Source organism: Pseudoalteromonas sp. Ps84H-4 (genome assembly GCF_024124645.1).
Taxonomy (GTDB): domain Bacteria; phylum Pseudomonadota; class Gammaproteobacteria; order Enterobacterales; family Alteromonadaceae; genus Pseudoalteromonas; species Pseudoalteromonas lipolytica_C.
In genome coordinates this window covers 1-57,671 of record NZ_JAMXSK010000022.1, presented here as the reverse complement: position 1 = coordinate 57,671, position 57,671 = coordinate 1, and the positions used below count along the sequence as shown (strand labels likewise).

Annotated in this window: 54 protein-coding genes and 1 pseudogene (1 of these 55 running past the window's edge); 23 read left to right on the top strand and 32 right to left on the bottom strand. The window is 40.9% G+C overall.

Translation table 11 applies throughout. The features are described from left to right. Positions 1-172: the end of a S9 family peptidase gene (locus NH454_RS17635; RefSeq protein ID WP_253039790.1), read on the top strand. Its footprint begins 1,994 nt before the window's first position; only the last 172 of its 2,166 coding nucleotides appear in the window; the start codon falls outside the window, past its left edge; the stop codon is at positions 170-172. Positions 173-193: 21 nt separating this feature from the next. Here NH454_RS17635 and NH454_RS17630 read toward each other — a convergent pair whose 3' ends face one another. Genes NH454_RS17630 through NH454_RS17615 form a run of 4 tightly spaced genes read right to left on the bottom strand, consistent with a single transcriptional unit; the run spans position 194 to position 3,895 of the window. Then, complete coding sequence (locus NH454_RS17630; protein ID WP_138557887.1) at positions 194-1,669, bottom strand: HAMP domain-containing sensor histidine kinase; 1,476 nt, start codon at positions 1,667-1,669, stop codon at positions 194-196. Continuing rightward, entirely contained in the window at positions 1,669-2,397 is a 729-nt protein-coding gene (locus NH454_RS17625; protein WP_138557886.1) for a response regulator transcription factor, read from the bottom strand. The genes NH454_RS17630 and NH454_RS17625 overlap by 1 nt, the downstream gene beginning before the upstream one ends. A 58-nt stretch (positions 2,398-2,455) precedes the next feature. Next, on the bottom strand, positions 2,456-3,184 hold the full coding sequence (locus NH454_RS17620; protein WP_253039789.1) for a spondin domain-containing protein: 729 nt from the start codon (positions 3,182-3,184) through the stop codon (positions 2,456-2,458). A 9-nt stretch (positions 3,185-3,193) separates the two neighbouring features. Then, positions 3,194-3,895: a spondin domain-containing protein gene (locus NH454_RS17615; protein WP_135923144.1), complete on the bottom strand. Its 702-nt coding sequence runs from the start codon at positions 3,893-3,895 to the stop codon at positions 3,194-3,196. Between the two features lie 223 nt (positions 3,896-4,118). Between NH454_RS17615 and NH454_RS17610 the strand changes: the two genes are divergently transcribed. Further along, the gene (locus NH454_RS17610) at positions 4,119-4,490 is read left to right on the top strand and encodes a DUF4870 domain-containing protein (protein WP_135923145.1); all 372 of its coding nucleotides are present in this window, start codon (positions 4,119-4,121) and stop codon (positions 4,488-4,490) included. Positions 4,491-4,546: 56 nt separating this feature from the next. Then, a complete protein-coding gene (locus NH454_RS17605; RefSeq protein ID WP_253039788.1) occupies positions 4,547-4,981 on the top strand; it encodes a YqaA family protein in 435 nt (144 codons plus the stop codon). Here NH454_RS17605 and folX read toward each other — a convergent pair. The 6 genes from folX to NH454_RS17575 form a co-directional block, all read right to left on the bottom strand. After that, positions 4,978-5,337: a dihydroneopterin triphosphate 2'-epimerase gene (folX, locus tag NH454_RS17600; protein WP_054554637.1), complete on the bottom strand. Its 360-nt coding sequence runs from the start codon at positions 5,335-5,337 to the stop codon at positions 4,978-4,980. The genes NH454_RS17605 and folX overlap by 4 nt on opposite strands. Before the next feature lie 2 nt (positions 5,338-5,339). Further along, positions 5,340-5,894, bottom strand: coding sequence for a GTP cyclohydrolase I FolE (gene folE, locus NH454_RS17595; protein WP_253039787.1), 555 nt, complete (start codon positions 5,892-5,894; stop codon positions 5,340-5,342). An 18-nt stretch (positions 5,895-5,912) separates the two neighbouring features. Beyond that, positions 5,913-6,632, bottom strand: coding sequence for a dihydromonapterin reductase (gene folM / locus NH454_RS17590; RefSeq protein WP_135923148.1), 720 nt, complete (start codon positions 6,630-6,632; stop codon positions 5,913-5,915). 341 nt (positions 6,633-6,973) lie between these two features. Continuing rightward, positions 6,974-7,810: an ammonia-dependent NAD(+) synthetase gene (gene nadE, locus NH454_RS17585; protein ID WP_135923149.1), complete on the bottom strand. Its 837-nt coding sequence runs from the start codon at positions 7,808-7,810 to the stop codon at positions 6,974-6,976. An 88-nt stretch (positions 7,811-7,898) separates the two neighbouring features. Continuing rightward, positions 7,899-8,519, bottom strand: coding sequence for a DUF480 domain-containing protein (locus NH454_RS17580; RefSeq protein WP_135923150.1), 621 nt, complete (start codon positions 8,517-8,519; stop codon positions 7,899-7,901). An 11-nt stretch (positions 8,520-8,530) separates the two neighbouring features. Further along, positions 8,531-11,896, bottom strand: a complete 3,366-nt coding sequence (locus NH454_RS17575; protein WP_253039786.1) for an ATP-binding protein — start codon at positions 11,894-11,896, stop codon at positions 8,531-8,533. Positions 11,897-12,089: 193 nt separating this feature from the next. On the opposite strand from NH454_RS17575, the gene NH454_RS17570 reads away from it, so the two are divergent. Continuing rightward, positions 12,090-14,372 carry a penicillin acylase family protein gene (locus tag NH454_RS17570; protein WP_253039785.1) on the top strand — a complete coding sequence of 761 codons (2,283 nt, stop codon included), beginning with the start codon at positions 12,090-12,092 and terminating at the stop codon, positions 14,370-14,372. Here NH454_RS17570 and NH454_RS17565 read toward each other — a convergent pair. Further along, positions 14,365-15,465: a GGDEF domain-containing protein gene (locus tag NH454_RS17565; RefSeq protein WP_235384265.1), complete on the bottom strand. Its 1,101-nt coding sequence runs from the start codon at positions 15,463-15,465 to the stop codon at positions 14,365-14,367. The two genes, NH454_RS17570 and NH454_RS17565, sit on opposite strands and share 8 nt — an antisense overlap. 258 nt (positions 15,466-15,723) lie before the next feature. Between NH454_RS17565 and NH454_RS17560 the strand changes: the two genes are divergently transcribed. Both NH454_RS17560 and NH454_RS17555 read left to right on the top strand, forming a co-directional pair. After that, positions 15,724-17,256: a carbon-nitrogen hydrolase family protein gene (locus NH454_RS17560; RefSeq protein ID WP_135923153.1), complete on the top strand. Its 1,533-nt coding sequence runs from the start codon at positions 15,724-15,726 to the stop codon at positions 17,254-17,256. Then, complete coding sequence (locus tag NH454_RS17555) at positions 17,256-17,573, top strand: multidrug efflux SMR transporter (RefSeq protein WP_235384264.1); 318 nt, start codon at positions 17,256-17,258, stop codon at positions 17,571-17,573. The genes NH454_RS17560 and NH454_RS17555 overlap by 1 nt, the downstream gene beginning before the upstream one ends. 40 nt (positions 17,574-17,613) lie before the next feature. Here the strand turns inward: NH454_RS17555 and NH454_RS17550 are convergent, their stop codons facing one another. After that, positions 17,614-18,492 (bottom strand): DMT family transporter, encoded by an 879-nt coding sequence (locus tag NH454_RS17550; RefSeq protein WP_253039784.1) that lies wholly within the window; start codon positions 18,490-18,492, stop codon positions 17,614-17,616. 234 nt (positions 18,493-18,726) lie between these two features. On the opposite strand from NH454_RS17550, the gene NH454_RS17545 reads away from it, so the two are divergent. After that, positions 18,727-19,110, top strand: coding sequence for an MAPEG family protein (locus NH454_RS17545; RefSeq protein ID WP_135923156.1), 384 nt, complete (start codon positions 18,727-18,729; stop codon positions 19,108-19,110). A gap of 79 nt (positions 19,111-19,189) precedes the next feature. On the opposite strand, the gene NH454_RS17540 is transcribed toward NH454_RS17545, so the two are convergent. From NH454_RS17540 to NH454_RS17530, 3 genes are all read right to left on the bottom strand, one after another. Next, positions 19,190-20,395, bottom strand: a complete 1,206-nt coding sequence (locus NH454_RS17540; RefSeq protein ID WP_253039783.1) for a M56 family metallopeptidase — start codon at positions 20,393-20,395, stop codon at positions 19,190-19,192. A gap of 9 nt (positions 20,396-20,404) precedes the next feature. Continuing rightward, entirely contained in the window at positions 20,405-20,779 is a 375-nt protein-coding gene (locus NH454_RS17535) for a BlaI/MecI/CopY family transcriptional regulator (RefSeq protein WP_054554650.1), read from the bottom strand. A gap of 68 nt (positions 20,780-20,847) precedes the next feature. Beyond that, positions 20,848-21,534, bottom strand: a complete 687-nt coding sequence (locus NH454_RS17530) for a pseudouridine synthase (RefSeq protein WP_253039802.1) — start codon at positions 21,532-21,534, stop codon at positions 20,848-20,850. Positions 21,535-21,614: 80 nt separating this feature from the next. Between NH454_RS17530 and NH454_RS17525 the strand changes: the two genes are divergently transcribed. Both NH454_RS17525 and NH454_RS17520 read left to right on the top strand, forming a co-directional pair. After that, complete coding sequence (locus tag NH454_RS17525) at positions 21,615-21,920, top strand: DUF6482 family protein (RefSeq protein WP_063528566.1); 306 nt, start codon at positions 21,615-21,617, stop codon at positions 21,918-21,920. A gap of 308 nt (positions 21,921-22,228) precedes the next feature. After that, the gene (locus NH454_RS17520; protein WP_135923158.1) at positions 22,229-22,642 is read left to right on the top strand and encodes a GNAT family N-acetyltransferase; all 414 of its coding nucleotides are present in this window, start codon (positions 22,229-22,231) and stop codon (positions 22,640-22,642) included. On the opposite strand, the gene NH454_RS17515 is transcribed toward NH454_RS17520, so the two are convergent. From NH454_RS17515 to NH454_RS17480, 8 genes are all read right to left on the bottom strand, one after another. Then, the gene (locus NH454_RS17515; RefSeq protein ID WP_253039782.1) at positions 22,635-22,994 is read right to left on the bottom strand and encodes a HopJ type III effector protein; all 360 of its coding nucleotides are present in this window, start codon (positions 22,992-22,994) and stop codon (positions 22,635-22,637) included. The two genes, NH454_RS17520 and NH454_RS17515, sit on opposite strands and share 8 nt — an antisense overlap. Positions 22,995-23,003: 9 nt before the next feature. Next, positions 23,004-24,119 (bottom strand): retroviral-like aspartic protease family protein, encoded by a 1,116-nt coding sequence (locus NH454_RS22465; protein WP_253039781.1) that lies wholly within the window; start codon positions 24,117-24,119, stop codon positions 23,004-23,006. Positions 24,120-24,240: 121 nt separating this feature from the next. Beyond that, positions 24,241-24,951: an HAD-IA family hydrolase gene (locus NH454_RS17505; protein WP_253039780.1), complete on the bottom strand. Its 711-nt coding sequence runs from the start codon at positions 24,949-24,951 to the stop codon at positions 24,241-24,243. Positions 24,952-24,963: 12 nt separating this feature from the next. After that, the gene (locus tag NH454_RS17500) at positions 24,964-25,917 is read right to left on the bottom strand and encodes a tyrosine recombinase XerC (RefSeq protein ID WP_253039779.1); all 954 of its coding nucleotides are present in this window, start codon (positions 25,915-25,917) and stop codon (positions 24,964-24,966) included. Next, the gene (locus NH454_RS17495) at positions 25,914-26,525 is read right to left on the bottom strand and encodes a DUF484 family protein (RefSeq protein WP_253039778.1); all 612 of its coding nucleotides are present in this window, start codon (positions 26,523-26,525) and stop codon (positions 25,914-25,916) included. Before NH454_RS17495 ends, NH454_RS17500 begins: the two co-directional genes overlap by 4 nt. Continuing rightward, complete coding sequence (gene dapF, locus NH454_RS17490; protein ID WP_135923164.1) at positions 26,522-27,352, bottom strand: diaminopimelate epimerase; 831 nt, start codon at positions 27,350-27,352, stop codon at positions 26,522-26,524. The genes NH454_RS17495 and dapF overlap by 4 nt, the downstream gene beginning before the upstream one ends. 64 nt (positions 27,353-27,416) lie before the next feature. Then, positions 27,417-28,670 (bottom strand): diaminopimelate decarboxylase, encoded by a 1,254-nt coding sequence (gene lysA / locus NH454_RS17485; RefSeq protein ID WP_253039777.1) that lies wholly within the window; start codon positions 28,668-28,670, stop codon positions 27,417-27,419. Beyond that, positions 28,671-28,850 carry a lipoprotein gene (locus tag NH454_RS17480; protein ID WP_130050045.1) on the bottom strand — a complete coding sequence of 60 codons (180 nt, stop codon included), beginning with the start codon at positions 28,848-28,850 and terminating at the stop codon, positions 28,671-28,673. 148 nt (positions 28,851-28,998) lie between these two features. Here NH454_RS17480 and cyaY point away from each other — a divergent pair, with 148 nt between their 5' ends. The 8 genes from cyaY (at position 28,999) to add (ending at position 38,578) form a co-directional block, all read left to right on the top strand. Beyond that, the gene (gene cyaY / locus NH454_RS17475; protein WP_036974421.1) at positions 28,999-29,322 is read left to right on the top strand and encodes an iron donor protein CyaY; all 324 of its coding nucleotides are present in this window, start codon (positions 28,999-29,001) and stop codon (positions 29,320-29,322) included. Further along, the gene (locus tag NH454_RS17470; RefSeq protein WP_138557872.1) at positions 29,319-29,975 is read left to right on the top strand and encodes an alpha/beta fold hydrolase; all 657 of its coding nucleotides are present in this window, start codon (positions 29,319-29,321) and stop codon (positions 29,973-29,975) included. The genes cyaY and NH454_RS17470 overlap by 4 nt, the downstream gene beginning before the upstream one ends. Positions 29,976-29,999: 24 nt before the next feature. Beyond that, positions 30,000-30,860 carry a DUF2914 domain-containing protein gene (locus NH454_RS17465; RefSeq protein WP_253039776.1) on the top strand — a complete coding sequence of 287 codons (861 nt, stop codon included), beginning with the start codon at positions 30,000-30,002 and terminating at the stop codon, positions 30,858-30,860. 29 nt (positions 30,861-30,889) lie between these two features. Then, complete coding sequence (hemC, locus tag NH454_RS17460) at positions 30,890-31,828, top strand: hydroxymethylbilane synthase (protein ID WP_253039775.1); 939 nt, start codon at positions 30,890-30,892, stop codon at positions 31,826-31,828. Position 31,829: 1 nt separating this feature from the next. Continuing rightward, the gene (locus tag NH454_RS17455; protein ID WP_253039773.1) at positions 31,830-33,641 is read left to right on the top strand and encodes a uroporphyrinogen-III synthase; all 1,812 of its coding nucleotides are present in this window, start codon (positions 31,830-31,832) and stop codon (positions 33,639-33,641) included. Beyond that, positions 33,638-34,747 (top strand): heme biosynthesis HemY N-terminal domain-containing protein, encoded by a 1,110-nt coding sequence (locus NH454_RS17450; RefSeq protein WP_253039771.1) that lies wholly within the window; start codon positions 33,638-33,640, stop codon positions 34,745-34,747. Before NH454_RS17455 ends, NH454_RS17450 begins: the two co-directional genes overlap by 4 nt. A 30-nt stretch (positions 34,748-34,777) precedes the next feature. Next, on the top strand, positions 34,778-37,474 hold the full coding sequence (locus NH454_RS17445) for a CHASE domain-containing protein (protein WP_253039769.1): 2,697 nt from the start codon (positions 34,778-34,780) through the stop codon (positions 37,472-37,474). A gap of 102 nt (positions 37,475-37,576) precedes the next feature. After that, positions 37,577-38,578, top strand: a complete 1,002-nt coding sequence (add, locus tag NH454_RS17440; protein ID WP_135923172.1) for an adenosine deaminase — start codon at positions 37,577-37,579, stop codon at positions 38,576-38,578. A 9-nt stretch (positions 38,579-38,587) separates the two neighbouring features. Here add and NH454_RS17435 read toward each other — a convergent pair whose 3' ends face one another. The 4 genes from NH454_RS17435 to NH454_RS17420 form a co-directional block, all read right to left on the bottom strand. Continuing rightward, positions 38,588-39,004, bottom strand: coding sequence for a CBS domain-containing protein (locus NH454_RS17435; protein ID WP_054554669.1), 417 nt, complete (start codon positions 39,002-39,004; stop codon positions 38,588-38,590). Between the two features lie 145 nt (positions 39,005-39,149). Then, positions 39,150-39,863, bottom strand: coding sequence for an NAD(P)H-flavin reductase (fre, locus tag NH454_RS17430; RefSeq protein ID WP_135923173.1), 714 nt, complete (start codon positions 39,861-39,863; stop codon positions 39,150-39,152). 87 nt (positions 39,864-39,950) lie between these two features. Further along, complete coding sequence (gene ubiD / locus NH454_RS17425) at positions 39,951-41,417, bottom strand: 4-hydroxy-3-polyprenylbenzoate decarboxylase (RefSeq protein ID WP_135923174.1); 1,467 nt, start codon at positions 41,415-41,417, stop codon at positions 39,951-39,953. 81 nt (positions 41,418-41,498) lie between these two features. After that, on the bottom strand, positions 41,499-41,789 hold the full coding sequence (locus tag NH454_RS17420; RefSeq protein ID WP_253039767.1) for an MliC family protein: 291 nt from the start codon (positions 41,787-41,789) through the stop codon (positions 41,499-41,501). A 113-nt stretch (positions 41,790-41,902) separates the two neighbouring features. Here NH454_RS17420 and NH454_RS17415 point away from each other — a divergent pair. Together NH454_RS17415 and NH454_RS17410 are read left to right on the top strand one after the other, a co-directional pair. Beyond that, a pseudogene (locus tag NH454_RS17415) lies at positions 41,903-42,809 on the top strand (DUF808 domain-containing protein). A gap of 73 nt (positions 42,810-42,882) precedes the next feature. Beyond that, on the top strand, positions 42,883-44,835 hold the full coding sequence (locus NH454_RS17410; RefSeq protein WP_199526001.1) for a S9 family peptidase: 1,953 nt from the start codon (positions 42,883-42,885) through the stop codon (positions 44,833-44,835). Between the two features lie 311 nt (positions 44,836-45,146). Here the strand turns inward: NH454_RS17410 and NH454_RS17405 are convergent, their stop codons facing one another. Then, positions 45,147-46,103: a tetratricopeptide repeat protein gene (locus NH454_RS17405; protein ID WP_135923177.1), complete on the bottom strand. Its 957-nt coding sequence runs from the start codon at positions 46,101-46,103 to the stop codon at positions 45,147-45,149. 187 nt (positions 46,104-46,290) lie between these two features. On the opposite strand from NH454_RS17405, the gene dbpA reads away from it, so the two are divergent. After that, positions 46,291-47,679, top strand: a complete 1,389-nt coding sequence (gene dbpA / locus NH454_RS17400) for an ATP-dependent RNA helicase DbpA (protein WP_135923178.1) — start codon at positions 46,291-46,293, stop codon at positions 47,677-47,679. A 9-nt stretch (positions 47,680-47,688) separates the two neighbouring features. On the opposite strand, the gene NH454_RS17395 is transcribed toward dbpA, so the two are convergent. Then, entirely contained in the window at positions 47,689-48,270 is a 582-nt protein-coding gene (locus NH454_RS17395; protein ID WP_135926213.1) for a DNA-J related domain-containing protein, read from the bottom strand. 215 nt (positions 48,271-48,485) lie between these two features. Between NH454_RS17395 and NH454_RS17390 the strand changes: the two genes are divergently transcribed. Then, the gene (locus tag NH454_RS17390) at positions 48,486-51,266 is read left to right on the top strand and encodes a tetratricopeptide repeat protein (RefSeq protein ID WP_253039766.1); all 2,781 of its coding nucleotides are present in this window, start codon (positions 48,486-48,488) and stop codon (positions 51,264-51,266) included. Here the strand turns inward: NH454_RS17390 and NH454_RS22380 are convergent. The 3 genes from NH454_RS22380 to trxA all read right to left on the bottom strand — a co-directional run bounded on the left by NH454_RS22380 (position 51,239) and on the right by trxA (position 54,424). Beyond that, entirely contained in the window at positions 51,239-52,495 is a 1,257-nt protein-coding gene (locus NH454_RS22380; RefSeq protein ID WP_135923180.1) for a methyl-accepting chemotaxis protein, read from the bottom strand. The genes NH454_RS17390 and NH454_RS22380 overlap by 28 nt on opposite strands. A gap of 161 nt (positions 52,496-52,656) precedes the next feature. Continuing rightward, the gene (rho, locus tag NH454_RS17380; RefSeq protein ID WP_062566226.1) at positions 52,657-53,916 is read right to left on the bottom strand and encodes a transcription termination factor Rho; all 1,260 of its coding nucleotides are present in this window, start codon (positions 53,914-53,916) and stop codon (positions 52,657-52,659) included. 181 nt (positions 53,917-54,097) lie between these two features. Next, positions 54,098-54,424, bottom strand: coding sequence for a thioredoxin TrxA (gene trxA / locus NH454_RS17375; RefSeq protein WP_135923181.1), 327 nt, complete (start codon positions 54,422-54,424; stop codon positions 54,098-54,100). Positions 54,425-54,514: 90 nt separating this feature from the next. On the opposite strand from trxA, the gene rhlB reads away from it, so the two are divergent. Continuing rightward, positions 54,515-55,789 (top strand): ATP-dependent RNA helicase RhlB, encoded by a 1,275-nt coding sequence (rhlB, locus tag NH454_RS17370; protein ID WP_135923182.1) that lies wholly within the window; start codon positions 54,515-54,517, stop codon positions 55,787-55,789. Between the two features lie 48 nt (positions 55,790-55,837). Beyond that, positions 55,838-57,331 carry a guanosine-5'-triphosphate,3'-diphosphate diphosphatase gene (gene gppA / locus NH454_RS17365; RefSeq protein WP_138557861.1) on the top strand — a complete coding sequence of 498 codons (1,494 nt, stop codon included), beginning with the start codon at positions 55,838-55,840 and terminating at the stop codon, positions 57,329-57,331. The last annotated feature ends 340 nt before the right edge of the window (positions 57,332-57,671 follow it).

The following is a 57,671-nucleotide window of genomic DNA, read 5'->3' as shown; positions in this document are numbered from 1 at the left end:
ACCGGCAAAGTGGGTGGCTAAGCTACGTGAATATAAAACTGATGATAACCTATTACTGTTCAAAACCGACATGGAAGCAGGGCATGGTGGTGCATCTGGGCGCTTTAAAAGCTTGCAAGATACCGCGTTATATTATGCCTTTATGTTAGATTTAGCGGGTATAGAAAAATAATCACCCATCAGGCATCCGTGATTAAGCGGATGCCTGCATGGTTAAATTAAAGCGAAATTCACTGCCTTTTCCAACAGTACTTTGTACTTCGATTTTACTATTCATTAGCATAAGTAGTTGTTTACATATAGCTAACCCTAATCCGGTAGAGCCGCGTTTTATACTATTGCGAGCCTGATAATGTGGTTCAAAAATCGCAGTGAGCTCGTCGGCATGAATGCCAACACCAGTGTCTGATACCGCTACAAATAGTTCGTTAGCTTGCTCAGAAACGCTAACTGAAATCACTCCGCCATCTGGGGTATGGCGAATAGCATTTTCGATTAAGTTCGTTAGCACTCGTTCTAACTTGGCAATGTCAGCAGTTACTGTGAAATCGCATATCTCAGGGATAACCTTAAGTTTAATGCCGGCAGAGCGAGCGGTTAATTCCAGTTTTGCCACACAGTCATAAATTAACTCGCCCAAATTAAATGTTTCGGCATTTATTTTTACTTGCCCGCACTCTAAGTTAGCTAATTCAAATATTTGCTCAATGAGTTGTTTTAACTGTTGGCAATTATCCATCGCTAAATTTAGATAATGTTGCTGCTCTTGCTCACTTAAATGGCTGTTAGGCTTATTAATTACTTCGATAAAACCATGTAATGACGACAGCGGTGTTCTTAAGTCATGAGAGAGGTGGGTTAGTAATTCGCGACGCTGCTTATCTGCATGCTGTAGGGATTGAAATTGCTCATCGATGCGCGACAACATTGCATGTACGCCTTTGCTTAAATTACCAATTTCATTGTTACCCGTGTAACTTGGTCTGAGCGACATCTTTGTTAGGCTGTAATTGGCCGCTTCAATCTGACAAATTTCTTTGTTGAGTTGTTTTAGCGGTAATGTAAAGAACCTAAATAATATTAGCATGGCTATAAAAAGCGCGAGCATAGCTGTTATAAACCAAGCCGCACCTAGCCACAGTGCATCATTTTCTTTGATATTGTTTAAGGTTGTATCAAATGCTTGACCACCAATAATAACGTATAAATAGCCTTGCAGTTGTTGTTGATTAAACACCGGGGCGGCAGAGAAAATCTTTTTTGCGTCATGGCTACGTGGATCGTCACCATAAATAGGTGTGGCAGTGGGGTCGTTAATGAGCTTTTTAATGGGAGTAAGGTTGATCTGTTTTTTAATAACTTGGCCCGGTTTTGCAGAGTATGTAAGTAATTCTCCGCGAGGGTCTACAAAATAAAATTCAAAGTTGGGGCCTAATATCATCAGGGTATGAAATAAATTCTCTAAGGCTTCATAATCATACACACCTTGTTTTATTAAGGGATTGTCATGAACGAGATGCTCAGCCAGCTGTAAGTGTAAGTTTTGCTGTGCATGGTGCTGCGAAGTTTGCTCAAGATGCTTGCTCCAACTAAATACTAGGGCACATAGTAGGCTAAAAATAAGTACAAGCGACCATGCGAGCTTTTGATAGAGTGTCATTGTTTTCATTAGTGTGTGCTCAGTTGCGATGGGTTTAGTTTGTAGCCAACCCCCCATACCGTTTCAATAAAGTTGCTAGCGTGATACTGCTCAAACTTACTACGCAGACGATTTATATGTGAATTGACTGTATGTTCATAGCCACAGTGTTGATACCCCCAAACGTGATCAAGTAATTGCTGGCGACTAAATACATGATTTGGGTGTTTAGCAAAATACACCAGCAAATCAAATTCGGTGGCAGTAAGATTGATTGCTTGATTAGCTAAAAAAGCCTGATGACTTGAAAACTCGATATGTAGATCCCCAAGTTGAATGGATTCTGCATTATGCGCTTGTTCATTAGTTGATTGTGCGATGAGCAATTGTGCTCTATGGCGCAGTTGTGTTTTGATCCTTGCCTGTAACTCTCTTGCAAAGAAAGGTTTGCAAATATAATCATCTGCACCCATCTCTAAACCAATTACCCGATCCATGTCGCTACTTAGTGCAGTCAATAAGATGACAGCTGTTTGCGGATAGTGCTCTTTAATTTTTCGACATAAGCTAAGGCCATCCATTTGCGGTAGATTGATATCTAGCAACACCAACCCATAACTTTGATTAGCCAGCTTTTTTATCGCTGCCTCAGCACTTGCTGTTTCGTCAATGTGCAGGTTTAAGCTAGTCAACTGGGTGGTGATGAGTTGGCGAATGGTTTTATCGTCTTCAACTATGAGTAATTTTTCAGGGCGCATCGTTTAATCCAAGTAGCTAAGGCACATCCTTATGACCTTAGCGTAAGGAGTGCGATTGTTATTGCGTCCGCGTTATGACTATTTGAGCAACGGGGTTATCAAACTTGTATTGGCTTGTAAGCACTGAGCTTGCTAAACCATCATCTTGAGTTACAACTCCCGGGTGCATTGCTACACGATTAATGTCGTCTCGCATTTCGTTAAAACCTTCACCTGAATCAGCCGGACCAGGAATAGTGCCAGCAGCTTCAGAGTTGGCTTCAGTGCCAGCATCATAGGAAAAACTAGTACGAGACAGTGACTCATTAACCGCTAACGAAGACACGTCTATAGCATTAAGACCGGTAAACGCATCATTTGTATTCACTAACATAGTTGCAACACTGATTTTTAATGAATCAAGCTCCCCGGTTGTTAGTACCATAGTAACCTGTTGACCCGGTGGTAGTGGGCTTTCTGCAGAAGCGGATTGCAAAGTGTATTCACTGGCTAAAAGCTCGCTGTTGTCGCCGCCTTCGGCCATTAATTCAAGAGCACTAGAAGCTGGTTCGCCAATTTGCCATAGCATGCCATCGGTATGGGCAATCACGGCAACAGGTGAGAAAGGTTGAGCGGCAGTGAGATTAGTCACTTGCACGGTAAATTGATGGCTTTCTGCCATTTCTCCCATTTGGTTAGTCATCTCATCCACACTGTCTGTCATATCAACAGTCTTTTTATCAGAGCCACCGCAAGCTGTTAGGCTTCCTGCGAGTGCAATGATGAGTAAGCTTTTTGAAAAGCGCATAATAACCTCCTATTTCACTGTGATAGTTAACATAGCAACAGGGTTAAGCCATCTGTGAACGGTATTATTAAGGTCACTCATTCCACCTTCAGGATCATCGTCACCTAAGTTCCCAGGGTGAATATGAACCATCATATTGCTTTCGCTACTAGTTACACCGCTTGCATTCATACCGGCATTACCGCCCGGCGCAGCCGGAATGCCAGGCATTCCCATAGCACCAGAGCCATCGACAACTCGTTCGTCATTTGCTTCGGTGCCTGCATCATAAGCGTTTAAATACAGGGTGTAAGTCCCTGCTTCTGATGGGATCATCCAACTGTCTAAACCAACAAAGCCATCATTGGTAGGCAGTAACATAGCTGTTAACGACAAGTAGTTGTTACCTTCACTGGTGGTAAGCGAAGCCATTGTAGAGCTGGTTGGCGCTAATAAGCCTTCGGCTGGATTAGCAACCATATCGTTATTTGCTGCAGCTGCTTCATTCATTAATGGTTCTATGTTACCGCCTTCAGCCATCGCTTGAAGAGCCATTGAAGCAGGTGTAGCTACGTTAAACATTTGGCTATCGTTAGTGTGAGCAGTAATTAAGATAGGAGTAAAGTGTAAGCCTTGCGTAAGGTTAGTTAGTTTTATATCAAGCTCAGCAGCTTGGCTTGTAAGGCTAGTGACTGCACATGCAGCAAACAAAGTTAAAGGTAAAGCTTTCATGATCGATTCCTGTTTTTGATGATTCAAAATCAGTATCGAACAGCAATATCCAAAAACTTTCACAAAGTTATCACATTTTTATCACAACCAAAAAAATCTTCTCAAAAGCCTTTTGTTTGTCTTTTGTGCACGTTTTTGTTTTAAATCTAAGCAAATTATCTATGGTAAAGTAGCCTAAAGGTTTATAGTAGAAACATAAACAGACCATAACAAGGAATTTAAAATGGATGATAATCAAAAAGTTGAAATAATTGTGGCCGATAAAGAGCAACGTAATTGGGCGATGTTTTGTCATTTAAGTGCATTAGCGGGATTACTTTTCCCATTTGGCTCGGTTATTGGTCCGCTTATTATTTGGCTTGTGAAAAAGGAAGAAATGCCGCTTGTTGCTGAGCATGGCCGCAAGTCATTGAACTTTCAACTCACCATGATGATTGCTTACATTGTTAGCTTCTTACTAGTGTTTGTTGTTGTTGGTGTCATTTTATTACCAATCGTTGCACTGTTTTCTCTGATTATGGTTATTGTCTCGGCAATTAAAGCCAGTGATGGAAAAGAAGTTAATTACCCATTGACGATTGAATTTATAAAATAAACTGATTGCCATATAATGAGGGCTCAGCCATTTGCTGAGCTTATTTTGTGGTATATATGGCCTATTTCTCCTTATTCCTCAGCGCGTTTATTTCCGCAACCTTATTACCGAGCTCCTCTGAGTTAGTTATGACCGCCATGATTGCCAGTGGCGACTATTTACTCTGGTTATTGTGGTTAAGTGCGACCTTAGGTAATGTCTTAGGTAGTTGCGTTAATTATTGGCTAGGCACACAAGTGATGCGTTTTAAAGACCGTAAATGGTTTCCCGTTTCACAAAACTCGATAGACAAAGCCGAACAGCAATTTAATAAATACGGTATTTACAGTTTGCTATTTGCTTGGTTGCCCATTATTGGCGATCCACTTACTGTGGTTGGAGGAATTTTTCGGGTAAAATTTTCTGTATTCGTCGCATTAGTCGCCCTAGGCAAAGGCGCACGTTATTTAGCTGTGCTTGCCTTTGCGGTAGGACTAGAAAAGTTATTCTAACTTTTTTGCCAATCAAGAGTCAGTGATACTGAATCAGCAAAGCGCAGCGCATGAGGTTTATCGACACGCACTTTGGCATAGTGAACACTTTGATGCTGGTGGCAAATCGCTAAAATTTCAGCAACCAATTTTTCTAACAGTAAAAAGTGGCCTTCTTCGACAAGGCTGATCACTTCTTTAGTAATAGTCTTGTAGTTTAGCGCTTTATCGACTGCGTCAGTCTCACAAGCTTGATCAGCAGGGTAGTGAATTTCTAAATTAATCACTACATCTTGCTTTTTCTCGCGTTCCTCAGGGTTAAAACCAATGAAGGTTCGTAGCCTGAGGTTAGTGACATTAATAATTGCGTTAGCCATCATTACCCTCTAACTAGTTGTAAGAACTCGTTACGGGTTTTTGGATCTGCTCTGAAGTTGCCTAGCATGACCGATGTACGCATGCTTGAGTTTTGCTTTTCAACGCCGCGCATCATCATACACATATGTTTTGCTTCAACAATTACACCCACGCCTTTTGCTCCGGTTACTTCTTCAACCGCTTTAGCGATTTGATGGGTTAATTGCTCTTGAATTTGAAAACGGCGTGCGTACATATCAACAATACGCGCAAATTTAGATAAACCAAGAACTTTGCCATTTGGGATATAGGCAATATGACAGCGACCAACGAATGGCAGCAAATGATGCTCACACATAGAGTAAAGTTCAATATCTTGAACCAGTACCATGTCATCGGCGTCTGATGTAAATACCGCATTGTTAGTGATCTCGCCTAACGTTTGGCGATAACCTTTTGTCAGATACTCCATTGCTTTAGCGGCGCGCTTAGGCGTGTCGAGTAACCCTTCTCGTTGTGGATCTTCACCCACGGCGCTAATAATTTCGTGGTAACTCTTTTTTAAATCATCGTGCATAGGATTCTCAGTAATTCGTTATTTTAAATGTCTGCCACCATCGACAGGCATCGAACGCCCGGTAATGTAATGGCTGTGTAGTAATAGCTCTACGCTGTGAATAATTTCAGCGCAACCAGGCTCAATGCCCATCAGTGATTTTTGTAATGTTTTTGCTTTGTATTCGTCGCTATCATCTTCGTTGAAAATGATTAATGACGGCGCAATTGCATTGACCTTGATTGCAGGGGCAAACTTAGCCGCGAATGATTTTGTTAAGTTATCAAGTGCAGCTTTGCTTGCAGCATAAGCAAGGTGTTTTGGACTACCTTTTTCAACGACATAATCGGTGAGATGAATAATATCGGCAGGGTGTCCTGTATTTTCGTAATGGTGTAGCAGTAAATCGCTCACTGCTAAATTTATTAGGTAGGGCGCTTTTGCATGAATTCGCATCATATTATCGAAAAGCGCTGCATAATCATGGTTACTTGCTTCGCAGTCCCAACTAGAAGCATTATGAATAATGGCTTGAAGTTGATTGGTATGCGATTTTAATTGTTCTATGAAGTTGGCTATCGCTTCATCACTATTAAAGTCAGCATGAATACATGTAGCCCCTTGTCCAGCTAGTACATCAATGGCTTGATGACGCGTACGGTAGGTAACAATGATTTCTTGCCCTTGCGCTAAAAAGTGCTCGGCCAAAGCGAGTCCAATTCGTTGGCCTGCGCCAGTAATTAATATGGGCGATGACATAAACTAATATAAAACCTTAGATTTTTAATGTAATGAGTAATGTGTTTAACACTATCAACTATAAACCAAATTACAGAACTATTTCATCTTTACTGCAATGATGTTGCTAAACTTTCTACGCAAATGAAGATAACCCAGATCATTTTTAGTAATGGAGTTATTGCAGTTAGCTTGGTTTTGATAAGAAAAGCATGTCTTAAGCAAACCCAAAAATCATTATCTCGCAGCTTTCAATGCTGGACTAAAGGAAGTTTTAGGTATCAGGGAAGAGTTAGCTGTAGGCAATTAAACAGTGTTAATTGCCTACAGCTAGAAAATAATGCAGCAAATAATATTGTTGCTTACAGCGCGTCGTAAACGGTTGGAATAGCTTGACGTTTATGTTGAGTGCGAAGATAAATCGCAGTTAGCTTCTCTTCAACTTCTGCTGAGACTTCTTTGCCTTCTAAGAAATCGTCAATTTGATCATAAGTTAGGCCGAGCGCTTCTTCATCGGTTAAGCCTGGGCGGTCACATTCTAAATCAGCGGTAGGAGCTTTATGCACTAGCACTGCTGGTGCGCCTAGATGCTCTGCAAGAGCACGAACTTGGCGCTTAGATAAACCAAATAGAGGAGCAAGATCACATGCTCCATCACCAAATTTTGTGTAAAAGCCGGTAATATTTTCAGCGCTATGGTCGGTGCCAACAACTAATCCTTGGCAGAAGCCTGCAATTTCATATTGTGCGACCATGCGCTGGCGTGCTTTAACATTACCCTTAATGAAATCTATTTTAGCTTGTTCAGGAAGCTCAGCACTTGCACCGACTACCGCGGCCATGGCTTGTTCATGCATACCATCTACAGCTGCTTTGATATTAACCGTCATGCGCTTTGATGGCTTGATAAAGTCAACCGCGAGTTGTGCTTCGTCTTCATCTGCTTGTACACCGTAAGGTAAACGTACAGCAATGAACTGATAATCGTTGGTGTTATGTTCTTGGTTTAATTCATCTACAGCTAATTGACATAAACGACCACAGGTTGATGAATCAACACCGCCACTGATCCCTAATACAAGCGAGCGTGAGTGCGCAGCAATGAGACGGCTTTTTAGAAAGTTGACGCGACGAGTGATTTCCGCTTTTACATCAATAGTGGGTTGGACTTTCATTTCTGCCAGAATGTCGGCACGCATGGTAGAGCTCCTTTTTTACTTTTGGTTGTCAGCGTGGAAGCCCCAAGACGAATGGGGTAACTACATTATGTTACGGGTCAGGTTATTATTAAAGACCTAAATGCGCTTTTATTTCGTTAATTTGTTGCTTAAGTTCGTCTATTTCAGCTCTTAATTGTTGAACTTCGCTACTGTTAATTGCTTCAGGCTCACTCAGCATCTCTTCGATACTATCTGGATCTACGAATAAGTGCATATAACGACTTTCTCGTTTTCCTGGCTCACGGGCTAAGCGAGTGACATATTCTTTCTCGATTAATGCAGCTAAAGCTGCTTCCACTTCATTAACATTACTAAACTCAGCAAGGCGGTTACTTCGGGTTCTAAGTTCGCCGGGGGTTTGTGGTCCGCGTAATAGTAGCAAACAGATAATAGCACGCTGTTGTTCGGTAAATTGCAAGCTGCCAAACTCGGTATTGCAAAAGCGGTGCGCGTACTTATTAACCCGCCCAGAAAGGCCTTCATCTAAGGTTACTAATCGCTGCGCAATGAGTTCATCAAGGGTATCTTGTACTTGTGATTCAGATAACGACAGTACTGGATCTCGATTAGATTTTTGGTTGCAAGCGTTGGTAAGTGAATTTAAAGATAATGGATAATGTTCAGGTGTTGTACTTTGTTTTTCGAGCAAACAGCCAATGACGCGTTGTTGATTTATTGATAATTGCATTGTTTTACTCTCTATTCTTCAGTGCTTAACCACACGGTTAGTTTTTTACTGAGCGTATCAAACTTCAAAGGTTTGGTAACATAATCATTCATGCCCGCATTTAAACAGCGTTCTTTGTCACCTTGCATTGCATTAGCGGTGAGCGCAATGATAGTTACATCTTGATGTGCCTTACCAGCTTCACCTGCACGAATTGCCCGAGTTGCTTGGTAGCCATCCATTTCTGGCATTTGGCAATCCATAAGCACGAGTTGGTAAGGCATTTGCTCGCGACGAGATAGCTTAGCAATTGCTTCAAGGCCATTTTCAGCTATGTCGAAGCTGATACCTACCTGCTTTAAAAGCGATCCAGCAACAATTTGATTAACCTTATTATCTTCAACTAGCAGCACTTGTGAAGCAGAATTTTCATCTTGAGTGGCAACTTTTGTAATCAGTGTGTCGTTGTTTACTTGTTGTTGCTCAATGTATTTTTCGTTAGCAAGTGAGTTAAATAAATCTGACTGGGTCAAAGGTTTAAAAATGATACTCTCAGCTTTTAAGGCCTGTTTGCTTTGCACTTCGGTCAAACTCATTGGTGCCATTAAAATACGTTTACACTGTTCAGCATTAAAGTGTTTAACAAAAACTTGTTGTTGCTCTTTAGTTGCGTTGGTATAAAACAAGAAATCAACGAAAATCGCGTCACATTCGACATGTTCCGTCATAGCCGCGCGACTCAATAAACGTGTCATATCGGTAAATACTTCAACGCTGGCCCCCCATAGTTGCAGCTGTTTTTTCGCTATATTGCTACTCAACTTACAATTATCTGCAATGAATATATGTTTTTTATCAATAATATGGCTGGGTTCTAGGGCTTTCTTTTTATGATCTATTTTCACTTTTACAGAGAAATTAAAAGTACTGCCTTCTCCATATGAGCTGACCACACTCACATCGCCCTTCATTAGGTTACATAGTTGTTTAACAATCGCTAAGCCAAGCCCTGTACCGCCATATTGGCGAGTTGTTGAGGTATCTGCTTGGGTAAATGAGTCAAATAATGTAGCTTGCTTTTCAGGCTTAATACCGACTCCGGTATCAATGATGGAACAGTTTAAAAAGTGCTCGTCATCTAATTTCTCAAGCTTAGCAATAATAATTATTTTGCCATTTTTAGTGAATTTAACCGCATTACTAACAAGGTTGTTGATAATTTGTCTGATCCTGTTTGGATCGCTGACAATAAATTCGTGATAAATATCAGTCGTATCAAGGATAAGTTTGGTGTTGTTTTGTTCGGCTTTAATTGCAAATGATTCGATGGTGTTGCCGAACAGTTTTGAAATATTAAAGCTAACATTTTCGATATCTAGTTTACCAGCTTCAATTTTTGAGAAATCTAAGATGTCGTTAATGATATGCAAAAGCGACTCGGCTGAAGATTGTGCGAGCTCTAGATGATGACTCTGTTGGCTATCTAATTTAGATTGCTTAATGATATTGAGCATGCCAATCACCCCATTCATTGGAGTGCGTATTTCATGGCTCATACTTGCTAAGAACTCACTTTTTGCTTTTACTGCTTGTTCAGCTGCTTCTTTAGCTTGCACTAGTTGCTGCTCGGTTTCTATACGGCGTTGGCTGGCGTGTAAACTACCAATTAGCGCTGCAACGGCAATTAAAAAACTTTCTTCGTTTTTACTCCATTGCCTGCGAGATTTGCATTTTTCTGCGCACACAACCCCCATGGTTTTACTACCGGTGGGAATGATCACCGTGAGCATTGAGCATATTTTAAATCGTTCAAAATAAGTTGTTCGTAATTCTTTTAAAAACGGATGGTGTGGGGCATCACTAGCATTTACAACGGCATTGTTATTAATGGCGTCAAAGTAATCAGGGTAATCAATTTGTTTTAGTGTGGTTGCTTCTCGTATTTGTGGTGTATTCTCGTCATGAACAGCAAAGGTATCGAGAGACTCTCTGTCGTCACTAAATAACCAAATGCTGGCACGGTCAACGTCAAAAGCATGACAAATCGCTTGTACAATGACATGCTTTGATAAATTCAAATTACCCGTTAGTACAGCATCATTAACAGTGAGCGACGCTAAAATCTCGTTGTGTAAAGCTACTTTCCTGTTTTCAATTTCAACTCGTTTACGGGCATCAATATTTTGCAGTGAGCCGAATACTTTTATGCAGCGGCCATTACGATGTTCGGTTTCGGCGTGAACTAACACCCATATTTCATCCCCATCAGCTGTGACGACTTGTACCTGAGTTTCAAAGCTTTCGCCGTTTTTTATAGCGCGCTCATTCAATTGGCGGATTTTATCGCGGCTTTCACCGGCTTTAAAATAACTATAATTTTGAGGCCACTCGGGCTGCTTGCTCAGCGGAAATTTAAAAATTTGTTTGGTCATATCAGACCAATACACAGATTTTGTTTCTAGGTTGAACGACCATGCCCCTACTTTGGCAAGACTACTCATAGTCTCTAGCATTCGCTCACTCTTATATTGCCGCTCAAGCATTTTCAGAAAAAACCATGAGCAACCTGCAAATAAAACACAAAATAAAATAATGGCTAACCGTAGTGGCCAAATGGCAGAAGCAGGGGGGTGCCAACCTGCTTTGGGTGATGCGTACATTTGCCACTTACCACCCGGGAAGTGAATTATAAAATCGAGAGGATCATTTTTTAAAATTGCACTTTTTCCGTAAAAGAAATCTCCTTGTGAGCCCAGACCATTTCGCCCTTGCAGGGCAACATCATAATTTTCACTGAGCGAAACTAAACCAGAGTTTACATATATTTTATTGATATCAAGTACCACAGATAATAATCCCCAAAACTGTTGTTCTGGAGGAATAAATACAGGCATACGTGCGATGAGTGCCTGTCCACCTTGTACTAGCTCTAATGGGCCAGCCATAACAATCTGGTTTTCATCTCGTGCTCTGAGCGCATCTGCGCGTTGTGCTGCATTTTCTAAAAAATTAAGCCCAATTGATTTTTCGTTACCTTCAAGGGGGTAGGTCATTCGAATAACCATATTGGGAGCCGCACCAATATTTCTTAGTTCAGATGAGGTTTCAAATAGTGGAGAGGCTATTTGGCTGTAACGAGCTTGATCTAAATTTGGCTCCGCCGTTATAGCTACGGCGAGACCGCGAACAAGTTGAATATTTGAGACGAGGATCGCTTCTAATTCAGCCCGATAAGCACTTACTTTTGCTAGCTCTTGCGCACGGAAAGCATCTTTTTCACGGTGATAATTTATCCGATCAATCACGATACCTATAACGATAACAAGCACGAGAGATAGCCAAAAAGCTAACTTTAATTTATGTAATTTCTTATTATCAGTGTCGATCGTTAATGGCATTAGAAGCATTGATTTTTTTACTATTTAATTACTATAGACAATTTACCTTGTAATTAACAATGGGGACTTTGATATGTAAGTTATTTGTCTGTGGGTCGTTTTCTCAGTTCAGTGATCATTATTTTGTATGAAGACACTATTTTTTCACAAAACTTAGGTTAATATAGTGTTACTTTAGCTAAGGGAAGCAAGCATGTTTAAGATAATCAAATGGTTACTAGTCGCTTCGCTCATCATCGGACTATTGGCAACAGGCCTCATCTATGGGGTGTTGAATCTAAGTTTGCCAGCACTTGATGGTCGAGGACAAAGTAATGCAATTACTCACTCAGTGAAGATTGAGCGTGATGCTTTGGGGCAAGCTGTTATTAGCGCTCAAAATCGCTTAGATGCTGCTTATGCGCTTGGTTTTGCGCATGGCCAAGACCGATTCTTTCAAATGGATTTATTGCGCCGTAATGCGGCGGGTGAATTAAGTGAGCTGTTTGGTAAAGCTGCGTTAGAGCTTGATAAAAAAATGCGTTTTCATCAATTACGTCAGCGTAGCCAGTTTTTAGTTGAGCAACTACCTGCTGCAGATAAGACGCTACTTAAAGCCTATGCTAATGGCGTGAACGAAGGTTATGCGCAATTGGGTTTTGATAGCTTTGAATACATATTAACAGGCTCGAGTGCTCAACCTTGGCAAAGCGAAGACAGTTTGTTGGTTATTTTTAGTATGTACTTAGACTTACAAACAGCAACATTTGAACGAGATAAAACGCTGATAGAAATTGAGCAGCTTTACGGTAAAGACATGGTTGACTTTATTACCCAGCCAAGCCCTTATCAGGCTGCACTTGATAACAGTCAGTTACCTGCATACGGTGCAGGGATCCCTGCTTTAAACAAATCATCATGGGTAATCAACGATATTCTCGACCGAAAAGAATTAGGGAGTAATAATTGGGCCGTTACAGGGCAGTTAACTAAAACGGGCGCTGCAATGTTATCTGATGATATGCACCTTTCTTTTGCGGTGCCAATCATTTGGTATCGCGCTCAACTTAATTATCCTGTTGATGGTCAGATGCAGCAAATTACCGGTGTATCATTGCCGGGGGCACCGGCAATTGTGGTTGGTACAAATAATAAAATCGCGTGGGGTTTTACCAATGGTTATTTAGATACCGCCGATTGGGTAGCGCTTGAGAGTAAAGAGAAAACGTGGCAAATAGATGAACCCATTTTACTTAATGATGGCAAGGTTGAAAATTATGCTTTGACCATGAGTGAGTATGGTCCCGTTAAAGAAATTAATGGCAAACCCTATGCTTTAAGTTGGGTTGCTCATCATGATTATGCCGTTGATATGGACTTATTAAAGCTTGAAAGTGCAAAAACGGTTGATGATGCGCTAGCTATTGCTGCAGACGTTGGTATTCCGGTACAAAACTTAATGGTGGTCGATGATAAAGGCAATGCTGCATGGAAAAATATGGGAGCAGTGCCTGCACGTAAAGTGCCTCATCAACTGGCTGTGTCTGAACAAGCTTACTCTGCAGCTTGGCATGAGAATGAAACGGATCGTCCCTTTGTAAAAAATCCTGAGAGCGGTCGTTTATGGACTGGTAATTCTCGGGTTGTTTCGGCTAAAGATGATGAGCGGTTTGGTAATGGTGCATACGCGATGGGGGCAAGATCAGCACAAATTCGCGATCGTTTATTTGAAAAGCAGCAATTTACCGAGCAAGATTTTTATTCATTACAGCATGATAACGAGGCGCGCTTTTTAGCACCATGGCATCAATTACTGGTTAAACAGCTTAGCACTGCAGGCGATAAATATGCGCTGTATTTAAAAGAGCTAAATAACTGGCAGGCGTGTGCTTGTAGCGACTCAATTGGTTACACCTTAGTAAAACGTTACCGCAGTGAAGTGATTAATAGCTTATTTAGCCCATTAGAAAATAAGCTAAAAGAGCTCGACAGTAGTTTAAAGCCAGTTAAGCGAGATTTAGAGCCTGCCGTTTGGCAACTTATCGAAGCTCAGCCTCAAACATGGTTAAACCCTGATTATGCAAACTGGCAACAGCAAATGGTAGGAGCCTTTGACCGCGTTATTACTAAACTTACAGAGCAGTACGGTAATAATCCACACAGTTGGCAATGGGGTAAGGTCAACGAATTAGTGATTGAGCACCCGTTTGCCAAGCAAATACCGGCACTTAAAAGCTTATTAAATATGCCTACAGCTCCTGGCTTTGGCGATACCTTCATGCCAGCAGTCCAAGGTCGTAGCTTTGGCGCTTCACAGCGTTTTATAGTACAACCAGGCCATTTAGATAAAGCGATTATGGCGATTCCTGGCGGTCAATCAGGGCATCCGTTGTCGGAGTTTTATCGAGCTGGATTTGACGACTATGTGAGTAACGGTTTAACTCCTCTATTACCACAAGAGATTATTCATAGTATTCGTATTGATGCGGTTAACTAACCGCATCAATATCATCGAAAGTAGGGTTGGAACCTTTCGCGACAGTGGTTTGATTTCGACCCAAGTGTTTACTTTGATACAAGGCCGTATCAGCATGTTGTAGCATTTTTTCTATCGGTGCAAGAGGCTGCCACTCGATTAAACCAAAGCTCATAGTGATTGTTAAATCAGGGAAATCGGGATGGGCATCAAGCTCGGCTATCTGTTGACGAAGCGCTTCTATTTTAGCAAAAGCTTGTTGCTCATTAGTATTTGTAAGTATCAATAAAAACTCTTCACCTCCCCAACGAACAGCAATGTCATCCTCACTGATAAAGTCACTAATTAGTTTTGATACATTTATTAAGATGGTGTCACCTTTATCATGACCAAAGGTATCATTAATACTTTTGAACCTGTCAATGTCAGCCATAACCATACATAGATTGGCATCTTGCTCGATACTCTTTTTATGTGCCATTGAGATGAGCTTTTTCGCAAACCGTCGGTTGTATAATTTTGTTAATGGATCTCGAGCGGCCATCTCGGTGAGCTCAACGCGTTGTGAAAGCGTAATTTCACGAATAAGCCCCATCCCATACACCATAGGTAATCCGGCAATGATGACGTTTATCACATTGATATATGGAAGGAGTTCAGGATAAGCGAAACCATAGGTTACGTCTGAGAAAAATAAATACAACGAAGCAAAGGTAGCAATCATTAACAAGCTGTATGTTGCAGCCCATTTAAAAGTAAGCTGGTAATCAATCATCAAAATACACGACACAGTCCATAAATAGAACTGAAACCCAGCACCTAAGCCAAGAGTTGCGCAGACAATAACTGCATGAATAAGCACTTCGAGGCAAAACACCCTCAAAGCAAGAGAGGTTAAGCCTTGCTTTATAAGGAAAATACCACTGCCCCAAGCAAATACACTTAAAATGTTAACTATAGCGAGCATGTTCGCGCCAATGTGCGCGAAAGCGGGGATTAGTAAAGCATGTACAGCTAATGCGAAATAGGCAATTTTAGTAATAATAAGAAACTTTACATGCTCTATTTCTTCTAATCCAGACTGTTTGGTTTGTCTTAGTAAATGTTTTATCAAACCAACCTCATACACACTTACAGGGAGAAATTAAAGTATAGATGATTATTTGAACAATGCGGCAGTGTTGTCAGGTGCTTTTAATAACAGCACAATAAAATTTTTGTATAATGCTAATTAAAGCCTTGTTCACCTGCAGTTTGCTAAGTTTAAGGCTTGGCAGAGCTCATAATTGATGCCACTCTAAATAAAACCAATCTAGAAACATGAGAATATCTTGTTTTATTGATTATCCTCTCGTGCCTAAAAGGAGTAAGTATGCCGGCGGAAAAAACGCATTTAGCGATCTGTAATTTAACTAAAGAGCAGTATCCACAAATCAAAACTCTCATGGATCAAGCGTATCCGGGGCTCGGTGGTGCTTGGCCAAGTCACACTATTTTTAGGTTAATAGACCAGTTTCCGGAAGGGCAAATAGGCATTGTTGATGACGGTGTTTTGGTCGGAATTGCGCTTAGCGTACAGGTTGATTACGGACGCTTTTCTAACCCACATACTTATGAAGACATTGTTGATGGTCACGACCGTGTATTTAGTGACCCTGAAGGTGATGCCTTATATGGTTTAGATGTGGTCATTTCATCGACTCACCGAGGTATGCGACTTGGTCGTCGTTTATACGATGCACGAAAAGAGTTGTGCCGCCAGTATAACTTACGTGCCATTTTAGCAGGTGGGCGAATTCCGCGTTATTACAATCACAGTGCAGAGATGACTCCGATGGAGTACATCGAAAAAGTGGACCACAAAGAGCTGTACGATCCGATTTTAAGCTTTCAGCTATCTAATGATTTCCAAGTAAAACGTCTACTTAAAAAGTATCTTCCTGAAGATCAGGAATCCGTTGGTTATGCCACTTTACTAGAGTGGAATAACATTATGTTTGAGCCGACTGATACGGTACTTGAGTCGACCAAATCAATTGTGCGCGTCGGTGCTGTACAGTGGCAAATGCGCTGTGTTGAGTCTGTTGAAGAGCTGCTTAAGCAAGTGGAATATTTTGTTGATACGGTATCAGATTATAAGAGTGACTTTATTCTGTTTCCGGAGTTTTTCAATGCCCCGTTAATGGGACTCACTGAGCAAAGCAATCAAACCGAAGCAATTCGCTATCTGGCCGAATACACAGAAACATTCCGTGATGCTATGTCGCGTATGGCGGTTGAATATAACGCCAATATTATCACCGGTTCTATGCCGCTTGCTGAAGACGACAAGATTTATAATGTCAGCTATTTGTGCCACCGCAGCGGTAAAATTGATGAGCAGCGCAAAATTCATATTACGCCCCATGAGCAAAATGACTGGGTGATCCAAGGCGGTGACAAAATTGCCGTATTTGAAACGGATGCGGGTCGTGTCGGTATTCAAATTTGTTACGATGTTGAGTTCCCTGAGCTGTCACGTATTCTCGCTAAACAAGGGCTGGATATTTTATTTGTACCATTTTGGACAGATACCAAAAACAGTTACTTACGTGTTCGTCATTGTGCCCAAGCACGCGCAATCGAAAATGAATGTTATGTTGTGATTGCAGGCTCTGTTGGTAACTTACCTGAAGTAGAGAGTTTAGACGTACAATACTCGCAATCGGCAGTGCTTACGCCATCAGATTTCTCATTCCCGCATGATGCGACCTTGAATGAAGCAACACCTAATACTGAAATGTTGTTATTCAGTGATTTAGATATGGATAAACTGAAAATCCTGCACAGTGAAGGTACGGTAAGAAACTTAAAGGACCGCCGTGAAGATCTGTATGACGTGATCTTGAAAAAGCGAGAGCAATAATGGCGTGGCTGTATTTAATTGTCGCAGGACTGTTAGAGATTGGTTGGCCAGTCGGCCTTAAAATGTCTCAACAGCCAGATAGTCGCTGGTTAGGTATTGCAATAGCTGTCGCCTTTATGGTCGCCAGTGGGTTTATGTTGTGGTTGGCGCAAAAGGATATTCCGATGGGGACATCCTATGCGGTATGGACAGGCATAGGAGCCGCAGGCACCTTCTTGGTTGGTATTTTATTTTATGGTGATGCTGCCACATTTGGCCGCATTGCCGGAGTACTTTTGATAATTAGTGGTGTAATAACCCTAAAAATTAGTCATTAAAAAAGCGGCATAGCCGCTTTTTTAATGACTAGGAATAAGCCTAATTGGGTAGCATTACCAGAATGGCTGCCAATGCAATTAACACAAGCCCCGCCGTGTCTTGGCGTTTTAACGGCTGTTTTAGCCAAAGAATCGATACCATAATGGTAAAAAATACTTCAATTTGCCCCAGTGTTTTTACATAAGCAACATGCTGCAAGCTCATGGCGCTAAACCAACCGATGGAACCTAAACAGCTACACACACTAACAGCGGTCGTGGTGCCTTTGTGATGCCACATTTTGTTAAATGTATCGCGCTCTTTGAGGGCAATATAAACGCACAGCATCAAGGTTTGTAAGCTGATTATCAGTACCAATACCCAAGCCGCCGAGTGTGGGAAAGTCAGCCCTGAATTTAAGCTTGCTTCGCGGATCCACGACGATGAAAGAGCAAATGAAGTACCGCAAGCAAGCCCAAGAAGTGCAGTGCCCAAATTAAAGTGTTTAACATTCGCGATGCCACTTAATAGCAATACCGCAATTGCACCAATAAAGACCCCAATCCAGCCTAGTAACGACAGCGCTGAGCCAAAGAACATAACACCTAAAATGGCCGCCATCAGTGCTTCACTTTTTGCAAGCCCTGCGCCGACTGCAAAGTTATTCATTTTAAATAGTTTTACCATCAAACCGGTGGCAAGGATTTGGACGATACTGGCGCCAACAATGTAGCCAATAAAAGCCAGATTAAAGTCAGGAAGTGCAGCGTCTTGGTATTGATAAAGTGCAAATAAATAAAGGGCAGCAATCGGGCTGGCAACAATAAAGCGGGCAAGCGTCACCCCTGCAACACTCACTGTTGCACTGAGTTTACTTTGCAGAGCATTGCGCCATGACTGCATAAACGCTGCAAAAATAGTTAAGAAAATCCAAGTCATATTGAAAATATATTAATGGGGGGAGGCAATTAGAGTATCAAAACCAAAGTATTAGGGCATTAGCTTATCGACCAACTTGAGAAAAACTCAGCTGTGACAATATGTCGCAGGGCTTTTAAGTAATCATTAGGCTATAGTGGCAATGATGCTATTGCTAGCCGTTGCTTTTAGAAGTAGCGGCTTTTTTTTGTTTGCTGTAGGGTAAGCTATTACAGTTAAAAATAAGGAAATATCATGACAACACTGATTATCTGCGCACTCATCGCAGTACTCATACCTTATTTAGCTAAAGCCCCCGTGGCTTTTGCACAAAATAAGCTAGCAGGCTACGACAATAAGCACCCTCGCGAACAACAAGCAAAACTAACCGGCTTTGGTGCTCGTGCATTAGCAGCACATCAAAATAGCTTTGAATCGTTGATTATTTTTGCAGTAGCGCTGGCGGTGGTAATCGGTAGTAATAATATCTATCAGGTGACTGAAACCCTTGCGATTGTGCATGTTATTGCTCGCGTTCTATACTGTATTTTCTACTACATAAACCAAGATATATTGCGCTCATTAGTCTGGTTTATTGGTTATGTTTGCGCTGTGGCGATGATCGCTCTTTGCCTCTAGTCATAAGGTAAATAGTTAAAAACCACAAAGCAAGCGGCTTAAATAAGGCGCTTGCTTTAGGGTCTTAAGTTGCTACAGCTTATTTAGAACTGACTTTAACTTTCTCAATCAAATCATTAGCTTGATAGTTTTCGTCTAAGGCAAAATCGAGTTGCACTAGGGCGTTTTTAAAGCCAGATTCAGATGGCGCATATTGCCATTGTTTTAATGCTCTTTTCGCTTCTCGATTGAAAACATCTTCAGGCTCTGCACTTACCACACTAATATTGCTGGTGGCGCCGCTTGGTAAAATATCGTATTTCAAAACGACTGAACCGCTAATGCCTTGCTCCGCAGCTTGAATTGGGTATATCGGTTCTACGCGCATAACCGCTTGATAGTCTTTTGTCTTTTCAACTGACATTGGCTGTTTTGCAATGGCAAAGCTGCTAAGCATGCCCGCTGTAAAAATAACTAATGCTGTTTTTGCGATAAATGAGCTGTTGTCGATCTGCTTTATTTGATTTAGACGTTGTAACATGGTGTTTTTATCTCCGTATTGTGAATAAGCCATTAAGCCTGTTCTGCTAAAGCTTGCACAGTGCACTAATGCCTTACTGTATAAAATTCGTTGCTCTGTCGATTTATTTTTGAGTACCTGCTCATCACATGAAAGCTCTTGAATACGGCGCAGGCTTGCATAGCCAAGCCAAGCGATTGGGTTAAACCACTGCACAATAGTGGCACTCAAAGCAATGGCATTAATTAGATTGTCTTTACGTTTAATGTGCACAGATTCATGCTCTAAAATAAGCGCTAAAGCATGGTTATCGTATTGGCTTTGATAGTTTGTAGGCAGCACTAGCTTGGTATTTATAACGCCTACAACCATAGGTGAGCTCACCTGTTTGCTTTGGTATAAGCGCATACTTTGGCTGTTGTGATGAACAACCGTAATTGGCTCTAGTTGCAGTTTCGCTAAAAAACGATAATGAAAGTACACGGCAGTGATCAGCATAGTAGCCGTAATAAAGCCATAAATAGCGAACCACGTTAGCGTAAATTGCGGCATTATTGCTGTGTTTGGCGTAATGGTCAGCTTACTGATAAAGTCGTTTTGTATCGGCTTTAAGTGGTTTGGCAGGTTCGCTAACAGTAAGCTAATAGGTAGTAGTGCCCACAGCGTATAAACCAAGCGCGCTGATAACTGGCTCAATAATTTTCGCTCTAGCAGCAATAAAAACAAAATTGCAGATGAGATCAAAAGCTGTTGTTCTAACAGCCAATTAAAAAATGCATCTAACATAACAAAGCCTTACTTTTGCTGTTTTTCCCAATCATCAATGACTTTTTTTAGCTCATCAATATCATGTTGCGAGAGTTGCTCTGATTTAGCAAAACCACTCACCAATGGCGCAATACGGCCATTAAAAAAGCGTTCAATAAAGCTTTGGCTTTCTTTTAAAGTGTATTCTTCACGGGCAATGCAAGGGGTGTAGTTATATTGGCGACCTTGTTTCTCGAAGCTTAGTGCGCCTTTTTTAACTAAACGGCTTAGTAGCGTTTTAATGGTTTTTTCGTGCCATTCTTTATCGTCACTTAAACGTGCAATTACTTCACTAGCCGTGGCTGGGTAGCCAAGCCATACCGCATCTAATACTTCGAATTCAGCTTTAGAAAGTTCAATCATTTTTATGCCTACAGATGTAATCTTTAATTAAAGATTACACGCGTAATCAATTAATGCAAACTTTTTTGTTAGAGAATGTCACTTTTTTTGATACTGACTATCTGTCCTTCGGGCAAATTTAACGTGGTTAGTGATAGCTTTGCGATATCAGTGCGGAAAAGATCGATGACTTTATAGCCACAAAAACGTGCCATTTTACGTATTTGCCGGTTTAAACCTTGTTTTAATACGATGCAAAACTGCGTTTCGTTGACTTGGGTCACTTCACAAGGGAGGGTTATTTGTTTATCTACTGGCACACCGTTTGCCATTTTTTGACAAAAATCACTATCGATAGGTTTATCTACGGTGACAAAATAGCGTTTGGGTTGATGGTAATCAGGGTGGATCAGTTGATTACAAAATTCACCGTCATTGGTCAAAATTAACAACCCACGAGAGTCCTTGTCGAGCCGGCCAATTGGATAAACCCGAGTGGTTTTAGGCAGGCTATGGATAAGGCTTGCTGGGTCTGCAGCATTTAATTTGCAATCTATACCAACAGGCTTGTGATACGCAAAGTAGGTGAGCGGTGCTTTAGTTGAAATTTTTTCGCCAAGTACAATTACATCATCTTGTTCATCAACATGATCTATATGATTTGCAGCACGACCATTTACTGTTACCTCACCTTGGTCAATCAAGCGCGATGCTTGCTTTCGTGAGCAGACACCTGCATGGGCAATAAATTTGGCGAGTCGCACTTTTTCAGTCATGGATGCTTTTTGTACAATTAATTTGATCACAGTATACCAAAATCACGTATAAATAGTTCCACCACCAAAGAGGAACGCACATGCCTATCAAGTTATCAGAGCTTGCAGATCATCAGCCACTGCAAAAAGTTATCCTTCATTCGTTGGAAATGGCGCTGTATCAAGTGTCTGTGGTAATTAATAACGTTGAGTATTATGTTACTGATGAGAAAGGTGAATTTATACGAGATCTCAGTCCGTTGCATATTCAAAAGCGCCTAGATCATTTAAGTTACGGTGATATGGTTTTACGCCACACCAGTGCTTATGACGAAATGTGCGGTCAGCCAGAAAAATTGGCCAGCAATATGCTCGAAGTACCCTATGGTAAGAACCATTTATACTGATTAACGATATAAGCGTATACTGAGTCATAACATTTTATATACCCAAGCCACCTCAAGATGCGAGTTTCAGTTGGAATTAAATGCGATTTAGGCAAGGCATTGATTGCAAGTAATAGTGGTTCTATTGTTAAAATCAATAACGCAGTATAAATCGCATTTAAACCAACCCTTTGGGCGCTTCACAGGCACTTACTCTCATCGTTGTTACTTCTTAAAAGGGACTGCCATTCTTGCAAAGTAACGCCTTGATATTAAGCACCTGTGAAACGCTGAATTCTGCATCTTGAGGTGGCTTGGGTATATATACTATGTATCAATTAAAAAGTGATGACTCAGCTGACTTAAATAACCAGCTAAGAGAACATGTTGTTGCCTACAATGCGGCACATTTTAATGCTGAACGTATCCCCGTTGGTTTTAAGTTTGTTAATAAGCATAACACCGTTGTGGCGGGTATTCATGGCCAAGTATTTGGTAACTGGCTGCTAATTAGTTGGCTTTGGTGTGATGATAAAACGCGTGGTAAAGGGCTTGCAACCCGCTTACTAACGGAATTAGAGAGCAAAGCTAAAGCGCTTGGCGCAAACACTGCACAACTCGATACACTCGATTTCCAAGCCAAACCCTTTTACGAAAAAAACGGCTACCAAGTTAAATATGAAATGAGTAATTACCCACTCGATGGTTGCCGTTATTTTATGGAAAAATCTTTGTTTACTTAGCTTTCAGTACTTCTTGCTCGGTAAAAGTAACTCCTAAAAAAGGAGTTGCTTCAGGAGCAAGCATAAAGGTGCGAATGTTCATGTGGTCTTGCCCTTCAGGATTCTTCAGTACATCATCACGATAAAACGCGCCAAAACAATCTAGGGTATTTTGTTTGCTTAGTTGGTTAAGTTTTGCAAAGGCGAAAATTTTACATGAGCCATTATTTTCATTTGCTGCACTGATCAATCCATGATTGTTAAAGCCACTAGGAGTGAAATGGTAGTTACTCTCTATCACAGCCATTGTATCCTTAAACTCTATCTGCTGTGGCGTGTTAGCTAATTTCGATAAGAAATCGTTAAGTGTCATTACCTGTCCTTAATAGTTATCTTTTATCAACTCTAACTCATTCACTTGTTGATTGATATTAAACTTAAAATTCTCTAAGAAGTTCATACCTAGCAAACCATAACTGCCATGACTTTTAAGTACTAGAACATCGAAGTTATAGAGCCGCTGTTGACCGATTTGAAAAGAGTGTACTTGATAATGCTGCGCTTCAACGAGTCCATTTGCGGTATTTACTTGCATAGTACCAAGATAATGGGCGGGTTCTTTTAGTTGTTCTAGCAGTGATTGCGTTAATACCGTAAAGCTTGCGCCAGTGTCTATCATTAGCTTAGCGTCGGTATCGTCATTGATTATGCTATTAACTAAATAATGTGAGCCATGTGGGATGAGAGGCACAACCTCAACCCCTGCTAATGCTTGCTGTATCAAACGATATAATTCGTCAGCTTCTTGCTTATGCTCATGGTTTTCAGGAAGTTGCTCAAGCGCAATTTGGCTTGCGACTAAGTCACCTAGGTGAAAATAAGCCTGCGCTTGAACTAATAAATAAAAGGTGTTTTGCGGCATATAATCTAGCCATTGTTGGCTGTGATTGAGAAGTTCTTGCCAGTTTTGTTCTTCAATCAATGACTCTGCTTTTAACTTTGTTAGCTCCGAAATTCTCTTCGCGAATCGCGCTTGCTTACTTTTTCCAAGCTGATTATGTAAAGCCATTAAACTAATAATTCCCTGTTGAACATGGCCCTGATTGATCATTCGTTTTGCATCGAGTTCTAACATTGATGCATCATAAGGGTGACTATTCAAAAAGGCAGTTAAAAATTGCTCACTAAGCTCGTCATCATGGTGGGATAGCCAAGACTCAAGTTGCTGTTGCCAAGCACGCTTTAATTGCAGTGCAAAGCTTGGGTTATTTTCTAAAAGTTGCGTGTACTCAAGAACTGCTTCATCAAATAGATTATTGCGAAATAAGGCGACAGCATGTTGAAACTTCTCTGGCAACCTCGTTACTTTACTGGGCTTTATAACAGTGTTTTTTTCGGTTAGCTTCTCAGCTGATCGTTTATAATTATCATATTGCCATAGGAAATAGCCATTAAGGCTAAGAGAGCACACGAGTAGTAACTTTAGTAGATAATTCACTTGTGCCTTCGCCTTACTTAACTAATTAATTTTCCATACGAGAAGTCTAGGCACATTTAAATTTAACACTGCCATGTATCTTCCATACTTTATTAAGCATAAAACAAATTACAAAAATTGGTTACTTTTTAACTAAATGATTCAATAAAAAGATATCGTTAATTTCGATGTCAGCTAATCCCTTGTATTTGTAATTTGCTGCCTGATTATTCAACCAAACACTTTGACAGCCAGCGTTATTTGCACCTTGAACATCTGTGTCGAGACTATCGCCAATATGCAAAATCTCTTTGTGAGCTACATTTAGCGTTTCAGCTGCAATGTCGAATAAGCCGGGATGGGGCTTCGCTTTACCATGAGGGCCTGCCTGTAAGACAAGTTCAAATACCCCTTTGAGGTTAAACTTGTCGACTTCGACATTGCCATTGGTTATTGCTATTAAGCGAAATTGTTTGCTGAGAGCTTTTAATAGCCCTAACACTTCTTTTGATACAGTAATTTGGCTGCGAGCATCAGCAAATGCTTGATAGGCGTTGTTAGCATGTTGTTGTGCTAAATCATTTTTAAACCCCAGATCGTGCATGGCATAGAGTAGTGCCGCACGTCGCCAGCGAGTCACATCGTCAATGAGGCTTGGATCTAGCGCTAAGGCTTTGTCACGACAATAAAGCCAATACTGCGTGTCATTAGTTGGCCATTCTGGCAGCTTTGCTAAATAATCAGCTTGCGCTTGTAAAGCTGATTTAATGATCGGATGGTTGTTATAAAGTGTGTCATCTAAATCAAAACTTAAAACAGTAACAGGTGATAAAGCACGGTTAAAACGGATCATAATTACTAAGTATTACTCTGGAGTTGAGCGCTTTTTAGCGCGTGGATGAGTGTTATCATAAACTTTGGCTAGATGCTGAAAATCAAGGTGTGTATACACTTGTGTTGCCGATAAACTGCTGTGCCCTAATAGTTCCTGAACGGCACGTAGATCACCAGACGATTCTAAAATATGCGAAGCAAATGAGTGGCGAAGTTTATGTGGATGAACTTGCGAGCTGATCCCTTGTTTTATTCCCCACTCTTGCATACGGAGGCGAACTTGACGAACTGAAATGCGTTTTTTTTGGCTGCTCAAAAAAATAGCCGTTTCATCTGGGTGTGCAAATTGTGGACGAATTTTTAACCAAGACTTTAAAGCGTTTAATGCTTTGCTACCTACAGGCAATAAACGCTCTTTATTGCCTTTACCGCGCACTAAAATTTCACCTTCAGTGGTATTTATATCTTGTATGTTAGCGCCAACTAACTCGCTAATCCTTAACCCTGATGAATACATTAATTCCATCATTGCTTTGTCACGTATTGTTAGTGGTTCTTCACCTTCTAGTTCTAATAGCTTTGCCATTTGATCAACGTCTAAATTTTTAGGCAATGGCTTGGAAAACTTTGGCCCTTTTATAGCCTCAGCTGGGTTATGGTAGTGAACGTGATTTTCAATCTTTTTAGTTTTAAGAAACTTGTAGAGGCTACGAATGCAACTAAGCTTTAAGCTAATTGTGCGGCCACTCAGTTGTTTGCCTCGTAGTTGCATACTGTAACGGCGAATATGCTCACCTTGAACAGCAAACCAGTTTTCACAGAGTTTACTAAAGTATAATGCTGCAAAGCCTAATTGACTTGTGTATTGGTTGACTGTGTGTGCTGAGTATTGCTTTTCGTAGCGTAAATAATCTGCAAAAAGTTGGATAGGTGTGCGCCAAGCATCACTTAATTCATCAATATTTGGCGTCGTCACATCGTTCATGCAAGTTCCAATAACCGCAGTTGCAATGAGCGAACAAACTCAAGTACGAAAAAGCTATCTTTAGCGGGCTCAAAGTGGTTTACATCATGACTACCAAACGCCAATATGGCGACAGGATGCGCGGTGTTTCCGATCAGGTAAAGGGCAGTTGACTGTATTGAACCAGAAAATAGTAAATCGCATTCTTGTTGGTTGATACGACCTAAATAAATGCCATCGTTTTGTAGTCGATGAGTTATTAAATCATCAAACTTCTTTTCATATTTCACTAAGTGACATTCATTAATTAGTGGGTTGGTACATATAATGTTACGCAGATTGATGGCGAGCGTTTTAAAGTCGTAATTAGTCCATAGTTGGCGATGACATTCGCTGAACAGGCGGTAGATTAATTCGTTTTCTTTTGCTTGCTCAAGAAGTTGATCAATCTTATTTTTTAAAAATGTATTATGTTCACGGAGCTGGCGCTGTTGAATATGAACCAGTGAGGTTGCTCCAGCAGCTTGTTGATGCAGTTCAATGTCAGCGAGTAACTCTGGCTGTTTAATGAAAAAATCAGGGTGTTCAATTAGGTATTGTGCAATTTGTTGTTCTGTTAGTTTGCTCATAATGCCACTTGTCCATCAAAAACATGTTCAGCAGGGCCAGTCATTCTTACTGGATGTCCTTCACCTTGCCAGCGAACTTGCAAGCTTCCACCGGGTAAATCTACTTGCACTGTGTTGGCAAGCTTATTTTGTACTTGACCAATAACGACAGCTGCACAGGCACCTGTTCCACATGCTAAGGTTTCGCTTACACCTCGCTCCCAGACTCTAAGTTTAATATGATCTTGAGAAATTACCTGCATAAAACCAACATTGGCTCGTTGTGGAAAACGCTCGTGATTTTCAAGCAGTGGCCCTAAAGTGTTCACTTCGGCGGTATGAATATCATCGACTTCTAACACGCAATGTGGATTACCCATAGAAACTGCACCACTGAAAACCGTGTGCTCTTCTGTTCGGATGATATAGGTCAACTCACGTTTACTGGCTTTTAATGGTATTTTGTTTGGTTCAAAGTTTGGGTGGCCCATGTTGACCGTAACTTGGCCATCTTTTTCAATGTATAAAGTCAAGTTACCTGATTTAGTTGAAACCGAAATTTTATGCTTGTTAGTGAGACCTTTCATGCGCACAAAACGGGCAAAACAACGAGCACCGTTGCCACATTGTTCTACTTCGTTACCGTCAGCATTGAAAATTCGGTAATGAAAATCTAAATCGGGAGAATAAGGGGCTTCAACCATGAGTAGTTGGTCAAAGCCTATGCCGAAATGGCGATCTGCCAGTTTCTTTATTTGGTCACGAGATAAGAAAACATTTTGAGTGATGTTATCAATAACGACAAAGTCATTACCTAGGCCGTGCATTTTTGAGAAATTAACTAACATAACGCTCTAATTCAGGATTGCTCTGAGCTAATCATGCCACAGAGCTGCCCGGTTATAAAAACGTTTATGGTAAAATTTTCTCGCCTTGCCATAGGCTTTCTAAGGTTTCACGTTGACGAATTAAATGACTGTGTTGGCCATCCACCATAATTTCCGCAACACGAGGACGCGAGTTATAGTTTGAGCTCATGGTAAAACCATATGCGCCTGCACTGCGCTGTGCCAATAAGTCGCCTGCTTGAAGTGCTAGTTGACGATCTTTACCTAAGAAGTCTCCGGTTTCACAAACTGGGCCTACAATGTCGTAGTTGTGAGTTGGCGTATCATCTTCACGAGGTTCAACCGGCACAATATTTTGCCAAGCCTGATAAAGAGATGGGCGAAGCATATCGTTCATACCCGCATCAACAATAGCAAAATACTTGTCTTGGTTTTGCTTTATAAACTCAACTTTGGTGACTAATATGCCGGCGTTGGCAGCAATTGCACGGCCAGGCTCAAAAATTAGTTCCAAGTCTTGATAATCAGCTAAGCGTGCGGTGATTTTGTCTACATATTCACTTGGGTGAGGTGGCGTTTCGCCGTTATAAGACACACCTAATCCGCCACCAATATCAAGGTGTGAAAGTGTTATGCCAACGGCTTTTAATTCTTCGATAAGAGTTAGTACTTTTTCAAGTGCAGCTAAAAAAGGTTTAATTTCTGTTAGCTGCGAGCCAATGTGGCAATCGACACCGGTAATTTTTAAACCCGGTAATGATGCCGCATGTTGGTAAACTGTCACTGCAGTTTGAATATCAATACCAAATTTATTCTCTTTTAGACCTGTTGAGATATAAGGATGCGTTTTAGCATCAATATCAGGGTTAACACGAATCGAAATAGGTGCCACAAGGTTTAGTGACGTCGCCACCTCTGAAATACGCTCAAGCTCTGCGACAGATTCAACGTTAAAACACTTGATCCCCAATTTAAGTGCATACGTTATTTCATCAGCGGTTTTTGCAACGCCAGAAAATACCACTTTACTGGCATCTCCACCTGCTTCGATAACGCGTGCAAGCTCACCTTTCGACACGATGTCAAAGCCAGAGCCAAGACGGGCTAAAATATTGAGCACGGCAATATTTGAGTTGGCTTTTACGGCATAACATACCAAGCTTTTATGTGACTTTGCTGCATCAGAAAAGGCACGGTAATGGCGCTCAAATGTTTTACGCGAATAGATATAACACGGTGTACCGTATTGTTCTGCCAGCTCTTTGACAGCGATGTCTTCAGCGAACAGCTGATTATTATTGTAGTTAAAAAAGTCCATCTATTGGTCCTGTTTTTGCTCTGGTTGTTCGGATGGATCAGCCTGTGGCTGAGATTCTTTAGGCTGTGCAGTATCATCTGGTAGATAAAGAGCACCACTTTGTCCACATCCTGCTAGGGTTAGAAGTAGGGCGCTAAGTGGTAAGATTGTTTTTAATTTTTGGCTATGAGTCTCTTTCATTAGATTAATACGATTGCTGGCTTTATAATCGCAGAGTAACAGAATATTTAAAAAATGCAGCTATTCGCGGATGAATTTATTCCTGTTACACTTGTTGTACACAATCTGCCCCCAGATCTAGGCTTAAAGCCAGTTAAAGGACATTAAAATGACTGATCATGAATACCACACACTAGCCGATGCATTAATGCTAACTATTGAAGAGCAAATCGATGAATGTGATGCCGACTTAGATTATGAATCAGCGTCAGGTATTTTAGAAATCATCTTCCCAGATCGCAGTAAAATAGTGATCAACAAGCAAGCACCACTTCATCAAGTGTGGGTTGCGACGAAATTTAATGGTCACCATTTTGAACTACGCGATGATAAGTGGATTGATAACCGCTCGGGTGCTGAGTTTTGGCAATTTATGTGTGATGCAGCAACACGTCAAGCGGGCCAACCTATTGAGTGGCGCTCAGAACTATGAGTTTAGAGTTTGTCGAATACCCAGCACAGAGTGACCACAAAGCAACTGTTATTTGGTTACATGGGTTAGGTGATTCTGGTGATGGTTTTGCGCCAGTTGCACCACAGCTAGCACTTCCAGCTGAGCTTGGGGTGCGTTTCGTATTTCCGCATGCACCTGTGCAACCGGTCACCATTAATGGTGGTATGGCAATGCGCTCTTGGTACGATATTAAATCGATGGATTTAGATAAACGTGCTGATGAACAAGGTGTGCGTGACTCGGCTGCAAAAGTGGCTGAGCTTATTGACCAAGAAATTGCAAAAGGGATTGCTGCAAACAAAATTATTCTTGCAGGTTTTTCGCAAGGAGGGGTGGTATCGCTACACTTAGCGCCACGACTCGATTATAAATTAGCGGGTGTAATGGCACTATCAACTTACATGTGTGTACCAGCTAAATTAGCCGATGAAACCAAGCAACAAGGGTTAAATATATTTATGGCACATGGTCGATTTGACGATGTGGTACCACATAGCGCTGGCAGGCAAGCATTTACTGTACTTAGCGCTAATAACATGGAAGTAAGCTGGCAAGACTACCCGATGGCGCATCAAGTTTGTGGTGAAGAACTTATGGCTATCCGTGAGTGGTTAATTGCTCGCCTGAGTTAATTTTTGGTTGTGAAGGGGCCAAACATGACAAAAAAAATTGTAATAACAGCTAACATGAATGCTGAAAAATCAGAAAGCCGCCTAGAAACGGTCACTTATCAGTGGCACTGGCGACGCATATTTATGGTTAGCAGTGTGATTTTTGTCGCACTGGCAGCTGTTATCTATAGTTTTGTTGGTGCTGTTAATGCCGAACAGGCTGAAACCGATGAGCAAAGAGCTGAAGCAACGGGTACTGTTATGCAACAACCTACAGCAGCTGACACTGTATCGCCAAGCGAACTTGAACCTGCTTCACCTCAACCGCAAGAACCTGCTATTCAAGTCGTCGAGGAAAAGCAGGATGTAGAAGCGCCTTCTGATGAGCAGCCATTAACCTCTGACTTAGAAACAGAAACGACAGCGCAAGCAGAGGCTATTGATGAAGCTTCGCCGGTCCTTGAAGAAGAAAACCGCGACGAACCTATCGTCATCGCTAAAAATTCTGATGTTCAACAGCAATTTTCTCAGTCTGCTCATATTGCTAGCTTAGCGATTGGCGCTAAAATAGACACAGATAAAGTTAGTAGAGCGGTATTAACAACCGATGTTGTTGATCGAGAACCAGTCAACGTTCTAAAAAACGATGTAAAATTGTCGGAAATAACGCAAAGCTTAAGCTTTTTTAGTGAGCTTAAAAATATGCAGGGACAAACTGTTCGTCATCAATGGTATTACCAAGACACTCAGCTTGCATCTATTGAATTAGCAATAACTAGCCCGCGTTTTCGAACCTACTCAACCAAAAACATCATGCCAGAGCAACTCGGCGAATGGCGGGTAGAAGTGGTGGACGCGCAAGGTACTTTACTTGCGCAAAAAGAATTTAGACTTTTAGCTGATTAATTTCGGCCAGATAAACAATTGGAATTTTCATGACTCAGACAACAAAACGCGTTCGTATCGCTACACGTAAAAGTGCGCTTGCTCTATGGCAGGCCGAATTTGTAAAAGCACAGCTAGAGCACTTTCATGACGATGTGACGGTTGAACTTGTTCCTATGTCGACGCAAGGGGATATTATCTTAGATACACCGCTGGCTAAAATTGGTGGTAAAGGCTTATTTGTAAAAGAATTAGAACAAGCCATGCTAGATGGTCGAGCAGATATTGCTGTGCACTCGATGAAAGATGTGCCAGTTGAATTTCCTGAAGGCTTAGCGCTTCATACTATCTGTGAGCGTGAAGACCCTCGTGATGCATTCGTATCAAATAACTACAAAAGCTTAGACGAGTTACCGCAAGGTGCTATTGTTGGTACATCGAGTTTACGTCGCCAATGTCAAATTCGTGAAGCGCGTCCTGATTTAGATATTCGTGATTTACGCGGTAACGTTAACACTCGTTTAGCTAAGCTTGATGATGGTCAATATGATGCAATTATTCTTGCAGCAGCAGGTTTAATTCGTTTAGAAATGCCAGAGCGTATTACGGCATTCATTGAACCTGAGATTTCATTGCCTGCCAATGGTCAAGGTGCCGTCGGCATTGAATGTCGTGTAGATGATGAAGTAACAAAAGCGCTGCTAGCACCACTTGAGCATACAGAAACACGGATTCGTGTTAATGCCGAGCGTGCCATGAACCGCCGTTTAGAAGGCGGCTGCCAAGTACCTATTGGTGCTTTTGCGTTGGTTGATGGTGAACAAGTGCATTTACGTGGTTTAGTTGGTGCAATTGATGGAAGTCAAATGCTACGTGATGAAGTTTCTGGCCCTGTTAGTGACGCTGAGCAGCTAGGTATTACACTTGCTGAAAAGTTACTTGCGCAAGGTGCAGATAAGATTTTAGCAGAAGTATATAGAGACGCTTAACATGCATATATTGATAACTCGTCCAGAAGGGAAAGGCACTGAACTTGCGCTTGCGCTTCAGCAGGCGGGTTATCGAGCAACCCAGTGTCCAGTGCTTACCCTTGATTATCTTACCCCAAGTAGTAGTGAGCTCTCACCACTTGAGAATGCTGATAAGATCATTTTTATCTCGCAGGATGCTGTTCATGCATTGTTAAAGCTCACGCCCACAATTAATAAAGCAGCACAACTTTATGCTGTTGGACAACAAACGGCAGATGCAGTGTATGAAGCCTTTGGGCGTCGAGCTGCAGTGCCGAAAAATCATGACTCAGAGGGCTTGCTCGAGTTAAAAACTCTACAAGATGTAGAGTTGGATAATATTGTTTTGGTTAAAGGTGAAGGTGGGCGCACAACGATAGCGAAAACCTTAAAACAACGTGGGGCACTTTTAAATCAGCTCGTGGTATACAAACGAACTGCAATCGAGAGTGAACCAGGTAAGTGGATGGACCACTGGCAAACAATTGATGTAGAAGGTATAGTCATTACCAGTAATGCAGCTGTTGACGCCATTTTTAATGGTCTCAATGAATCGCAGTTAGCATGGTTAAAAGCGCGACAATTTTATGTTGCCAGCGAACGTATCGCTGATTATTTAAAACAACAAAATGTAGCAAGAACGCAGATACACATTGCTGCAGGGGCAAGCGATAGTGCTATGTTCGCCTGTATTGATAAGCAAGGTAGCAAAATGAGTGAAGCAGATTTAAAACAAACCACAAAGCCAGCCAGCGCTGAGCCTGCCAAAAAAGCACCTGCAGCTAAACCAGCAGCAGTTCAGCATAAAAGAGGGATAAGTAAAACAGGGAGCTTGGCTTTACTCATTTCACTCCTTGTTGCCTCGGCTGTGGGATATGAGTTTTATCATAAACTTAATGGCGATCAACAATCTACTCTTGCTATTAATGAGCTGACAACAGAAAACCAACGTTTACAGCAACAGCTTGATGCGGTGAAAAGTGCCCAGCAAACATTGCAGCAATCGCTATTTAATACTGAACAAAAAGTTACTGATGCGCTAAATGAAAGTGCTGAACAAACGCAGCAGCAGCTGCAAGCGGCTTTAAAGCGTGCCGAGCAGCAAACTTTTACACTTAATCCGCAAGAAGTCACAAGCTTGCAGCGTATGGCTGAGTTTAAACTCTGGGCTGAGCACGACTACCAAGGTGCTGCTGCTGTATTATCTCGTTTAGATGGCTTGCTTGCTGAGCATCCTGGAACAGGGGCTATTCGCCAAGCAATTCATCAAGATTTGCAAACATTAAATGCCATTGAGCCAGTTGCTGTAGAAGCCATTTATTTAAAGCTGCACGGAATCAATCAGCAAGTGACTGAGTTGGCATTTAATGCTATTTCTCTACCTGAAGAAGTAAAACAAGAAGATCCAAATCAGCTTAGTGAAAACGTCAGTGAGTGGCGTCAAAACCTTGCAAAATCTTGGCAGCAATTTAAAGACTTCTTTGTCACAGTTCGTACTCGTGAAGACATGGTTGTTGCGCCATTTTTAAGTGAACAAGAGCGCCATTTAGTAAAACAACGCCTAAGTTTATATATCGCACAAGCGCAAGACGCCGTATTAACAAAACAAAGCAGTGTGTACTTTAGTGCAGTTGATGCAGCGCATGACTTAGTGAAAGATTACTTTAAACAAGATGATGCAGTCACTAAAGCGGTATTAACTAGCTTAACTTCACTTTCAAAAGAGCAACTCGATTTCAGCCCTAAAGTGTCACTGCAAAGTACTGAGCAGGTGAAGGAGTGGGCACAATGATCCGCTTCTTATTGATAATCATCGCTATTGCAGCTTGCTTAGGAATAGCCCCTTTTTTTATTGATCAAAAAGGCTATGTGCTTATTGCTTTTAACAATACCACGGTTGAGGGCACTATTTGGGGCGTCACTGCGTTAGTTTTGTTGGCTTTTGCTGCGATATTCTTGCTTTATAAATTGGTGCGTTATTTGTGGTCTTTGTATAGCCATACGCGACATCGTTTTTTTGCTCGAAGTGAAGAGCGCAAACATGCTGCGATTGAACAAGGGATATGGAGTTTAATCAATAACGATTACACTGAGCTTGAGTTAGCACTTGAAAATAATAGTGTGGCAGAGCAATGGAATGATGTGCGTTATGCTTTACTTGCCAAAGCAGCATTGGCAAATAACAACCGTGAACAAGCAATTAGTTATCTTGATAAAATCAGTCAAGACAAGCAGCTAAAAGTAGCTAACTTATGGGTTGCAAGTGGTGAGACGAGTACTATTTTTGCTGACCTTAAAGCCTTGGCAGAGCGTAAAAAAGCCTCTAGCTTAGAACTTAAAATGTATGCTCACGTCCTGATGCAAGAGAAAAAGTGGTCGGCGCTTAATGAATTTATGCCTCGCTTATTACGTAAAAAAGCACTTTCAGATAACGAATGGCGTCAGCTATTTGACCATTATTTTTCTGCGCAACCTAGCAGTGAGCTAACAACACGTTATGAGCAATTAGCCAAGAACTTAAAACCGTTAGCTGAAGTGAGCTATTTTTCAGCTATGGCGCGCGTGGGTGATCTTAATAAAATTGAGCTAAGCTTAATCAAAATGCTAAAAAAACCACTTCAGCATAAAGATTTAGCACGTATTTTACGAGCTAGCACGGCGGGTGATGCACTCAAACTGCAAACAAGCTTGCAAGATATATTAAAAAAAGACACCGAAAATACAGACCTGCTTTTAGCCTTAGCATGTTTAGCAAATGCTCATGGCCAGTACGACTTAGCTGCACGAGTATTTGATAAAGCGCTTAATGCAGATAATCGTGACGAGTATTTGCAGCAAGCAGTGCTAAGCTATAGTAAAAGTGCTCAACCAGATAAGGCCCTGGTACTGTATCAGTAATTTTGGCTTAGCCTGCACAGGAGCGATGGCTTGAAAAACTTATTTGCGCTGACACTAAGTATCGCTTTCGCTTATTTTCTAACAGGGTATTTAAGTAATTCTCTTCTGGCTATCGACGGCTATGCTGTTGCAGCATGGCCCCCTTCTGGTATAGCTCTGGCCAGTATCTTACTTAGTCGAAACCGTGCCTTGCCGGGGGTGTTGTTGGGGGCTTTCTTAGTCAACCTTATCCATCTCGATAAAGTTACTGATATTTTACATTGGCAAGTTATGTTACAAGCCATTGGGGTAACAGCAGCATCTACTTTCCAAGCCTGGTTGGCTTATTACATTATTATTCATGTTGTAAAACGTCCTCTTGAACTATCTTCGCTAAAACAAAGTGTGCAAGGGTTAATCATTGGCGGCCCACTTTGCAGTCTTATCGCAGCATCGACAGGTACTGCGCTGTTGGTCATCAATAATGTGATTCCTAGCTACGCGGCACTTAATAATTTTATTGCTTGGTGGATTGGTGACAGTATCGGAGTACTCATTTTTACTCCGTTAGTTTTAGCGGCATTTAGTTATAATCATGCACGGCAGCGACTACAAATTATTGTTCCTTCACTATTAATTTATATGATTATTTGTGTCAGCTTTTATGGCGCAGCAAGTGTTAAAAAGGAGAAAGATTTACAGCGCAAAGAAGCAAAAGTAAGTGCAATAAAAACCAATCTTGAACACAAAATTGATGAAATTAAGTCTCATCTGTCGTTATTGGCAACCTTTTTTGCAAGTAGTGACATAGTTGATTTTGCAGAGTTTAAGCGCTTCACCTCAAGACAGCTGCAATACAGTAAAGAGATAATAGCGTTTGAGTGGGCACCAAAAGTGATTAATTCACAATTGGATAATTACCAAAATTTGCTGCGCGAAGAGCTTGGGCCTAATTACTATATCAAAGAGAAAAATTCCGCGGGACAATGGCAAGCGGTAAGTCAGCGTGCTATTTATTTTCCAGTGCAATATATCCACCCATTGCAAGGCAACGAGGCCGCACAAGGTTTTGATTTAGCCTCCCATGAACTGCGCAGGCAGGCACTGACAGACGCTCGTTTAATAAAAAATGTCACAGTGAGTGAGCCTATTACCTTGATGCAAGGTGATGGTAACGATAAAGGAGTCTTGTTCTTTAACCCTGTTTATTCAGACATAAATCATCAAGTCGGGTTTAGAGGTTATGTTGTTGCTGTGGTTAATTTAGAGTTGCTGGCGCAAACACTAAACTTTAATCAGAACACAGAGATTGATGCCAGCTTCTATGACGTTACCGACGGCAGTAACCCTGTCGAAATTTATAACCCTCAACGTGTTGGAACAACGGCCATTGCGAGCTTTAATTTTATTATTGGTGAGCGTGTCTGGCAGGTGAAATTATGGGAGTCAGTCGCGCAATCGTCTTGGTTGCCTTATTGGCTTGCACAAATAGTCGGTATGCTGTTTGTTTGGTTATTGATCACCTTTTTGATTTCAGTAACCGGTACTAATATTCAAATTCGTCAGCAAGTAGCAAAACAAACCCAAAGCCTTCGTGAAGAAAAACAAAAAGCGGATAAAGCCAGTCAAATAAAAAGTGAATTTTTAGCGAATATGAGCCATGAAATACGCACTCCTATTAATGGTATTAAGGGGTTGCACTACTTGGCTATGCAAGAGCAAGATTGGCCGCAAGCACGTAGTTATATTGATCAAGCCGATGGTGCATTGAATGTACTATTAAGAGTTATTAATGATGTTTTAGATTTTTCTAAAATAGAAGCTGGGCGCTTGGAAATGCATCAAGAGCCAATCGATGTTAATGCGCTTGTTAGTGAAGTCTGTAATTTGCTGCAATTTGAATTGAACACTCGTTCTTTAGAGTTTGACGTTGATTACGACAGCTCTTCGCAGTTAGTGATTTACACCGATCCTATTCGGTTAAAACAAGTGCTGTTAAATTTATTAAATAATGCTGTTAAATTCACACCACAGGGGCATATCACTCTACGTATTTGGCAACAGCGTGAGTTTACTTACTTTAGTGTTATTGATACCGGTATTGGTATTAGCAAAGAAGCGCAACAGCGATTATTTCAGCCATTCTCGCAAGCAGATAGTTCAACCTCACGCCGTTTTGGTGGCACAGGTTTAGGGTTAAGTATTTGCCAAAAATTGGTTTCGATGATGGGTGGCAGTATCAGTTTGCAAAGCGTTGAAGGGCAAGGTTCAACGTTTACTATTTCAATCCCTTTTGAGTCACCTTTATCAGAGGTTATCCAAAGTGATGATGAAGTTGTTGATATTGATGTCAGCTCATTATCATTCGCAGATTACGCAATACTTTTAGTTGAAGATAACCCGCTAAATCAGCATGTCGCTAGCTCTATTTTAAAAACCAAAGGCTGTCAGCCTGATATAGCAAAAGATGGCCACGAAGCTATTAAGATGATTAGTGAAAAAAGCTACGACCTTGTACTAATGGATATTCAAATGCCTAACATGGATGGCCTGCAAGCGACTAAGGTTATTCGCAATGAGCTGCTGATCTCCGAGTTACCGATTATTGGCTTATCGGCAAATGCCCATGATGATGACCTTAAGAAAGGCCTCGCCAGTGGCATGAATGGTTATCTAACTAAGCCAATTGACGCTGATAAATTGTTTAAAACATTGTGGCAGCATCTGCACGGCAAAAGTGCTTTATAAAGCAGACAATTGACCTCTTAAAAGTAAATATATTCATCTACACTTGAATTATCGTTGTGGGTACGTATGATCCGCGAAAATTTTCTGAACTGAGTACTAATTATGATCAACAAGACACTTCCTTTGCTTGATATTCATCGTCATCTTGACGGTAATGTTCGCCCACAAACGATCTTAGAACTTGGTCGTCAGTTTAATCTTGAATTACCAGCAGATACAGTAGAGGCGCTGATCCCTCATGTTCAGGTTATTGACCCTGAACCAAATCTTGTCGCCTTTTTACAGAAGTTAGATTGGGGTGTAAAAGTACTCGGTGATTACGATGCCTGTCGTCGTATTGCCATCGAGAACGTTGAAGATGCTATTGCACAAAGCCTAGATTACGTAGAGCTTCGTTTTAGTCCATATTATATGGCGCAAAGCCAAGGACTGCACCCGCAAGGTGTCGTAGAAGCGGTGGTTGATGGTGTTAGGAGTGCGTGTCAAAACGCACCAATTAAAGCCAACTTAATCGGTATTATGTCGCGTACTTATGGCACTAAAATTTGTCAGCAAGAGCTTGATGCGTTACTTGCTTTTAAAAATGATTTAGTTGCTGTTGATTTAGCTGGTGATGAAATAGGTTTTCCGGGTGAATTATTTGTTGATCACTTTAAGCAAGTTCACGATGCATACTTAGCTGCTACTATTCACGCTGGTGAAGCGCGTGGTAGCGAAAGTATCTGGCAAGCAATTAACGAGCTTGGTGCAACGCGTATTGGCCATGGTGTAAAAGCGATTGAAGATGCAGCGCTTATGGATCACTTACGTGATAAACGCATTGGTATTGAGTCTTGCTTAACCAGTAACATTCAAACTAGCACTGTTGCTGAGCTTGCAAAACACCCGCTAAAAACCTTCTTAGACCATGGTATTTTGGCATCAATTAATACTGATGATCCGGCAGTTGAAGGTATTGAAATTGCGTATGAGTATCAAGTAGCCGCGCCTGCAGCTGGTTTAAGCCAAGCCGATATGGAAAAAGCGCAAGCTAATGCGCTTGAAATTGCTTATTTAAGCGAGGCAGATAAAGCGGCTTTAAAACAGTTAGCTGCTAATCGTTAAGCAGCTAACTTACACTTGGTGCTCTTGGCATGAGACATAGTTTTCATACAATGCCTTGAGCACATCTCCTCGGCTGATCATGCCAACAACCTTACCACCCTCGATAACTGGGTAATTCTTTGGCTTACCCGTTTTCATGGCATCTGCCAGCTCAATGATGTTTTGATCGCTACTTACGGTAACAACATCGGTGCGCATAAGTTGTTTTACCTTTACCACACCATCGCAGAAATAACTGTTTTGCATCAGCGGTTGCAAAAGCTCTTGTTCAGATATAAAGCCAACTAGGCTTTTGTTGTCATCGAATACAGGTGCGCCCAGTAATTTAAACTTTTGCAGCTCGCTAATAGCGGTGGTCATTTCAGTTTCAGGCGTAATGTGTGGCAACTTACGTTGCATAAAGTCTTGTACTTTTGTATTTAGCATTTGGGTCTCTCCCCATCGTTATTCTAATCAGAGTATGGTCAAGGAAATGCTGTTTGTGAAATTGTTTAGATGGATTAGGGCGATAGGTAAAACAAATAAAAAAGGCATCCAATTGGATGCCTTAAAAATAATCTGTATCACTTAGCTATTTAATGAATGCAAATGCATCGGCATACATGTTTTCGCGGATTGCGCCATGATTTATGAAATCATCGCGAACAACGCCAATCATGTCGAAGCGACCTGCCATGTAAATATCGTATGGTTCTAGCGACACGATATCTGCCATAACGGCTTTGTGAACGTAACCAGTTTTGCCTGTCCAGCTTTGCGACGCATTTTCAACTACAGGAATGTATTGGAAATGAGGGTTACTGTTTGCCCATGCTTGCATTTCGTCATGCGCATATAGCGCAGCTTGCTCACGTACACCCCAGTAGAATAATACCGGGCGCTCACAGCCTATTTCTGCAAGGTGATCAGCCATTGATTTGGCATAAGAAAAACCGGTGCCGCCAGCAAGTAGAATAATAGGGCGCTCACCCTCTACACGAAGTTGCGATATGCCTAGACCCACTTCAACATTAACTTGTTGTTGCTGAGCATGTGCTTGACGCAAATGATCAAGCGCTTGCATCGCGTATGAATCAGCACCTGAGGCACCAATGTGTAGTTCAATTTGCTCAGTTTGCGACGGGCGGCTTGCAATAGAAAAGGCACGCTTATCTTTTTCGCCTAATACAAGTTGCATATATTGGCCTGCCTCGAATGACACAGGTTGCTGTGGTTTCAAAATGACCTTATGTACGTGGTCTGTAAGCGGGCTGATCGCAACAACGTCAGCGAGTAATGTTTGCATAGTTTACCTTTATAAGCACAGAAGCAAATTCGGTTATGAATCGCACTCATAACCGTTAAATTTTGAGCAGTTTAACATAGACACAGCTTAGAGAATATCTAAGCTGTCCCATAATTCATCAACTCGTTCTTTGATTTTTGGATCCATGACAATGGGCTCACCCCATTCACGATCTGTTTCACCAGGCCATTTATTGGTCGCATCCATGCCCATTTTTGAGCCAAGGCCTGATACTGGCGATGCAAAGTCTAAATAATCAATCGGTGTGTTTTCGATTAACGTTGTATCGCGCGCAGGGTCCATACGCGTAGTGATTGCCCAAATTACGTCGTTCCAATCGCGTGCGTTTACATCGTCATCGCAAACAATCACGAACTTGGTATACATAAATTGACGTAAGAAAGACCATACCCCCATCATCACACGCTTGGCATGACCCGGGTATTGTTTTTTCATCGTGACCACCGCCATTCGGTATGAACACCCTTCAGGTGGCAGATAAAAATCTACAATTTCAGGAAATTGTTTTTGTAGAATTGGCACGAACACTTCGTTTAAGGCAACCCCGAGTACCGCCGGCTCATCTGGTGGACGGCCTGTGTAGGTACTGTGATAAATCGGGTTTTCACGATGCGTGATGTGAGTCACCGTCATGACCGGAAACTCGTCTACTTCATTGTAGTAACCTGTGTGATCGCCATATGGGCCTTCAGGGGCTGTTTCACCCGGCATAATATGGCCTTCAAGTACGAACTCAGCGGTAGCAGGCACTTGTAGGTCATTTGAAATCGACTTAACAACTTCTGTTTTACTACCGCGTAGTAAGCCCGCAAACGCGTATTCGCTTAGGGTGTCAGGTACTGGCGTTACAGCGCCTAGGATTGTTGCAGGGTCTGCCCCTAATGCGACCGATACAGGATAGGGTTCGCCTGGGTGCTCTTTACACCATTCACGAAAATCTAATGCGCCACCACGGTGCGATAACCAACGCATAATAATTTTGTTTTTACCCAGTAGCTGCTGACGGTAAATACCTAAGTTTTGGCGCTTTTTATAAGGCCCTCTGGTAACCGTTAAGCCCCATGTTATCAAAGGTGCTGCATCACCTGGCCAGCAATGTTGGATAGGCAACTTGGTTAAGTCGACATCATCACCTTCAAGTATGACTTGCTGACATGGTGCTTTTTTTACTTCTTTAGCGGGCATATTCAACACTTGTTTGAATACCGGGATTTGGCCTAGTGCCTCTTTAATGCCTTTAGGTGGCTCAGGCTCTTTTAAAAAGGCTAATAGCTTACCGACTTCGCGCAGCTCACTGACATCATCTTGACCCATTCCCATTGCCACTCGCTTTGGCGTACCGAATAGGTTAGCAAGTACAGGAATAGAGTGACCCTTAGGATTTTCGAATAGCAGAGCAGGGCCTTCTGCGCGCAATGTACGGTCAGCAATTTCGGTCATTTCAAGGTAGGGATCGATTTCTTGTTTGATCCGTTTAAGTTCACCTTTTTGTTCTAGTAGCTCGATAAATTCGCGAAGATCTTTGTATTTCATTCTGGTCGCTTAAACGCTAAATAAATTGTCGCTATTATACTCAAAACCATTAATTAAGCGAATTTAGCCGCGACAGTTTGGTTAGCTTTGCTTTAGCTGACAATGATATTTTTTTCCTTTCAAAATAAGCATGGCTTCGCCGCCTTTAGACCAAAACAACACATGATCATCGCTGTACTTTACGCCTGAACCACTGACTTCTCGATATAAAGTGTAAGTATTATCGACGAATGAAAGCGTTGCTTCGTCTTCATTATTATCAACAATACTCGCAGTTAAGCCATTATCACATAGATAGTTGTTTGCCGTGGCTTGCTCAGCACACGCGCACAAAGTGACTAAAGCGAGCCCTGAGAGAAGTTGTTTGTTCATGGAAACACCCCTGTTTTTGAATGAACTCTAAGCCTAACAAAGAAAAATTAACCGTTGGTGAAAATGGCTGGATAAGTTATGTTGACAGTGTACTTAATGGGCAAGGAACCACCATGGCTGGCACTAATTTATTAACCTTACTTGATGATATTACAACTCTTTTAGACGATATTGCGACGATTGAGTAAAGTCGCAACAAAAAAAACAGCAGGGGTGTTAGGTGATGATCTAGCTCTTAATGCCCAGCAAGTGACAGGGGTAACTGCTGATAGAGAATTACCAGTGGTTTGGGCGGTAGCAAAAGGCTCATTCATTAATAAGGCCATATTAGTGCCAGCAGCTTTGTTGATTAGTGTTTGGTTGCCTTGGCTTATTACTCCTTTATTAATGATTGGTGGGCTATTTTTGTGCTTCGAAGGAGCTGAGAAAATTATCGAAAAACTGTTTGGTCACGATAGTCACGAAGGTGAGCAACTGGTTGAGCAGCAAGACTTGCAAGAATACGAAAAGCAAAAAGTTAAAGGCGCTATCCGTACTGATTTTATCCTCTCTGCAGAAATTATCGTTATAACATTAGGCACGGTTGCTGGTGCAACGCTGGTAAATCAAGCTTTAGTGCTCAGTGTAATTGCAATTATTATGACCATTGGCGTGTATGGGTTGGTTGCAGGCATTGTCAAACTTGATGATGCTGGTTTGTATTTACTGCAAAAAGCGCAGCAAAGTGGCGGTAAATTTAAAGAGCTAGTGGGTAAGTTTTTACTTGCTGCGGCACCTAAGTTAATGCGCTTTTTAGCCTTTGCAGGAACGGTTGCTATGTTCTTAGTTGGCGGTGGCATATTGGTACATGGTATCCCTCTTTTACATCACGCCCAGCAGGGTAGTATTGAGTTTGTAACGGGTTTACTTGGTAAAACGGGTGAGCTGGTTTCGCCGGTTATTTTTGATGGTTTGTTGGGAGTTGTTGCAGGGGTTGTGATTGTCATATTCGTTAGTCTTTTCAAGAAAATTTCAAAGTAGCTACGCGTTGAGGGTGTACCCATTGTTAACTTTTTAGTATCTTTATTAACAATTAAAATATAAAAGGAATTTTATGAGCAGATTAATAATCGTTATTTCTTGTTTGCTACTTAGCTTTACTACTAATGCCAAATCTGAATTACTTGATATTCAAAACTTTAGTAAAGCAAGTGAATTCACAGGTGTTAAAATTTCTCCTACCGGTAAGTATTTAGCAGTAATCACACAACCTGAAGGCAAGAATGCTTTAATGATACTGGATACAGATACATTTAAAGTTCTTCATGCCATCCACTTTCCTGGTAATGCTCAAGTCGGCAATTATTACTGGGTGAATGAAGAGCGTATTGTATTAGCCAAAGAGTACCTAAAAGGTTGGAAAGATCATCCTGAATACCATGGTGAGTTGCTTGGTGTAAACGCAGATGGTAGTCAATGGAAGTACTTGGTTGGTTATCAAGGTGAAAGGCAAACAGGGACGAGAATTAAAAAGGCAACCCCTGTATTAGGGACATCTTATGTGCTTGATCCACTGGTAGAAAATAAGCGTAAAATGTTAGTTTTAACCATTCCATGGACAGCTGCCAACGAACCTCACACAATTGTATATGAAGTAGATGTCTATCGAGGGTCAAGAAAAAGGATCACACGTTCACCTTCAAGGATGGCTAGTTTTCTGACTGATCATGAAGGTAACGTAAGAGTATCTGCTTCGACTGATGATTATATTAATCCAAAAATATATATCCGTCCTAAATCAGGTGGTGAGTGGGAAGAGCTCAACTTAAAGGACGTTTCATATAGTGATGTTGGGTTGCATGCTTTTGATAGCACAGATGAATCTGCTTATGTGACGGCTTCTGTTAATGGAGAAGCTAAAGGGCTTTATAAATTAAATCTTAAAACTAAACAATTTGATCTAATTCACAAAGAAAAGAGTGTTTCACCCAAGCAAGTATGGGTGGATGAAGTCTCAAAAGAGCTTTTTGCTGTCGAGCATGAATTAGGCTATCCAACCTATTCATTTGTTGGTAATAACTCTAAGAAAAGTCAGCAGCTAAAAGCTCTTTTGAAAGTACTTGAAGGTCAGCAGGTTCAATTAGTTAGCAGTACCGTAAATGGTGATAAGAGCGTCATTTTTGCTTCAAGCGATACTAACCCAGGCAGTTATTATTTATTTGATGCAAAAACGAATAATCTCGGTTTTCTATTCTCATCGAGAAGTTGGATTAAACCTAGTCAAATGGCGATTACAAAGCCTATCAATTTTACAGCACGTGATGGACTAGCTATCTACGGTTACTTAACTATTCCGAATAATGCTGAAGAAAAAAACTTACCATTAGTAGTAATGCCGCATGGTGGTCCTCATGGTCCTAGAGATTGGTGGGGATATGATTCAACAGCTCAGCTGCTTGCGAGTAGAGGAATAGCTGTACTCAAGGTTAACTTTCGTGGTTCAGGTGGTTTTGGACGAAATTTTGAACGTGCCGGTCATCGCAAGTGGGGGCGGGAAATTCAATACGATATCATTGATGGGGTAAAATATCTTATTTCGAATGGTACTGTTGATAAAAGTAACATTTGCATTATGGGTGCCAGCTTTGGTGGATATTCCGCGTTACAAAGTGCGATCTTGGAACCTGATATGTTCCAGTGTGCGATTGGGGTTGTAGGTGTATATGATTTACCACTCATGTTTGATGAAGGGGATGTATCAGAACGTGATAGCGGGCAACGTTTCTTAGAAGTAGTATTAGGTGAGGATGAAGAAGAGTTAAAGCGTTTTTCACCTAGCTACAATGTAGAAAAGTTGAAAGCCCCGGTATTAATTGTTCATGGTGGCGAAGATAAAAGGGCGCCTATAGAGCAAGCTGAGTCGTTAATTTCGGCTTTAAAGAAAGAGAATCATCCTTATATTTATGAACTATTAGATGATGAAGGTCATGGCTTTTATAAAGAAGAGCACCGTACTCTTTACTATAAAAAGGTATTGGCGTTCTTAAATGATCATTTAAAACTTTAAATAAAAAATGCCGGCGAGAAACCTCGCCGGCAAGGATTTAGCACGGGAACGTAAGCGTGCTAGTGTGCAAGGTCTTCCTTCAAGTTATACAAACTCAAAAGACGATTCGTTCACTAAGTAATACAGCCCAGTTGCAATTTAAAACAGAGTAGGGAGAGTGACTCTGCTTTTGCTAACACGAATTTATAAAACCAACAAAATAATATAAATACTGCGCCACGTAAAATGTTATAACATAACAAAAACAAAGTAAATAGCGAGAGTCATATTATTAGCTTGGTTTCTTCTCAGTGATGTTTATGGATAATTGATTATTGAGTGTCCAGTTTACTACAATCGTAACTCAAGCATAGCTCTGCGAGTTCAATCTTCGCTTTCGGATTCCCTTGTAAGGTGGCTTTGTTAAGCCAGTAAGCTGCTTTTTCGTTATTGATTTCTGTACCTTGGCCATCTCGATACATCTGACCCAAGTTTAATTGACCCCATGAATAACCTCCTTTGGCAGAGAGTGTAAAGCTTTCTAGTGCTTCCTTAAACTGGCCATCTTTAAAATAGGTGATGCCTTGTTGGTTATGTTTATCAAGCTTAACGCCTGCATACAAAGGCTTAGGTTTCGGGGGGTGCATAACAAAACCACCATACAAGCTATATAGCTCTGGTCGCATTATTTTGTATATGCTGTTGTCTTCATAAAACTGCTTTACTTGCTGTTTAGTAAAGGTCATTGTTTTACTAGAAAAGTAATCATCTTGCACTAGCATGCTGGTACGCATCGCAATCTCGATGTCTTTATTGTACTTGTAAGTGTAGTTAGCAACTCTAAAAGTCATGCTCTTGTCATCAAATTCAACGAGTTGGGCTACTTTCAGATTATTTATACGTTTTGGTTCACCAGTAAATTTGTCGGAATAAACAAAATAGGTGTCGAATTTTTTTGGTTCATTCAGGTAGCGAATTTCATTATCAGCTTGCTCATGTATCCCAAGTATTGCTTTCGTTAAAATATAAACTATTAATACCAAGCCAATAAAATATTTTATGAAAGAAGCCAGCTCTAGGGGTGGAAGAGAATACCAAGATACAGCTGATGTGTAGCCACAAGCATCGCATTGGTGCTGATAATTAATTGATAATGGAATAATTGGCAAAATACTAAAGCGCAGTACTTTACTGTGATTACTCAGTGAGAAGTGCTCGCTATGACAATGAGGACACGTTTTTTGCTTTTTGTAAAAAACATCAGCAGCGGCGGTGTTAAATAAAAGCATAGTTTCTTCCTGAAGGTTGCTTTCAATAAATTAGAACAAACACGCTGAGTTAGGAAGCCGCAAACTGTAACTAAATATGAATTAAGTGTGTAGATAGCTCTTTTCGTTTAGAGAAACAATACATTCTCTGCTATGATCCACTGCATCTTCGAGGATGTCCCTCAATTATCAAGTTTGGAATATTACTGTGACTGCTACTGCTTTTTCATCTTTGGCTTTGCCGAAAGAGTTAACCGATAATTTATCGACTTTAGGTTATGCGCAAATGACACCGGTACAAGCGCAAAGTTTACCAGTGATCTTGCAAGGCAAAGATATCATTGCTCAAGCAAAAACAGGGTCGGGTAAAACGGCCGCGTTTAGCTTAGGTGTGTTGGCTAAGTTAAATGTGAAACGTTTTCGCATTCAATCACTTATTTTATGTCCAACCCGCGAACTGGCAGAGCAAGTTGCAGAAGAAGTTCGTAAGCTTGCTCGCGGCATCCATAATATTAAAGTTTTAACTTTATGCGGTGGTGTATCTATTGGTCCACAGATTGGTTCACTAGAGCATGGCGCTCATATTATTGTTGGCACACCAGGTCGTGTTGATGATCATATTCGTAAGGGCACATTGCGTTTAGATGACGTTGAAACATTGGTATTAGATGAAGCTGACCAAATGCTTGATATGGGCTTTCAAGATACCCTTGATGCCATTGTTGAATGTATTCCAAATCAACGCCAAACCTTGTTGTTTAGTGCGACTTATCCAAAATCAATTGCAGCGATTGCTGAGCGAGTTTTAAGCAATCCTGAAATGATTAAGGTTGAAGAAGAGCAAACAAAAAGCACGATCACACAATACTTTTACAAGCTTGATAATAACAAGCAGCGCTTTAATACGCTGAAGCTGTTGCTTTTGAAGTTTCAGCCAGAAAGCTGTGTGGTTTTTTGTAATACTAAGGTTGAAACACAGCAAATTTGTGATGACCTATACGCTGAAGGCTTTAGTGCCGTTGCTTTACACGGTGATTTAGATCAACGCGAACGTGAACGTACTTTAATTCGTTTTGCTAATAAAAGCGCGTGTATCTTGGTGGCGACGGATGTTGCTGCACGAGGCTTAGATATTAACGACATGGATATGGTTGTAAATTATCACTTAGCACATGATCCACAAACTCATGTTCATCGCGTTGGTCGAACAGGTCGAGCAGGTAAAAAAGGCATTGCATGTTCTATTTATGGTGAGGCTGAGCAATTTAAAGTGGCACAAATCGGTGATCATTACGAACGCGACTTCAACCCTGAGCCACTACCTCCTTTTAGCTTACTTGAAAAGCCGGCCTACAAGCCTACGATGGCGACCATCATGATCGATGCAGGTAAGAAGCAAAAAATTCGTGCTGGCGATATTTTAGGTGCTTTAACGGGTAAAGAAGGTATTGCAGGTCATCAGGTGGGTAAAATTAATGTACTTGATAACGTGGCTTTTATCGCTGTAGAGCGAACAGCAGCCAAACCAGCACTTCGCAAATTGACCGAAGGAAATATCAAAAAACGTAAGATTCGTGCGCGTCGTTTAAGTCGATAAGTTTAAAGTTTACGAGCAGCTAGCTTTTAGCTGCTCATACTCACGTTGTATTTTTTTAAACTGAATCGCACAGCCTTGACGGTCTGGGTGATGCTTTAAAGCCAGTTGTCGCCAGCGCTTTTGTAATTCTTTTAGTGAAAAGTTAGCAGGCAACTGCCATGCTTTTTGTATTTGCAAAAGCTGCTCTTTTGTAAGATTTGCAGTAGTAGTATGCCTGTTGAATGTAGCAAATCGCTGCCAAAACTCATTTAATAGCGCATCAATTTCATCACTTGTTGTGTCGTAGTTTTGCCAATCTAAATAATACTCCCGCAAAGGATCAGTATTTTCTAGCACCTTTTCACACTTGTTATTTATCAATTCAATATGTAAGGCCGCTATGTGCAATTGTTGCTCAGGGCTAACCTGTATTTGGAGTTGATATAAGGCATTCATAACTAAGAAGTTACGTTTAAAAAGATCTTTTTGTGGGTCCTTATCTAAAACACTAAGATGTCCTGCATCATTAAGTGCACTCGCAAGCGTATGGACTTTCCAGATAGGCTGTTTCAGAATGAGGTAAAAAATCTCATCTATCAGTGGGTTAAGCATTGTTAGCAGGCCAATCTTTATGTAATCTAAAACTATATACGCTATCACAGCTGCCTTACTGAAACTATGTTTATATTTTCATCAAGGAAGGCATTTAGCCGAGCTACGATTTAGTTTTTTCCTCGGTCTATGTTGATATTTAGGGATATAAACATATGCGCACATTATTGAGTCTCAGGTTAATACATTCGGCATTAGTATGCTGTAGTGTGCTGATGACTACGTTTAGTTATGCTTCAGATTCATTACTAGAGCAATTTAATCAGTCACAAAAATTAGATGAAAAGCAGCAATTAGCGACACAATTACTTGCAGATACCACTATTAGTGCTGATGAAAAGCTGGCTATACAATTGCAGTTAGCAGATACGGCTCTAGAAAATAAAGAATTTGCCGCAGCATTTAAACACTATCAACTAGCTGAGAAGTCGACCTCTTTTGAAGCTCAACCAGACAGTTATTTTCGCGCAATCAAAATGCAAGGCGTTAGCTATTATTATCAAGGTCTTATCCAACAAGCTGTCGAATCCTATACACGTGCTTTACGCGTTGCCGAAAAAATGAATGCGCCTATTTCAGAGGCTAACTTACTGAGTAATATAGGTCTCGCTTATTTTGATATGTGGGATATGAGCAAAGCACTTGATTATTACACGCGCGCTAAATCTATCTACGAAAAGTATGGTAGCGCGCAAGATAAAGCTGATATTTTGCATAACATAGCGGGTCTTTATATTCGCTTATCGAGTTACGATATTGCTTTAGATATGTATAGAGAAACGCTAAAGATATTCGAGAAATTAGGTGATGAAGAAGGTGTTGCTCAGTCATATGGTAATATGGGCGTTGCTTACTCTGAGCTTGGACAATATCAATTATCATTACATTATTATCAGCGTGCATTACGTTATTACCAAAAAACACATGATGCCTATTACTTATCCTCTCGTCACGTCAATATTGCTAACGTTTACTTACGAACAGGTGATTTAGAACTGGCTCTAAGCCATGCTGATAAAGCCATCGAGTTTGCAGAACAAATAAATAACAAAACGTTAGAGCTCGCTGGATTATTATCAAGAGCTAAAATTGAGCTCTTACAAGGTAAGCTAACACAAGCGGAAGTAACACTGACCACCTCAATTGAGATGGCCAAAAAATATAAAGATGATCTGAGAGTGCAGGATGGCATTGGAATGAATGCATTGATCAAAGCAGGCCAAGGAGATTTCACCAGCGCGGTAGCTCATTTTGATCAATTCGTTCGAACCTTAAAGGCCGCAAACAATGAGCGACTTCTAAGATCCCTAGGTGAGCTTCACAGTCGAATTAATGCCAGTCAGTTGACTCAGGAAATTATTGATTTAAAACAAAAACAGCGAGTGCAAGAGCTTGAAATGTCAAAGCAAAGACAACTTGCCATCATGCTGTTTATTTTATTTATTATGCTGGTCGTGACGGGCATCACCATTTATCGACGTATGATCGAAAAAGGAGCAAAAGAGCAACTTTCATTGATGGTTGCAAAGCGCACCAATGAGCTTGAAGAAACTGCAGAAAAGCTGCGCAGTGCAAATGAAATTAAAAGTCAATTTTTAGCTAATATTAGCCATGAGATCCGCACACCATTAACGGCTATTTTGGGACAAACAGATACCCTAATGAATGGTTTTTATAAACCAGAGCAACTCAATGATGAACTTGCTGTTATCCATAAACAAAGTGAACACTTAAAAGACCTCATAAATGATGTGCTTGATATTAGTAAAATTGAGGCGAATAAACTTGAGTTGAGTTTAAAAGAAGGTGATTTAGTTTGCTTATTAAATGATGTTCATTCAATGCTAAGTGGTCAAGCAAAAGCGAAAGGGCTGAAATTTGCATTTCATAACCAATTAGGTGAACAGTTTATTACTCGGTTAGACTTTACGCGGGTAAAACAAATTTTGATCAACTTATGTGCGAATGCCATTAAGTTTACCCATCAAGGTGAAGTCGAGCTGCAGGTCACACAGACGCAACAAGGTATTTGCTTTCAGGTAAGTGATACGGGGATTGGCATGGATGCTAGCCAGCTGAAACTTATTTTTGAGTGCTTCAGTCAAGGAGACAATAGCATTAGTCGACGATTTGGTGGTACGGGGCTAGGCCTTAGCTTATCACAACAACTCGCAATCATGATGGGCGGCTATATTAGTGTCGAGAGCGAAATCAATAAAGGTAGCGTGTTTGCATTCTATTTGCCATGTAAAGAACATGAACCCAGTCAAACTGATGCCAATAGCAAATACGGAAGTGACTTACCGCAATCGCTAAAAGGATTATCTGGAAAGGTATTGATTGCAGAAGATCATGCCGATAACCGTCGTTTAATTCGCCGTTATTTAGAGTCAATGGGGTTAGATGTAATTGCTGTTGATAACGGTGCAAAAGCGGTTGAGCAATGTTTAATAGAGTTTCCAGATGTAGTGCTTCTTGATATTCAGATGCCAGTTTTAGACGGGTTAAGTGCCCTTAAGTTATTGAAAGAGTCTGGCTTTACCCAACCAATTTACGCCTTAACTGCTAATGCGATAAGCCATGAAATAGAAGCGTACTTGCAGGCCGGTTTTACAGGGTATCTTGCTAAACCTATCGACAAAAATGTCTTTTTTACGCAGCTTGCCAAGCATTGTAAAAATACCGTAGAAAGCACAAAAGCAAGTCACGATATTAGTGATTTAGTAACTAGCTTTATTCAAAGTTTTAACCAAGAAGCGTCGCTTATTCAATTGCATTTGGCTGAATATGATTTATTTAATCTTCAGCAAGATGCACATCGTATTGGCGGAGCAGCTAAAATGTTTGCCATGGAGCATATCGCGAAAAGTGCCTTTGCCTTAGAGTCAGCTTTAAAAAATAACCAACTCTCAGATTTAACAAATTTAGTTGATCGTTTACTTGAGCAACTCAACAGTGCATTAGCTGATCAGAATAGCTCTACATCACCATCTTGAGCTTGTTCTGAATCATTATTTTGAGTTGTTTCATAGCGAGAGCGATCGATACGTTGTTCACTACTTGTTTCTGGGTGTGTGATCTTAAACATTGAAAGTTTATCATCAATAACATGCGCTAGACGCACTAAATCTTTGCTTGAGACAGCTTGTATTTGTGAACTTGATAATGCGTCAGAATTTAGCTCAACCATAGCATCAATACTCATTTGTGCTTCATCTGACATTTGGCTTTGTAAGGCAACCTGTTCATGCACGCTCTCAGAAAACGCGTTAATTGCTAACATAGCCTGTTCTATTTTATTCGTTTCTTTGGTTGATGCTTCTGATAGTTCAACAGTACGCTGTGTTTCTTTTAATGCTGTTTGCATCAATTGGTTGGCTTTTTCTGTACTGTGTTGAATTTTCGCAACCATCTCACGAACTTCTTGGGTTGATTTACTGGTGCGTGCTGCTAAGTTTCGTACTTCATCAGCCACAACTGCAAACCCTCTCCCTTGCTCACCAGCACGTGCAGCCTCAATAGCGGCATTGAGAGCTAGCAGATTTGTTTGTTCAGCTATACTGTTAATCACATCAATTACAGAGCCAATTGCATCACTATCTTGTTTAAGTAAAATAATTTGTTCGCTAGTTTGGTTGATATTGTCGGCCAATTTCATAAGGCTAGCTTGGCTTTTGTCGGCATCAAGTCGAGTTTGTTGCACAGACTTTGTTGCATCAGAGACCGAGTGAAATATTTCTTCAAGACTACGGTCAAGTTCTTTCGATACTTCAATCGTTCGCTTTATTGTCTCTGCTAAATCAACACCATGCGCATCTTGAATTGTTGCTTTTTGGGTCATTGATGCATAGGTGTCACGTAACGCATCAGCCATAGGTAATAAGCGGGCAGATGACGCATATATCTCTCCTAACATATGCTCAACCATAGTTAAACTCGCGTTTAATATGTGGCAGGCTTCAGGTAATTTATTGTCGTTTTCATCAAAACGAAAAGTAAAGTCGATACCCTGATCAGAAGTGATATTAGAAACAAAATAACTTAAGTGATCTTGTTGCTGCGCGTCTTTTAAATAAATAAAGGTAATTAAAATAAGCCAAGGAACAATGACCGTTAAGCCGATTACTGCCATCGCGACAATTGATAGTTCAAAAATAATAAAACTAGCAATACTACTTAGTAAGCTGATGACAAAGAGAGCGACTGCTACTTTAATGCGGGTCATTGAAAAATCCTTACCTTTTAATCCTATAACTTATAGAACAAAACCCAACTAAATACCAACTATATTACGGAGTTATTTATAGTTGAATAGCGCTTCAACCGTACTTTTAAGTAAAAAAAATGCCTGTATAAAACAGGCATTTTTTTGATTTTGAAAGCTGCTTATTGACGCTTCATCGAATCGAAGAATTCATCATTGGTTTTGCTCATAGAAAGCTTATCAATTAAGAACTCCATTGCGTCAATTTCTGACATCTCATGAACAATCTTACGTAAGATCCACATTTTCTGTAGTTCATCTGGCTTAGTCAGTAACTCTTCGCGACGGGTACCTGAACGGTTAAAGTCGATCGCAGGGAATACACGCTTTTCAGCAATCTTACGATTTAAGTGTAGTTCCATGTTACCTGTGCCTTTGAACTCTTCGTAGATTACTTCATCCATTTTAGAGCCTGTATCAATAAGCGCTGTTGCGATAATCGTTAAGCTACCGCCTTCTTCTACATTACGTGCTGCACCGAAGAAACGCTTTGGTTTGTGTAATGCGTTAGCATCCACACCACCTGTTAATACCTTGCCAGATGAAGGAATAACCGTATTGTATGCACGAGCAAGTCGCGTAATTGAGTCTAATAAGATAACCACATCTTTTTTGTGCTCAACAAGACGCTTCGCTTTTTCAATTACCATTTCGGCTACTTGAACGTGACGGCTTGCTGGCTCATCAAATGTTGAAGCAATAACTTCACCCTTAACAAGACGCTGCATCTCAGTTACTTCTTCAGGACGTTCGTCAATTAGAAGTACCATTAGCTCACAGTCTGGTTGGTTGTAGCTGATTGACTGCGCAATATTTTGCAGTAGCATCGTTTTACCCGCTTTAGGCGGTGCAACGATTAGGGCGCGCTGGCCTTTACCAATAGGTGATGCTAAATCAAGTACACGAGCAGTGATATCTTCTGTACTACCATTACCACGTTCCATACGTAAACGTTCGTTTGCGTGGAGTGGGGTAAGGTTTTCAAAAAGGATTTTAGTGCGAGAGTTTTCAGGTTTGTCGAAGTTTACTTCGTTGACTTTAAGTAGTGCGAAATAACGTTCACCATCTTTTGGTGGACGGATAAGGCCTGAAATTGAGTCACCAGTACGCATGCTGAATCGACGTATTTGACTCGGAGATACATAAATATCATCAGGTCCGGCTAAATATGAGGCTTCAGATGATCTCAAGAAACCAAAGCCATCTTGTAAGATTTCTAATACACCGCCGCCATAAATATTTTCACCGCTTTTAGCGTGTGCTTTCAAAATGGCGAAAATAATGTCTTGTTTTCTTAAACGGGCTACGTTTTCGAGCCCCATGGACTCAGCTAAGTTTACAAGCTCTTTTATAGACTTGTCTTTTAATTCGCGTAAATGCATATTGGTGGGTTCTTTATTACAATTATCATACTCAAAATCATAGTTTGATACATGAGTGAGGTTTGTTGGTATAACTAAGGATTAGTTGGCTTTATAAACTAGCAGGTCACTAGCAAGGCGTCCAGTCTTTAAACAAAATAAAGCTAAAAAAAGGGCAAAAAGCCCTTTTTTTACATTTCAGTTAGATGTTGTTCTCTAAAAACTCAACTAATTGAGTTTTTGAAAGTGCACCTACTTTAGTTGCTGCAACCTGACCATCTTTGAAAAGAAGAAGTGTTGGGATTCCACGAATACCAAATTTAGGTGGTGTGCCCGCATTTTGGTCAATGTTTAATTTACCGATAGTTACACGGCCATCAAACTCGCCAGCTACTTCGTCAAGAATAGGGGCGATCATTTTACAAGGTCCGCACCATTCAGCCCAAAAATCAACAAGTACAGGTTTGTCTGATTGTAGTACGTCAGCTTCAAAGCTATCGTCAGTTAATTGAATAATTTTCTCGCTCATTGCGATCTCCGATAAGTTAGGCGAAATATTTAATGCGTATTTAAACACTCTTGTTTCTTATTGCAAGTTTAAACGTTATGCTTAAACGCTATGACTAAGACACATTTGACCGATAAAAAGTTTTCAGACTTTGCTATCGCACCGGAAGTGGTTGCCGGTTTAACCGAAAATGGGTTTGAATATTGCACACCCATTCAAGCTAAATGCCTACCTTTTATTTGTGAAGGCCGTGATATTGCGGGCCAAGCACAAACAGGTACAGGCAAGACGTTGGCGTTTTTAACAGCCACGTGCCATCGGTTATTACAATCTAGCAAAGCACCTAGTAAACATCCAAGAGCCCTGATCATGGCCCCAACTCGGGAGCTGGCGATTCAGATACACAAAGATGCAAAAATTTTAGCGCCACACTGTAATCTTAACTTAGGTTTAGTATATGGTGGCGAAGATTACGAAAAACAACGTGCACAACTAGAAAAAGGCGTTGATATTTTAATTGGAACGACTGGACGCCTTATCGATTTGTATAAACAGGGTTGTTACACCCTAAATGAAATTGAAGTTGTGGTGCTTGATGAAGCAGATCGTATGTTCGATTTAGGCTTTATTAAAGATATTCGCTACATGTTTAGACGTATGCCTGAAACCTCAGAGCGTTTAAACTTATTATTCTCTGCAACCTTATCGTATCGTGTGCAGGAATTAGCGTTTGAACACATGACTAACCCAGAGCATGTGCAAATTGAACCTGACGTTAAAACAGGTAAGCGTATTCAAGAAGAGCTATTTCATCCATCGCAAGACGATAAAATTAAGTTACTGTTAACTTTAATTGAAGAAGAATGGCCTGAGAAAGCAATTGTGTTTGCAAATACGAAACACAGTTGTGAAAATGTTTACGCATGGATGAAAGCGGATGGTCATCGAGTTGGATTATTAACCGGTGATGTAAACCAGAAAAAGCGTCAATCAATTTTGGCTCAATTTACCAAAGGCGATTTAGACTTCTTAGTGGCAACAGACGTTGCAGCTCGTGGTTTACATATCCCAGAAGTAAGTCATGTATTTAATTTTGATTTGCCAGATGATTGTGAAGACTATGTACACCGCATTGGTCGTACCGGACGTGCTGGTGCTTCAGGACACGCTATTAGCTTTGCCTGTGAACAGTATGCCTATAATCTCCACGAAATTGAGCAATATATAGAACACAGCATTCCATTATCACATTATGATAAAAGTGCATTGCTTGATGATTTAACTAAGCCTACTATTCAGAAAAAGCGGAACTATTCTACAGGCCCACGTAATCGTAATAACAACGGACGTCGACCAAATAATAGTTACCAGAAATCACGGTCGTGATAAACGACCGTCATTGAAGACTTAGTAGTAACTAGAGGTTTTTGAACGGTGGGGCAATTTCAACCGCAAAAAAATGTGTATGCAGTAATCGATTTAGGATCGAACAGCTTTCATATGCTGATTGCCAAATCAATTGCTGGCGGTCTACAAACGATCGGTCGAGTCAAACGTAAAGTAAGGCTTGCAGCAGGGCTTGATGAAAACAACGTCCTAAGCTCAGAAGCCATGCAGCGAGGTTGGGAATGCCTAGCCTTGTTCGCAGAACGTTTACAAGACATACCAAAGAAAAACATTACCATTGTTGCAACAGCAACTTTGCGTCTTGCTACCAATGCCGATGTGTTTAAGCAAAAGGCTGAACAAATCCTTGGTCATAAAATCAATGTCATCAGTGGTGAGCTAGAAGCCAAAACGATTTACAAAGGCGTGGCGCACACATCAGCTTGTAGTGGAAAGCAACTTGTTATCGATATTGGTGGGGCGAGTACAGAGGTCGTTATAGGTAAAGGTTTTGACGCACTGCACTATAAAAGCCTACATATGGGCTGTGTCACCTTTTTAGAGCGCTATTTCAAAGATCAAAAACTGAGTAACGAAAATTTTGCAGCCGCGATTCAAGCTGCCAGAGATGTGATTGCTGAAATTGTTGATGAATATAAAGCGGCAGGCTGGCAAATAGCGAGTGGAGCATCTGGCACAGTGCAAGCAATTCAAGAGATCATGGTTGCGCAAAACCAAGATGAACTCTTAACGCTTGATAAATTATATGCCATCAAAGAGCAATCAGTGCAATTTGAAACAATTGCAGATCTTGAGCTTGCAGGTTTAAGTGAAGAACGCCGTCTTGTGTTTGTATCTGGACTTGCAATTTTAATCGCCTTATTCGAATCATTAGCTATAAAGCAGATGGGCCTTGCTCGCGGCGCATTGCGTGAAGGTGTGCTTTACAGCATGGTACCAGAGCTACATAACCACGATATTCGTAAGCGTACGGTTGATGGATTAATGGCTCGTTATCATGTCGATGTAAATCAAGCCTGCCGAGTTGCACAACTTACTGAGCAATTAGCAAAGAGTGTAAAGGGGCAGTGGCAGTCAATTGATAACAACGCAATTGCGTTATTAAAAACGGTAGCGAAGTTACACGAGATAGGTTTATTAATAGAGTATAAACTTTATCATAAGCACACAGCCTACATTATAGAAAACACCGATATGCCAGGTTTTTCACAATCTGAGCATAAGCTGATCACTGCTGTAGCGAATGCGCATCGTGCAGATCTGGTAAAAAACAGCTTTGCATACCTAGGATGTCATGAACAATTAGCTGAATGTTTGACAAGAATTGTTCGGATCGCAGTGATCTTATCAATGCGTCGCCAAGATGATGTACTGCCAGCACTCGATCTTAGTGTTAATGAAAACACCCTTACACTGACATTTGATGGCGATTGGTTAAAATATCACCCATTAATGGCCAGTGAACTGCAATTAGAGACCAAGCTACAAGCAAAAGCAGGTTGGAAGCTTATAGTTAAATAAACAGAAAAGGCCCAGAAGGGCCTTTTTTAGTGTTCTTTTTGCCCGTTTCGTTCGTATTTTGCTCGAACAGTCATTTTTTTCATAAAAACTTCAAAAAACAGTTGATCTCAATTCGGATCTCCCTATAATGCGCATCCATCGACACGGCGGACTGCTTACAAACAAGCAAAGCAACGAGTTGGTTGAGTCAAGTAAGACTGAGTTTTGAAAAAATAAACTTTTCTCAAAATTAAGTGTTGACAAAAATAACGGCTTGCGTAGAATGCACAGCCCTTGAGACGCAAAAGTATCTCAAAACGTTCTTTAACAATATAAAGCAATCATCTGTGTGGGCACTCGT

Coding starts and splice junctions, on each gene's coding strand:
- NH454_RS17630 (WP_138557887.1), bottom strand. CDS start 1,669: ATGAAAACAATGACACTCTATCAAAAGCTCGCATGGTCGCTTGTACTT.
- NH454_RS17625 (WP_138557886.1), bottom strand. CDS start 2,397: ATGCGCCCTGAAAAATTACTCATAGTTGAAGACGATAAAACCATTCGC.
- NH454_RS17620 (WP_253039789.1), bottom strand. CDS start 3,184: ATGCGCTTTTCAAAAAGCTTACTCATCATTGCACTCGCAGGAAGCCTA.
- NH454_RS17615 (WP_135923144.1), bottom strand. CDS start 3,895: ATGAAAGCTTTACCTTTAACTTTGTTTGCTGCATGTGCAGTCACTAGC.
- NH454_RS17610 (WP_135923145.1), top strand. CDS start 4,119: ATGGATGATAATCAAAAAGTTGAAATAATTGTGGCCGATAAAGAGCAA.
- NH454_RS17605 (WP_253039788.1), top strand. CDS start 4,547: ATGGCCTATTTCTCCTTATTCCTCAGCGCGTTTATTTCCGCAACCTTA.
- folX (WP_054554637.1), bottom strand. CDS start 5,337: ATGGCTAACGCAATTATTAATGTCACTAACCTCAGGCTACGAACCTTC.
- folE (WP_253039787.1), bottom strand. CDS start 5,894: ATGCACGATGATTTAAAAAAGAGTTACCACGAAATTATTAGCGCCGTG.
- folM (WP_135923148.1), bottom strand. CDS start 6,632: ATGTCATCGCCCATATTAATTACTGGCGCAGGCCAACGAATTGGACTC.
- nadE (WP_135923149.1), bottom strand. CDS start 7,810: ATGCGTGCCGACATTCTGGCAGAAATGAAAGTCCAACCCACTATTGAT.
- NH454_RS17580 (WP_135923150.1), bottom strand. CDS start 8,519: ATGCAATTATCAATAAATCAACAACGCGTCATTGGCTGTTTGCTCGAA.
- NH454_RS17575 (WP_253039786.1), bottom strand. CDS start 11,896: ATGCCATTAACGATCGACACTGATAATAAGAAATTACATAAATTAAAG.
- NH454_RS17570 (WP_253039785.1), top strand. CDS start 12,090: ATGTTTAAGATAATCAAATGGTTACTAGTCGCTTCGCTCATCATCGGA.
- NH454_RS17560 (WP_135923153.1), top strand. CDS start 15,724: ATGCCGGCGGAAAAAACGCATTTAGCGATCTGTAATTTAACTAAAGAG.
- NH454_RS17555 (WP_235384264.1), top strand. CDS start 17,256: ATGGCGTGGCTGTATTTAATTGTCGCAGGACTGTTAGAGATTGGTTGG.
- NH454_RS17550 (WP_253039784.1), bottom strand. CDS start 18,492: ATGACTTGGATTTTCTTAACTATTTTTGCAGCGTTTATGCAGTCATGG.
- NH454_RS17545 (WP_135923156.1), top strand. CDS start 18,727: ATGACAACACTGATTATCTGCGCACTCATCGCAGTACTCATACCTTAT.
- NH454_RS17540 (WP_253039783.1), bottom strand. CDS start 20,395: ATGTTAGATGCATTTTTTAATTGGCTGTTAGAACAACAGCTTTTGATC.
- NH454_RS17535 (WP_054554650.1), bottom strand. CDS start 20,779: ATGATTGAACTTTCTAAAGCTGAATTCGAAGTATTAGATGCGGTATGG.
- NH454_RS17530 (WP_253039802.1), bottom strand. CDS start 21,534: ATGACTGAAAAAGTGCGACTCGCCAAATTTATTGCCCATGCAGGTGTC.
- NH454_RS17525 (WP_063528566.1), top strand. CDS start 21,615: ATGCCTATCAAGTTATCAGAGCTTGCAGATCATCAGCCACTGCAAAAA.
- NH454_RS17520 (WP_135923158.1), top strand. CDS start 22,229: ATGTATCAATTAAAAAGTGATGACTCAGCTGACTTAAATAACCAGCTA.
- NH454_RS17515 (WP_253039782.1), bottom strand. CDS start 22,994: ATGACACTTAACGATTTCTTATCGAAATTAGCTAACACGCCACAGCAG.
- NH454_RS17505 (WP_253039780.1), bottom strand. CDS start 24,951: ATGATCCGTTTTAACCGTGCTTTATCACCTGTTACTGTTTTAAGTTTT.
- NH454_RS17500 (WP_253039779.1), bottom strand. CDS start 25,917: ATGAACGATGTGACGACGCCAAATATTGATGAATTAAGTGATGCTTGG.
- NH454_RS17495 (WP_253039778.1), bottom strand. CDS start 26,525: ATGAGCAAACTAACAGAACAACAAATTGCACAATACCTAATTGAACAC.
- dapF (WP_135923164.1), bottom strand. CDS start 27,352: ATGTTAGTTAATTTCTCAAAAATGCACGGCCTAGGTAATGACTTTGTC.
- lysA (WP_253039777.1), bottom strand. CDS start 28,670: ATGGACTTTTTTAACTACAATAATAATCAGCTGTTCGCTGAAGACATC.
- NH454_RS17480 (WP_130050045.1), bottom strand. CDS start 28,850: ATGAAAGAGACTCATAGCCAAAAATTAAAAACAATCTTACCACTTAGC.
- cyaY (WP_036974421.1), top strand. CDS start 28,999: ATGACTGATCATGAATACCACACACTAGCCGATGCATTAATGCTAACT.
- NH454_RS17470 (WP_138557872.1), top strand. CDS start 29,319: ATGAGTTTAGAGTTTGTCGAATACCCAGCACAGAGTGACCACAAAGCA.
- NH454_RS17465 (WP_253039776.1), top strand. CDS start 30,000: ATGACAAAAAAAATTGTAATAACAGCTAACATGAATGCTGAAAAATCA.
- hemC (WP_253039775.1), top strand. CDS start 30,890: ATGACTCAGACAACAAAACGCGTTCGTATCGCTACACGTAAAAGTGCG.
- NH454_RS17455 (WP_253039773.1), top strand. CDS start 31,830: ATGCATATATTGATAACTCGTCCAGAAGGGAAAGGCACTGAACTTGCG.
- NH454_RS17450 (WP_253039771.1), top strand. CDS start 33,638: ATGATCCGCTTCTTATTGATAATCATCGCTATTGCAGCTTGCTTAGGA.
- add (WP_135923172.1), top strand. CDS start 37,577: ATGATCAACAAGACACTTCCTTTGCTTGATATTCATCGTCATCTTGAC.
- NH454_RS17435 (WP_054554669.1), bottom strand. CDS start 39,004: ATGCTAAATACAAAAGTACAAGACTTTATGCAACGTAAGTTGCCACAC.
- fre (WP_135923173.1), bottom strand. CDS start 39,863: ATGCAAACATTACTCGCTGACGTTGTTGCGATCAGCCCGCTTACAGAC.
- ubiD (WP_135923174.1), bottom strand. CDS start 41,417: ATGAAATACAAAGATCTTCGCGAATTTATCGAGCTACTAGAACAAAAA.
- NH454_RS17420 (WP_253039767.1), bottom strand. CDS start 41,789: ATGAACAAACAACTTCTCTCAGGGCTCGCTTTAGTCACTTTGTGCGCG.
- NH454_RS17410 (WP_199526001.1), top strand. CDS start 42,883: ATGAGCAGATTAATAATCGTTATTTCTTGTTTGCTACTTAGCTTTACT.
- NH454_RS17405 (WP_135923177.1), bottom strand. CDS start 46,103: ATGCTTTTATTTAACACCGCCGCTGCTGATGTTTTTTACAAAAAGCAA.
- NH454_RS17395 (WP_135926213.1), bottom strand. CDS start 48,270: ATGCTTAACCCACTGATAGATGAGATTTTTTACCTCATTCTGAAACAG.
- NH454_RS17390 (WP_253039766.1), top strand. CDS start 48,486: ATGACTACGTTTAGTTATGCTTCAGATTCATTACTAGAGCAATTTAAT.
- NH454_RS22380 (WP_135923180.1), bottom strand. CDS start 52,495: ATGACCCGCATTAAAGTAGCAGTCGCTCTCTTTGTCATCAGCTTACTA.
- rho (WP_062566226.1), bottom strand. CDS start 53,916: ATGCATTTACGCGAATTAAAAGACAAGTCTATAAAAGAGCTTGTAAAC.
- trxA (WP_135923181.1), bottom strand. CDS start 54,424: ATGAGCGAGAAAATTATTCAATTAACTGACGATAGCTTTGAAGCTGAC.
- rhlB (WP_135923182.1), top strand. CDS start 54,515: ATGACTAAGACACATTTGACCGATAAAAAGTTTTCAGACTTTGCTATC.